Annotated in this window: 40 protein-coding genes and 2 pseudogenes (1 of these 42 running past the window's edge); 18 read left to right on the top strand and 24 right to left on the bottom strand. The window is 60.3% G+C overall.

What is annotated here, in order from left to right; all coding sequences use genetic code 11:
* The 8 genes and pseudogenes from M5C01_RS28865 to M5C01_RS28900 all read right to left on the bottom strand — a co-directional run.
* Positions 1–101 carry the 5' portion of a hypothetical protein gene (locus M5C01_RS28865; RefSeq protein ID WP_152741653.1) on the bottom strand. Its footprint begins 802 nt before the window's first position, so the window shows 101 of its 903 coding nt (coding positions 1–101); it begins with the start codon at positions 99–101; its stop codon lies off the left edge, out of view.
* Positions 102–286: 185 nt separating this feature from the next.
* Positions 287–751 carry a hypothetical protein gene (locus tag M5C01_RS28870; protein WP_103495427.1) on the bottom strand — a complete coding sequence of 155 codons (465 nt, stop codon included), beginning with the start codon at positions 749–751 and terminating at the stop codon, positions 287–289.
* Between the two features lie 207 nt (positions 752–958).
* Positions 959–2041: an NAD(P)/FAD-dependent oxidoreductase gene (locus M5C01_RS28875; RefSeq protein WP_152741652.1), complete on the bottom strand. Its 1083-nt coding sequence runs from the start codon at positions 2039–2041 to the stop codon at positions 959–961.
* The gene (locus M5C01_RS28880; protein WP_152741651.1) at positions 2042–4066 is read right to left on the bottom strand and encodes a LodA/GoxA family CTQ-dependent oxidase; all 2025 of its coding nucleotides are present in this window, start codon (positions 4064–4066) and stop codon (positions 2042–2044) included.
* A gap of 222 nt (positions 4067–4288) precedes the next feature.
* Complete coding sequence (locus M5C01_RS28885) at positions 4289–6241, bottom strand: ATP-binding protein (protein ID WP_103495449.1); 1953 nt, start codon at positions 6239–6241, stop codon at positions 4289–4291.
* A 201-nt stretch (positions 6242–6442) separates the two neighbouring features.
* A complete protein-coding gene (locus tag M5C01_RS28890) occupies positions 6443–8791 on the bottom strand; it encodes an FdhF/YdeP family oxidoreductase (protein WP_178129984.1) in 2349 nt (782 codons plus the stop codon).
* On the bottom strand, positions 8788–9627 hold the full coding sequence (fdhD, locus tag M5C01_RS28895; protein ID WP_152741650.1) for a formate dehydrogenase accessory sulfurtransferase FdhD: 840 nt from the start codon (positions 9625–9627) through the stop codon (positions 8788–8790). Before fdhD ends, M5C01_RS28890 begins: the two co-directional genes overlap by 4 nt.
* A 191-nt stretch (positions 9628–9818) precedes the next feature.
* Positions 9819–10130: pseudogene (locus tag M5C01_RS28900) on the bottom strand (LysR family transcriptional regulator); the annotation flags it as partial.
* 136 nt (positions 10131–10266) lie between these two features.
* Here M5C01_RS28900 and M5C01_RS28905 point away from each other — a divergent pair.
* Complete coding sequence (locus M5C01_RS28905; RefSeq protein ID WP_178129983.1) at positions 10267–10545, top strand: LysM peptidoglycan-binding domain-containing protein; 279 nt, start codon at positions 10267–10269, stop codon at positions 10543–10545.
* Positions 10546–10833: 288 nt separating this feature from the next.
* Here M5C01_RS28905 and yrfG read toward each other — a convergent pair whose 3' ends face one another.
* Positions 10834–11499 (bottom strand): GMP/IMP nucleotidase, encoded by a 666-nt coding sequence (gene yrfG, locus M5C01_RS28910; protein WP_152741647.1) that lies wholly within the window; start codon positions 11497–11499, stop codon positions 10834–10836.
* A gap of 89 nt (positions 11500–11588) precedes the next feature.
* On the opposite strand from yrfG, the gene nudE reads away from it, so the two are divergent.
* The gene (gene nudE, locus M5C01_RS28915) at positions 11589–12155 is read left to right on the top strand and encodes an ADP compounds hydrolase NudE (protein WP_103495420.1); all 567 of its coding nucleotides are present in this window, start codon (positions 11589–11591) and stop codon (positions 12153–12155) included.
* Positions 12152–12994, top strand: coding sequence for a 3'(2'),5'-bisphosphate nucleotidase CysQ (cysQ, locus tag M5C01_RS28920; RefSeq protein WP_178129982.1), 843 nt, complete (start codon positions 12152–12154; stop codon positions 12992–12994). The genes nudE and cysQ overlap by 4 nt, the downstream gene beginning before the upstream one ends.
* Before the next feature lie 233 nt (positions 12995–13227).
* Here cysQ and M5C01_RS28925 read toward each other — a convergent pair whose 3' ends face one another.
* From M5C01_RS28925 to rfbB, 7 genes are read right to left on the bottom strand one after another with little or no spacing between them, the layout of a single operon-like run.
* Positions 13228–13683, bottom strand: a complete 456-nt coding sequence (locus M5C01_RS28925) for a YiiD C-terminal domain-containing protein (RefSeq protein ID WP_152741646.1) — start codon at positions 13681–13683, stop codon at positions 13228–13230.
* 22 nt (positions 13684–13705) lie between these two features.
* Positions 13706–15094, bottom strand: a complete 1389-nt coding sequence (locus M5C01_RS28930) for a sigma-54 dependent transcriptional regulator (RefSeq protein WP_152741645.1) — start codon at positions 15092–15094, stop codon at positions 13706–13708.
* Positions 15091–16905 carry an ATP-binding protein gene (locus M5C01_RS28935; protein WP_103495416.1) on the bottom strand — a complete coding sequence of 605 codons (1815 nt, stop codon included), beginning with the start codon at positions 16903–16905 and terminating at the stop codon, positions 15091–15093. Before M5C01_RS28935 ends, M5C01_RS28930 begins: the two co-directional genes overlap by 4 nt.
* A gap of 37 nt (positions 16906–16942) precedes the next feature.
* On the bottom strand, positions 16943–17827 hold the full coding sequence (gene rfbD, locus M5C01_RS28940) for a dTDP-4-dehydrorhamnose reductase (RefSeq protein ID WP_103495415.1): 885 nt from the start codon (positions 17825–17827) through the stop codon (positions 16943–16945).
* Positions 17824–18369 carry a dTDP-4-dehydrorhamnose 3,5-epimerase gene (rfbC, locus tag M5C01_RS28945; protein WP_103495414.1) on the bottom strand — a complete coding sequence of 182 codons (546 nt, stop codon included), beginning with the start codon at positions 18367–18369 and terminating at the stop codon, positions 17824–17826. The genes rfbD and rfbC overlap by 4 nt, the downstream gene beginning before the upstream one ends.
* Positions 18366–19241 (bottom strand): glucose-1-phosphate thymidylyltransferase RfbA, encoded by an 876-nt coding sequence (gene rfbA, locus M5C01_RS28950; protein ID WP_103495413.1) that lies wholly within the window; start codon positions 19239–19241, stop codon positions 18366–18368. The genes rfbC and rfbA overlap by 4 nt, the downstream gene beginning before the upstream one ends.
* Positions 19238–20320 carry a dTDP-glucose 4,6-dehydratase gene (rfbB, locus tag M5C01_RS28955; protein ID WP_103495412.1) on the bottom strand — a complete coding sequence of 361 codons (1083 nt, stop codon included), beginning with the start codon at positions 20318–20320 and terminating at the stop codon, positions 19238–19240. The genes rfbA and rfbB overlap by 4 nt, the downstream gene beginning before the upstream one ends.
* A gap of 186 nt (positions 20321–20506) precedes the next feature.
* Between rfbB and M5C01_RS28960 the strand changes: the two genes are divergently transcribed.
* The 8 genes from M5C01_RS28960 (at position 20507) to M5C01_RS28995 (ending at position 31875) form a co-directional block, all read left to right on the top strand.
* Positions 20507–23419 (top strand): aminotransferase, encoded by a 2913-nt coding sequence (locus M5C01_RS28960; RefSeq protein ID WP_152741644.1) that lies wholly within the window; start codon positions 20507–20509, stop codon positions 23417–23419.
* A gap of 233 nt (positions 23420–23652) precedes the next feature.
* Positions 23653–24531, top strand: a complete 879-nt coding sequence (gene aguB, locus M5C01_RS28965; protein ID WP_152741643.1) for an N-carbamoylputrescine amidase — start codon at positions 23653–23655, stop codon at positions 24529–24531.
* A gap of 5 nt (positions 24532–24536) precedes the next feature.
* Positions 24537–25643, top strand: coding sequence for an agmatine deiminase (gene aguA / locus M5C01_RS28970; RefSeq protein ID WP_152741642.1), 1107 nt, complete (start codon positions 24537–24539; stop codon positions 25641–25643).
* Between the two features lie 246 nt (positions 25644–25889).
* Positions 25890–26090 carry a hypothetical protein gene (locus M5C01_RS28975; RefSeq protein ID WP_103495408.1) on the top strand — a complete coding sequence of 67 codons (201 nt, stop codon included), beginning with the start codon at positions 25890–25892 and terminating at the stop codon, positions 26088–26090.
* A gap of 195 nt (positions 26091–26285) precedes the next feature.
* A complete protein-coding gene (locus tag M5C01_RS28980) occupies positions 26286–26978 on the top strand; it encodes a DsbA family protein (RefSeq protein ID WP_152741641.1) in 693 nt (230 codons plus the stop codon).
* 306 nt (positions 26979–27284) lie between these two features.
* Positions 27285–28571: an OprD family porin gene (locus M5C01_RS28985; protein ID WP_152741640.1), complete on the top strand. Its 1287-nt coding sequence runs from the start codon at positions 27285–27287 to the stop codon at positions 28569–28571.
* A 146-nt stretch (positions 28572–28717) separates the two neighbouring features.
* Entirely contained in the window at positions 28718–29620 is a 903-nt protein-coding gene (locus M5C01_RS28990; protein ID WP_152741639.1) for an alpha/beta fold hydrolase, read from the top strand.
* 176 nt (positions 29621–29796) lie between these two features.
* Positions 29797–31875: a multicopper oxidase family protein gene (locus tag M5C01_RS28995; protein ID WP_152741638.1), complete on the top strand. Its 2079-nt coding sequence runs from the start codon at positions 29797–29799 to the stop codon at positions 31873–31875.
* A gap of 211 nt (positions 31876–32086) precedes the next feature.
* Here M5C01_RS28995 and M5C01_RS29000 read toward each other — a convergent pair whose 3' ends face one another.
* Genes M5C01_RS29000 through M5C01_RS29010 form a run of 3 tightly spaced genes read right to left on the bottom strand, consistent with a single transcriptional unit; the run spans position 32087 to position 34283 of the window.
* Positions 32087–32956, bottom strand: coding sequence for a nucleotidyl transferase AbiEii/AbiGii toxin family protein (locus tag M5C01_RS29000; RefSeq protein WP_103495403.1), 870 nt, complete (start codon positions 32954–32956; stop codon positions 32087–32089).
* A complete protein-coding gene (locus tag M5C01_RS29005) occupies positions 32944–33999 on the bottom strand; it encodes a type IV toxin-antitoxin system AbiEi family antitoxin (RefSeq protein ID WP_152741637.1) in 1056 nt (351 codons plus the stop codon). Before M5C01_RS29005 ends, M5C01_RS29000 begins: the two co-directional genes overlap by 13 nt.
* A 14-nt stretch (positions 34000–34013) precedes the next feature.
* Positions 34014–34283: a hypothetical protein gene (locus tag M5C01_RS29010; RefSeq protein WP_178129981.1), complete on the bottom strand. Its 270-nt coding sequence runs from the start codon at positions 34281–34283 to the stop codon at positions 34014–34016.
* Positions 34284–34317: 34 nt separating this feature from the next.
* Between M5C01_RS29010 and M5C01_RS29015 the strand changes: the two genes are divergently transcribed.
* On the top strand, positions 34318–34554 hold the full coding sequence (locus M5C01_RS29015; protein ID WP_248764424.1) for a hypothetical protein: 237 nt from the start codon (positions 34318–34320) through the stop codon (positions 34552–34554).
* A gap of 284 nt (positions 34555–34838) precedes the next feature.
* On the opposite strand, the gene M5C01_RS29020 is transcribed toward M5C01_RS29015, so the two are convergent.
* The 3 genes from M5C01_RS29020 to M5C01_RS29030 all read right to left on the bottom strand — a co-directional run bounded on the left by M5C01_RS29020 (position 34839) and on the right by M5C01_RS29030 (position 36827).
* Positions 34839–35372 carry a hypothetical protein gene (locus tag M5C01_RS29020; RefSeq protein WP_152741634.1) on the bottom strand — a complete coding sequence of 178 codons (534 nt, stop codon included), beginning with the start codon at positions 35370–35372 and terminating at the stop codon, positions 34839–34841.
* 109 nt (positions 35373–35481) lie between these two features.
* The gene (locus M5C01_RS29025) at positions 35482–36252 is read right to left on the bottom strand and encodes an NERD domain-containing protein (protein ID WP_152741633.1); all 771 of its coding nucleotides are present in this window, start codon (positions 36250–36252) and stop codon (positions 35482–35484) included.
* A gap of 5 nt (positions 36253–36257) precedes the next feature.
* Positions 36258–36827, bottom strand: a complete 570-nt coding sequence (locus tag M5C01_RS29030; protein ID WP_152741632.1) for a hypothetical protein — start codon at positions 36825–36827, stop codon at positions 36258–36260.
* A gap of 414 nt (positions 36828–37241) precedes the next feature.
* Here M5C01_RS29030 and M5C01_RS29035 point away from each other — a divergent pair, with 414 nt between their 5' ends.
* The 5 genes from M5C01_RS29035 (at position 37242) to M5C01_RS29055 (ending at position 39951) form a co-directional block, all read left to right on the top strand.
* The gene (locus M5C01_RS29035; RefSeq protein ID WP_103495397.1) at positions 37242–37640 is read left to right on the top strand and encodes a carboxymuconolactone decarboxylase family protein; all 399 of its coding nucleotides are present in this window, start codon (positions 37242–37244) and stop codon (positions 37638–37640) included.
* A 43-nt stretch (positions 37641–37683) separates the two neighbouring features.
* A complete protein-coding gene (locus M5C01_RS29040; protein WP_248764425.1) occupies positions 37684–37962 on the top strand; it encodes a hypothetical protein in 279 nt (92 codons plus the stop codon).
* A 330-nt stretch (positions 37963–38292) separates the two neighbouring features.
* Complete coding sequence (locus M5C01_RS29045) at positions 38293–38625, top strand: hypothetical protein (protein WP_152741631.1); 333 nt, start codon at positions 38293–38295, stop codon at positions 38623–38625.
* 17 nt (positions 38626–38642) lie between these two features.
* Complete coding sequence (locus tag M5C01_RS29050; RefSeq protein ID WP_152741630.1) at positions 38643–39260, top strand: DUF2335 domain-containing protein; 618 nt, start codon at positions 38643–38645, stop codon at positions 39258–39260.
* Between the two features lie 190 nt (positions 39261–39450).
* On the top strand, positions 39451–39951 hold the full coding sequence (locus M5C01_RS29055) for a hypothetical protein (RefSeq protein WP_152741629.1): 501 nt from the start codon (positions 39451–39453) through the stop codon (positions 39949–39951).
* A gap of 307 nt (positions 39952–40258) precedes the next feature.
* Here M5C01_RS29055 and M5C01_RS29060 read toward each other — a convergent pair.
* Positions 40259–40519: pseudogene (locus tag M5C01_RS29060) on the bottom strand (phage portal protein); the annotation flags it as partial.
* Between the two features lie 247 nt (positions 40520–40766).
* Entirely contained in the window at positions 40767–41129 is a 363-nt protein-coding gene (locus M5C01_RS29065) for a hypothetical protein (protein ID WP_152741628.1), read from the bottom strand.
* A gap of 730 nt (positions 41130–41859) precedes the next feature.
* On the opposite strand from M5C01_RS29065, the gene M5C01_RS29070 reads away from it, so the two are divergent.
* A partial coding sequence (locus M5C01_RS29070; protein WP_349292423.1) for a type II toxin-antitoxin system HicA family toxin occupies positions 41860–42023 on the top strand: 164 nt, incomplete at its 3' end.

A 42023-nucleotide genomic window follows, 5' to 3' on the forward strand; every position in this document is an offset into this window, starting at 1 on the left:
GCGGCCGCGGCGGCGCCTGCGAAGATCGCCGCCCAGGACACCCCTGAGTGAGTCGACGCATCGTGGCGTATGGCAGATGGGTATTGAGTGTGCTCGATCATTGTTGTTCTGCTCCATGAATGAAAGACGTGCAGCCTTCATGCAGGACTGAGCAGAGCGCGTGCCAACCTGTTTTATTGCTGAATTATCAGTGTTATCAACAGGTTGGCTTTTCGAGAGGGTCTGAAGCCCATGCAAACTGCATGATTGGGCGCAGGGTGACGGGCTTTATGCATTGGCCGGGCGATCAGTCATCCCAATGTCGGCGATGCTTGCGATGGCCGTAGCCGTGACCGCGGTGTTCGCCGTGGTAGTCGCGGCGATCGCCACGGTAATGGCGACCTTCGCGTTCGCTGGAGTTGCCCATGTAGTTGCCCAGTGCGCCACCCGCGCCACCGCCGGCCGCCGCGCCGAGCAAGGCGCCATTGGTACCGCCCATGTTGCGACCGACAACGTTGCCACCGGCTGCGCCCAGGGCACCGCCGATGGCGGCTTCGCCACGGCTGTGTTTATTCGCGCCGACTGCGCTGCCACCGGCACCGCCGAGGGCCGCGCCGATGGTCGAGCCGGTGTTGCCGCCCAGGGACTGACCGACGGCTGAACCGAGTACCCCGCCCAATGCGCCACCGATACCGGCTTCGGCGGTACCACCGGCTGAGGCGAAGCCACTGGCCAGGCTCAGGGACAACAAGAGAATCGACGAGAACTTCATGTGAGAGGAGCCTCCAAGGGATGACGGCGCGATCCTGAGGCTTGTGTAGGAATAGTTACAATTGAAATCCGACGAATAACATGGGTTGTATACAAAATCATAACTTACTGTTTTTGCTGGGGAACTTAGTCGATTTTAGTCAGTCTCACGTCGCTTGAACTCGCCTGTTTTGCGCGTCCTGCGCCGCTTAAAAGAGCTTTTCCGGACCTAGCGCCGGTTCCAGAAAATTGATTCGCTCCAGCGTTTTTCCATCCCATAGAACTGCTGCCGGTTGCCCAGGTAAGCGGCGTAGATCCGTGTCAGCAGATCGGCATAGTCGGGCAATGCCTGCAGGTCGCCTTGCAGCGCGGCATGCACAGCCTGGGCGCAGTGTTGGCCGCAGTAAAGGGCGGTGGCGATGCCTTGCGAGGACAACGGATCGAAGGACAAGGCCGCATCCCCGACTGCCGCCCAGCGTTCACCGTGGAACAGCGAAAGCCGCCCGCTGCTGGCGTCCATGCCGTGGACCGAGGTGCCGGGGCGGTAGCCGTGGGTTTGGCACAGTCCCCATAGCAGGCGAGTCTGTGCCAACTGCTGCCACAGACCTTCGCTGCTCAGCAGTTGCTGGCGATCCAGCAGGTCGAGATCGCTGAGGTAGGTTACCAGCCGTTCCCCCGACGGCAGCAGCACGCTGTACCACCAACCGTGCTCGACCGCCTCGACCAGGGTCCGACCGTCCTGGTCGCTGCCTTGTGAACTGTGCAGCAACAGATAGAACGCCACCAGTCGATCATCCGTCAGGCGTTGCGCGCCCTGCTGGCGTGCGAATACGGCCGGGCGGCCGCCGGCGTCGATCAGCCAGCGGCTGTGGGCCAGGTGTTCGTGGCCGTCGCGGCTCAGTTGCAGCTGGAAACCGTCTTCGGCGGCGCTCTGGCTCAGTCGTGTGGAGGCGTGCACCGATACCCCGGCTTGTCGTGCCGCCGCACGCAGTTGCTGGTCGAAAGCCGCACGGTCCAGTTGATAGCCCTGGCCGTGGGTGTGAAAGATGAAGTCATCCGCGTGTGGCTCGTCCGAGCCCCACACGGAGACATTGCCGTAGCTGGTGCGATGCCTGGCATCGAGAAAACCCTCGAGCACCCCCAGGTCATTGAGCAGCGAGCGCGCCGAAGGCGGAAAACCTTCGCCCACCCGAAAGCGCCCGGCGGGCGCCGAGTCGGCCAGCAGCACCCGCCAGCCCAGGCGAGCGAGGGTAATCGCGGTCGCCGAGCCGGCCGGGCCGCCACCGATAATGGCGACGTCGTAGTGCTCCATCTAGACCGGACGGCTTCCGGGTTTGACGGCGCGAGGGGCCTGCAACGCTTCTTCCGGGCTGCTGAAGTTGGCGCCTTTGGGCGGACGTGGGCCCGCGCTCGACGGACTGCCCGCCGCGGCGAAATCGGCGGCCAATTGCGGGCTGGCAAAGGTCTGCGCCTGGGTGATGGCCGGCCCATAGCTGGCGACCATCATCGTGTCGGGATACACCGGGTTACCGGGGATCCCCTGGCGCACTTCCAGCAAACCCATGGAGCCGAAGATATCGACCATGGTCTGCATCTGGACGGCGGTCGGGGTCTTTTTCGGATAGTTGATGTCCAGCGGTGCGTTCCAGTTGCTGCGATCGGCAAAGGCGTCGCGACGTTGCTCCGGTGCCACCGAGGGATCGATGACCAGGGCGTAATCGACATCGCTGAGGACCTGGTTGGGTACGCGGGCCGGCCAGAAGGTCGAGGTGAACGGGTTGTAGGCCTGGTCGTAGCCGCCACGGCAATATGCGGTGTCGGCCTGCCAGGGCAGCCCCATCCAGCGGTTCAGGTCGCCGGGGGCTTGTCCGTAAAGCGGACCGCCGACGGCCAGCGCCTGGGTCTGGTCCAGGGTCGCCCCGTAGTCGGGCTGCGGGCTGCCCGCCGCGCGTTGGCGGATGCGCCAGGGCTTGGCGTACAGCGGCAGGTGGCGCATCGGCCAGGTCAGTTCGCAGCCGGGGTGGAAGGCATCGGCCAGGCAGAAGTCGAGGGCTGCGCGGTCGAGCATCGCCGGCTGTTCGGCCAGGGGCACCGAGTCGAGGTGACCCGGCGGCGGCTCGCGGGTCCAGTCGGCTTCGAAGGTCCCGGCGGCCCAGCTGGAGAGGACCAGGTACTGGGTCTGGGTAATCGCCGAATTCTGCCGTGGGCTCTGGTTGGGCACCGAGCTCATGAAGTCGCCATAGATCCATGGCCAGGGCAGCACGTTGCCATCGGTCGGTTCGGGCTGGCGGAAACTGTTGAAGATCTGCCGGCGGGTTTCGGCGAACAGGTCATAGTTACCCGGTGCCGGTTTGCTCGCCAGCTGGGCGATAAAGGCCGGGTCTTCGAAGTTGTAGCGGCCGTGGTGGCCGAACTGGGTGGCAAAGCCCTGGTTGACCCATTGCAGGCCCGACAGGCGTTGCAGGATCGGATAGACGTCATGGCGAAACGACACCGAGGTGTTCGGCGTCAGCCAGCCGGCCTGGATAAACAGGTCGTAGGTCAGGTCATACAGGGTGCGCACGGCCTTGACCTGCGGCGCGTAGTTCGGTGGCGCGGTGACGACCCAGGCCGACTCCACCGGGATCGAGCGCCCGCCGATGCTGACCTGGGCGCTGATCGGGCCATCGGAGGTGTCGTCGAACCAGCCGTCGGCGTTGATGAAGCTGTTGCCGTCGGCGGGATTGAAGATCGGCGTGCCGGCGGGCGAGGCCGAGACACCGCGCCCGCCGAGGAACAGCAGCCGACCCTGGGCATCGGTGCGCAGTTCGCCGAGGTTGACCGGGGTGTCTTCGTACTGCCCGTTGAATTCGACGCCGCTCTGGTTCGGCCCGCTGATGCTTTGCAGGCCGCCGTCGATGGTCAGGGCCGCGCGGGCCTTGGGGTCGGTGATCTTCGCGTTGCGCAGGGGCAGCACCACGGTGGCGGCTTCGGGGATGTCCATCGCCAGTTGCCACTGGTACCACTGCGCCTTGCTGTTGGCGACATGGGCCGACCAGACGATATCGGCGTTTTCCACGGTCAGCTCGGCGACCACTTCTCCGGCCAGGTTGTAGCCATACAGCCGGAACTCGGCGGCCTGGCGCTTCAGCGCGCCCTGGGCATCGCGGTAGAAGCCCAGGGGCTCGGGTCGCGGTGAGGTCACCAGGGGGCCGACAAAATATTCCGCCTCGCTGTTGCCGACCCGCGCCACGCCGATGGCGGGGTGGATCGCGGCGCTGACGATGCGCTTGTCTTTGCTGGGGGAGGAAGGGGTATCGCCGTGGTAGTGCGTGGTATGACCGGGCGTGATAGACATAAATGCTCTCCGCGATCCGTGCTGGGAGGACGGGCCCGACGGGCGGGCAGGGTCCCTGGGCGGGTGCCGGACATCACATTCGCAGCACCGTCCGCAGACTCTAGTAAAGGGCTCGCGGTTTGTCGAATGGCCTTTTGCTATTGCCCAGGCGGCTATCCGACACCCTGGTTATAGAGCGCCTCGCGGGGTGTCGATCAGCTCGCCTTGGCCATGATCGGCCTATTACTGTCGAGGCGAGGGGATAGGAGATATTCCTTGTTCCGCAAGCCACAGGCGGCCGGCCTCGGTTGTTCGATAGGCCTGTTGCGGGTGATTGACCACTTCGGGATGTAGGTATTCCAGAAAGCCTTCTTTGTCGCGCAGTGGGTTGATATGCCCAGTCTTCAGCGGCCCCATCTGCCTGTGTAATTGCCTGGCCAGCTGTTCGGCGCTGTGTGGCCGGATTGAGCAAAGCCAGAGGATTAAAGGCCACAGCTTTTCCTTGCGCGCTTTGGATGAGAGCGTCTTGATCGCGACCAGCAGTGTAGGGGGGAACTCGCTTGTATTCGGGGTGAGGTCACTCGTATTTGGGATCAGGTCACTCGTATTTGGGGCCAAGTCACTCGTATTTGGGACCTTAGTGGCGTCGGTTGTGACTATCGAGGTGGTTTGTCGTGCGTCGAAAGATGGAGGTGCGGGCAATTCGGCGAGTTGGTAATAGGTTGAGGGACCACCACCGCCTTTTACCAGCAGGCCGCGATCATGATGCAGCCTGCGCAACACTTGGCTGGCCGCCAGCGTGTCGAGTCCACTGATATCACGCAGGGCCGCATTATCAACCGCGCCGGTTTCCGACGCTAAAATCAGGGCCTTGGCCTCATCATCAGTCAGGTGCAGGTGGTTGAATTGCTGAAGCCAGCGTAACTGTTCCTCACCCAGCAATTGGTGGAGCAGGTAGTGAGCGGTGAACTGGTTTTCCAGTTGATGGCTGCTGAACACCGGGGCTGTCAATCCCAACTCCTGAAGCAAGCGGCGCATGGTGCGGATACCGGTGCCTTTGGTTTCGGCGAAATCCAAGTCATAGAGCACACTGGCAATGACCGGATTGCGCAATAGCGAGCCCATTTCTCCGAGCATCGTCGTGGGTTTGAGTGAGTAGCCCGCGTTGCGGATTTCCAGTCGGTTGCTGTAACGCACCACGAGTGTTGGTTGGTTGATCTGATAGTCCCTGTGCATGAGCGCATTCACAACCGCCTCGCGAATCACTTTCTGAGGCAACAGCGGTTGATCGGAACGTTGTGTTTCTCCCTCACGCAAACGAAAGTGCCGGGGTATGTCATCAAGAATCGTGGCCTCCAGTCGTGCTATCAGTCGAATCAATGGTTCGCGGAAATCCAGGGTGGTCGCAAAACGTTGTGTCGGATCTTGCACCCATTGCACACCCTGGATTCGCACATAATCCACGCGCACGGCTGGCAATAGACGACGAAGAGCCAGAGACTTGCCTAGCAATAGAAGTCCTGCAACGTTAGGGCGTAGGCGCCCGTTGGTTTCCTTGACGAGATTGAGTGCGCGCAGCATTTCCTCGTCGTTAGCCAGCAACTCCTCTGCCTGCGGACGCACCCTTGCGCGTAGCTGGCGATACAGAGAAATGGTGCCAGAATCCAGGTCCTCCCACTCGGCATCCGGGAGAACGACCTGCTCGAAACTCAGTCCTGACTTAGCCAGTAACAGAGGCTCAAGCTCTTGCTGGGAACATTCGTAATCACCATTGAGACCGCGCCGCCAGACGCCAGTCTTACGTTTGTTTTTGCTGTCGAATTTGCCCTTGAACACACAAGGCTTTGCCGCTGCGTCCAGCTCGGGCACATAAACGGCGATGATCCGTTTGCCTTCCAGCACTACGGCTTCGCATTGCACCGGAATGGGAGCTTCGAATTGTTCACGGCAATTGACCTGAATGTCATTCAGCAGCTTGTCGATGTCTGTTACGCCATCGAGCCAGAACTTATCGTGCAACTCGTCCGGCTCGCACACGCCCAGCAGTAGATACCCGCCACCCAACCCTGGTTCATTGGCGAAGGCACAGAGGGTCTGCATGATTGAGCTACCAACTTGTCCGGCACGTTTCGCCTCGATGCGCGGGTGCTCATCGAGTAGACGAAGTTCATCAAAAAGAGACTCGACCGATTGCATCAGCACAGATCACCTCCACCCTGTGTACCTGCGCAGGTTGGCGGCGCTGAGGCATGGGCTTTGTGGCTGATCATTCACCAACAGGTTCAAAAGGTGGATGCAGAAAGAGCTCTTTTACTTGCCTGAATTTTCCTGGATGTCCGCAGCCCGTTGCTTCTGCTATTTGGCAGGGCGCCATTGCAGCGCCCCGCCATTCGCGGATCAGCTTGCTTTTGCCATGATCAGACCGGTTTCGCTGGCCTGCTCCAGGACAATGGCGACGAACTTGGAGGTCGGGGTGTGGCTGCCGTCGCCGATGCTTTCCAGCGGCACCAGCGGGTTCACTTCCGGGTAGTAGGCGGCGGCCTGCCCGGCGGGAATATCGAATGCCAGCAGGGTGAAGCCCTTGACCCGGCGTTCGCGGCCATCCTCCCAGAGCGAGACGATGTCGGCTTTCTGGCCGGGCTTGAAGCCCAGGCGGATGATGTCCGCCTCATTGACGAACAGCACGTCGCGCTGACCCTTGACCCCACGGTAGCGGTCATCGAGGCCGTAGATGGTGGTGTTGTACTGATCGTGGGAACGCATCGACTGCATGATCAGATGCGGCACCTTGCCGGTGGCATGGATGCGCTCGTGGATCAGGTCGGCCGGCAGGATATTCGAGCGGAAGTTCGCCCGGCCCGACGGGGTGTGCCAGCGGCGTGTGCCGGCGGCGTTGCCCAGATGGAAACCACCCGGGTGCGCGAGGCGCTGGTTGAAGTCCTTGAAGCCGGGAATGGTGTCGGCGATCAGGTCGCGGATGCGCCCGTAGTCGGCCACCAGCCAGTGCCAGTCCACCGGCTGGGTACCCAGGGTCGCGGCGGCAATGCCGGCAATGATCGCCGGTTCCGAGCGCATCTGCTTCGACAGTGGCTGCAACTGGCCATTGGAGGCGTGGACCATGCTGAACGAGTCTTCGACGGTGACGGCCTGCGGACCCTCGCTCTGGATGTCGATGTCGGTACGGCCCAGGCACGGCAGGATCAGCGCTTCCTTGCCGTGGGTCAGGTGGCTGCGGTTGAGCTTGGTACTGATCTGCACGGTCAGCTCGCAATTGCGCAGGGCTTCGAAGGTCCTTGGGCTGTCCGGGGTCGCCTGGGCAAAGTTGCCGCCCAGGCCGATAAACACCTTGGCCCGGCCGTCGAGCATGGCGTGGATGGCTTCGACCACGTTATGGCCGTTGCTGCGCGGTACCTTGAACTGGAAGCGTCGCTCCAGGGCGTCGAGGAACGCCACCGGTGGACGCTCGTTGATGCCCATGGTGCGGTCGCCCTGCACGTTGCTGTGGCCACGCACCGGGCACAGGCCCGCGCCCGGGCGGCCGATATTGCCGCGCAGCAGCATCAGGTTGGCGATTTCCTGGATGGTCGGCACGGAGTGCCGGTGCTGGGTGATGCCCATGGCCCAGCACATGATGACGTTCTTGCCTTTGACGTACATCCGCGCCGCTTGCTCGATCTCCACCAGGGGCAGGCCCGATTGCGAAACGATCTGCTCCCACGGGGTGTCATCGATGGCGGCCAGGTAGTCGAGGACATTGGCGGTGTGTTCGTTGAGGAAGTCGTGGTCGAACACCGACGGCTCATTCGCCGCCTGGGCCTCGCGCTCCCATTGCAGCAGGAACTTGGCCATGCCGCGCAGCACGGCCATGTCGCCGCCCAGGGCCGGGCGGAAATAGGCGGTATTGGTCGGCTTGTCGCCATTGGTGAGCATTTCCAGCGGGTGCTGCGGATGCTGGAAACGTTCCAGGCCGCGCTCCTTGAGCGGGTTGATGCAGACCACCTGGCCACCGCGCTTCACCGCTTCACGCAGCGGTTCGAGCATCCGCGGATGGTTGGTGCCGGGGTTCTGGCCCCAGACGAAAATCGCGTCGGCGTGTTCGAAATCGTCGAAGGTCACGGTGCCCTTGCCGACCCCGACACTCTGGGCCAGGGCCACGCCGCTGGCCTCGTGGCACATGTTCGAGCAGTCGGGGAAGTTATTGGTGCCGAAGGCCCGCACGAACAGTTGATACAGGTACGCCGCTTCGTTGCTGGCGCGGCCCGAGGTGTAGAACTCGGCCTGGTCGGGGCTGGTCAGGTTGAGCAGGTGCTTGGCCACCTTGGCGTAGGCGGCTTCCCAACTGATGGGCTTGTAGCGGTCGGTGAGCGGGTCGTAGCTCATCGGTTCGGTCAGGCGGCCCTGGTATTCCAGCCAATAGTCGCTCTGCTCGAGCAGCGCAGTGACGCTGTGCTTGGCAAAGAACGCCGCGTCCACCTGCCGTTTGGTGGCTTCCCAGTTGACCGCCTTGGCGCCGTTCTCGCAGAACTTGACCATGCCGCTTTCCGGCGAGTCGCCCCAGGCGCAGCCCGGGCAGTCGAAGCCACCGTTCTGGTTGGTCTTGAGCATCATGCGCAGGTTCTTCAGCGCGTTGTCGCTGGTCAGCCAGGCCTGGGCCACGCTGATCAGCGCGCCCCAACCACCGGCCGCGCCCTTGTAGGGCTTGTAGCGCGGGGTGGGGGTCTGATCGGCTTGTTGATGATTGCTCACGCGGGTTTCTCCATCGCAGGGCTGTAGACCCGCGGCGCATTCTTTTGCGGCAGGTGGATGAGATTGAGGTTGTGCCGGCGCGCCCACTGCAGGGCCAGGCCGGTAGGTGACGACAGGCTGACCAGGGTCTGGATGCCGGCGCGCAGGACTTTCTGGATCAGTTCGAGACTGCAGCGGCTGGTAACAATTGCCAGGCCGCCGGCGGTCGGGATGTTTTGCCGGATCAGCGCACCGATCAGCTTGTCCAGGGCGTTGTGCCGGCCGATGTCTTCACGGCCCAGCAGCAATTGGCCCTGGTCGTTCATGAACAGGGCGGCATGCACGGCCCCGGAATATTGCCCCAGGGGCTGGAAGGCGCCGATGCGTTGGCGCAGGCCGTCGAGCCAGGCGGCCGGCGGCAAGGGCGCGCCGGGCAGCACCTGGAGTTCGGGCAGTGCCTGTTCCAGCGCTTCCACGCCGCACAGGCCGCAGCCGCTGGTGCCGGCCAGTTGGCGGCGTTGCTGCTTGAGGTTCCAGAACGCGCGACTGGCGATTTCCACTTGGGCGTACTGGGCCGAGCCGCTGCCGCTGAGTTTCAGGTCGTAGATTTCAGAGGCGTCGGCAATGATGCCGCTGCCGATGCTGAAACCGACGATAAAGTCTTCGAGGTCCGTGGGGGTGACCAGCATGACCGCCTGGCTGATGCCGTTGTAGGCAATCGCCAGGGCCACTTCTTCGGCAAGGGCCGTCTCAGCGGTTTCGCTGCGATCGAGGTCGCTGTACTGGTAGCTCTGGCTGGCGGCGGGCACGGCTGTCGAGGCGGCAGGGAGCGCGCAGGTGGGATCCTTGGCGTTCATGGGGGCATTACCGGCGGAATATCCAGTGTCAAGATTAGGCGCGACAAAGGGTCGCGTCTAATCGCTAGTACTGATCTGCCGATAGAGCCCGTCGATCAAGCCTTGTTCGATGATCGTTGGTGGAGGGCGAAACAGGCTTCCGCCAAGGCCGAGCGTGGTGCTCCCCGGCGCATGATCAGGCCGAGGCGGGCCAGGGGCCGGGCTTCGGCGATGGGTTGCAGGCGCAGGGTACCGACCAGATTGCCGCGACAGGCGGCGGCTTCGGCCTGCAGGCCGTCGTAGGCCGCCAGCACGGTACGAGCCCAGGCCAGGACCCGTTCGCCAGGGGCGGTGAAACCTTCGAAACGCTGGCCGCGGTTGACCAGTTGCAGGTCGAGTTCTTCTTCCAGGCTGCGCAGGCGCATGGACAGCGTCGGCTGGGTGATGTGGCAGCGCGCTGCCGCCTGGCCGAAGTGTCGGGTCTCGTCCAGGGCAATCAGGAATTTCAGCTGTTTGATGTCCATCGTCGCTCCGCGGGCTGTACAGCCGGGGATTCTAGCGCGCCTGGACTATGCTTGTTGGTTGGTGGATCGGAACCTTGCCGGACGTCACCGATCAGGTCTTTCGCGTCTTGGCGTTTACATCCAAGGAGAAAGAGCCATGAGTCTTTTAGATACGCTGAAAAACATATTGAACCCATCTGACGGCAAGCCACAGCCCGACAGCAGCGACCAGGTGCCATCTGTGCAGAATCCACCCGCGTCGGCGGAGCCGCTGTTCGATATCTATACGGTGCAGCCGGGGGATACGCTCAGCAGGATTGCCGGGCGAGAATTGCACGATGCCGGCCGATGGGAGGAAATTGCCGCGGCCAACCGGGCGACACTGCCGGATCCGAACAAGATTGTACCTGGGCAGAAGCTGAAGATTCCCCGTTAGCCCGAGGCCCCAGGCCAGACGATATTGTGCGCTGAAACACCGTTATTGTAGGAGCCGGCTTGCCGGCGATTGCGGCCGTGAGGACGATGCAAGGCTCAAGGGCCTCTTCGCGGGCAAGCCCTGCTCCTACAATATTGTGTCCTACACAAAATTGATGAACGGTGCCGTACTGTAGGAGCAGGGCTTGCCCGCGAAGCTTTTGGCGGCCTTGCGAACACCATCGCCAGCAAGCCGGCTCCTGCAGGTTGTAACGGCAGCCATAGGGTTTTCGGTGTTTTCGAAACAGCTCTATTCCAGGCCTTCGATCAAGGTCCGGTAATCACCTACGGCGTTGAATTCCTCGGTGTCCTTGGGGCCCTTACGGCTGTCCGGCTCGCTGACCGCGAGCAAGTGCGCCACGCCGAAGCGCCGGGCGCTGCGCAGGATCGGCAAGGTGTCGTCGATAAACAGGCTGCGGGCCGGGTCGAAGTCGATATCGGCCTGCAAGGCGTCCCAGAACTGCGGGTCTTCCTTGGCGAAACCGTAGTCATGGGAACTGATCAAACGCTCGAAATACGGCGCCAGTTCGATACGCTCCAGCTTCAATGACAAGGAATCGCGATGGGCGTTGGTAATCAGGATGACCCGCTTGCCGGCCTGGCGGATCGCGTCGAGAAAGGTATCGGCATCCGGGCGCAGCGCAATCAGATGGGCCGTCTCCAGCTTCAACTCACGCACCGGCAGCTTCAATTCGGCGCTCCAGAAGTCCAGGCAGTACCACTTCAACTGGCCGGCATGGTCCCTGAACAACGGCGTCAGCTCCTGCTCGGCCAGTTCCCGGCTGACACCATGCAGATCGGCATACCGCTGGGGCAGGTGCTCCATCCAGAAATGGTTGTCGTAGTGCAGGTCCAGCAGGGTGCCGTCCATATCCAGCAGAACGGTGTCGATGTCGCGCCAGGGCAATGAGGGCATGGGAAACTTCTCGAACGGTAAAGGATATCCGACACAGACAATCGGAAAAGCCACGGTATAGTAACCCGTTCACGCCCAGGAGCCGCCCCATGCGCCAGAAACCCACCGTCCTCGCCCGCGAAATCGTCGCCAGCAGCCGTTTGTTCCGTGTCGAAGAAGTGCAACTGCGCTTTTCCAATGGCGTTGAGCGGACCTACGAGCGCCTGGTTGGCCGAGGCGCCGGTTACGGGGCGGTGATGATCGTGGCGATGATCGATGCCGAGCATGCCCTGCTGGTGGAGGAGTATTGCGGCGGCACCGACGAGTACGAGCTGTCCCTGCCCAAGGGCCTGATCGAGCCGGGCGAGGATGTGCTGGCGGCGGCCGAGCGTGAACTCAAGGAAGAAGCCGGTTATGGCGCGCGGCAACTGGAGCACCTGACCGAGCTGTCCTTGTCGCCCGGGTATATGAGCCAGAAGATCCAGGTGGTCCTGGCCACCGACCTGTATGAAGAGCGCCTGGAAGGCGATGAGCCGGAGCCGATGCGGGTCGAGCGCGTCAATCTGCGTGAGTTGTCCGCCCTGGTGCAGAACCCGCAGTTCAGCGAGGGCCGGGCCCTGGCGGCGTTGTACCTGGCGCGAGACCTGTTGACCCAGCGTGGAGTTTTTCAATCGTGAGTGAGTTTTTTTCGAATCTGCCGCACCCCTACCTGGCCCCGGTGATCGACCTGGCGCGCCGCGCCGGCGAGGTGATCCTGCCGTTCTGGCGGGCGAATGTGCAGGTCATGGACAAGGCCGATGCCTCGCCGGTGACCGCCGCCGATATCGCTGCCCATCACCTGATTCTCGATGGGTTGACGGCGCTGGACCCGAGCATCCCGGTGTTGTCCGAAGAGGACGCCGATATCGCCCTGGCCGTGCGGGCCGGCTGGCAGCGCTGGTGGCTGGTGGACCCGCTGGACGGCACCAAGGAATTTATCGCCGGTAGCGAAGAGTTCACGGTAAACATTGCCTTGATCGAGCAGGGCCGGGTGGTGTTTGGCGTGGTGTCGATGCCGACCAATGGTCGCTGCTATTTCGGCGGTGCCGGCTTGGGCGCCTGGCGTGCGGACGCCGACGCGGCGCCGCTGCCGATCCGGGTACGGGACGTGCCGGCGGCGGGCGAGGCGTTTACCGTGGTTGCCAGTCGCCGGCATTCGAGCCCGGAGCAGGAAAAATTGTTGGCGGGGCTGAGCAGTAGCTTGGGGGAACTGGCGTTGGCGAATATCGGCAGTTCGTTGAAGTTCTGCCTGCTGGCTGAAGGCGCGGCGGACTTTTATCCGCGCCTGGCGCCGACTTCGCAGTGGGATACGGCGGCGGCCCAGGGCGTGCTGGAAGGCGCGGGCGGCGAGGTGCTGGAGTTGAGCGGCGAACGCTTCAGCTATCCGCCGCGCGAATCATTGCTCAATCCGTTTTTCCTGGCGTTGCCGGCCAATGCGCAGTGGCGTGGGCAGTTGCCGGACTTGTTGCGTCGCTGAAAGCAGTGCCGAACCCTGTGGGAGCAGGCTTGTCGGCGATGAGGTCCGTGAGATCGCTAAAAGCTTCGCGGGCAAGCCCTGCTCCTACAATCTTCTGTCGTTCATCCATTTTGTGTGCGACGCAAATTCTGTCGTTCACCCATTTTGTGTACGACGCAAAACTGTAGGAGCAGGGCTTGCCCGCGAAGAGGCCTCGCAGCCTTGCGCCGTCTACACGGACACTGCCGCACTCCTCAGCGGTGCAGCACGTACTGCCCGCTGAAACGCACCGCCGCGTCCTCACTGCCCTCATTCACCACCCGCGTCTCCAGGGTCAACCGCGCCCGTCCATAACGCTGGTAAGTGGCCAGAAACTTCTTCCAGACCTTTTCCTCCGGTGCATCACAGATCGCCTGGGCATCCCCCGTCACCGGCAGTGGATAACCGATCTGCCCTTCCTGGATCACGATATGCCCATCCTCGATGCCGGCCTCGCGCAGGCTCAGGTGCAACCAGCCCCAGCCGGCCAGCACCGCGCCGCAATAGAGGCTGCCACCGAACATGGTGCTCTTGTGGTTGACGTTGGGTTCCAGCGGCAGGTGCAGGCGCAACTGCCCGGCCTGCCAATCCAGGACCTTCAGCTTCATGTCGCGGGTAAGCGGAATATCGTGATGGAGAACGGATTCCAGGTAACGACTGTCGCGGTTCATGCACTGACCTCTTGGCGGTGATTCATTCGAGTTCGTCGCTGGCGGCGGTGCCGACGCTGTCGAAGCTCAAACCGTGTTTGCGCAGCTTGTCGTGCAGGGTCTTGCGCGGAATACCCAAGGCTTCGGCCAGGCTGCGCAGCGAGCCGTGAGCGCGCGCCAGTTCGGCGGCGATCAGGGATTTCTCGAAGTGCTCCACCTGCTCGCTCAAGTTGCCGCCCGGGTGCCCGGCAATGTTCGTATCGAGATTTTCCGGCGTGTTGTCCAGGGCCAGTTCCAGGCCCAGGGCGAAGCGCTCCGCGGCATTTTGCAGTTCGCGGACATTGCCCGGCCAGGTATGCCGCAACAGCAGGCCGCGTTGCGCCGGTTGCAGGGTATGGGGCGGCAGGCCGTGGCGCGCGCTGGCTTCGTCGGCAAAGTGCTGGAACAGTATCAGCGCGTCTTCACCGCGTTCGCGCAGGGGCGGAATCCGCAGCGGCGCGACATTCAGGCGGTAGTACAGGTCAGCCCGGAAGCGCCCTTGGTCTGCCGCCTGGCGCAGGTCTTCCTTGGTAGCGGCGATCACGCGGATATCCAGGGGGATCTGCTGGTTGCCGCCGAGACGTTCGACCACTCGCTCCTGCAACAGCCGCAGCAGCTTGACCTGCACGTCCAGGCTCATGCTTTCGATTTCATCGAGAAACAGGGTGCCGCCATTGGCGAATTCGAACTTGCCGATCCGGCGCTTCTGCGCCCCGGTAAAGGCCCCCGGTTCATGGCCGAAGAGCTCGCTTTCCACCACCGACTCGGCCAGGGCCCCGGCGTTGATCGCCACAAAAGGGCCGTTGCGGCGGTTCGACAGGTCGTGCAGTGCCCGCGCCACGACCTCCTTGCCGGCGCCGGTCTCGCCGAGAATCAACACATCGGCGCGGGTCGCGGCCAGGGCGCCGATCTGTTCGCGCAGGCGCAGCATCAGCGGCGAGTGTCCGACCAGTCGTGCACTGAGTTCCTGGCGGTCACTCAACGCCAGGCGCAGGCTGCGGTTGTCCAGTACCAGGCGGCGCCAGGCCAGGGCCCGGCGTACGCTGTCGAGCAAAGCGTCGCTGGCGAAGGGCTTCTCGAGGAAGTCATAGGCGCCGGCCCGCATGGCCTCTACGGCCAGGGGTACATCGCCGTGACCGGTGATCAGCAGCACCGGCAGTTCCGGGTCCTGGTCATGCAGCTCCTTGAGCAGCTCCAGGCCATCCATGCCCGGCATGCGGATATCGCTGACGATCACGCCTGGCCAGTCGCGCTCGATCTGCGCGGCCAGGCCCTGGGCTTCGGCCAGCGGCAGGATCTTCAGGCCGGCCAGGTCCAGGGTCTGGCTCAGGGCCTGGCGCAGGTGGGGATCGTCGTCGATCAGCACCACCTGGATCTGGTGGTCGATTTTCATACACTCGAGTCCTCGGGTGGTTGCAAGCTGACCCCGGGCGCGCCGGCGCGCATCCGCAGGGTGATCAAGGCGCCGCCGTCGCGGTGGTTGGCAAACAGTAACTCGCCACCGAAGGCGCGCATCAGCGAATCGCAGATCGCCAGCCCCAGGCCCAGGCCTTGGGTCCGCGTCTTGGTGGTGTAGAACGGCTCGCCGGCGCGGTCCAGGGCTTCCAGGCAGAAGCCCGGGCCATTGTCGCGAATTGTCAGGCTGACGCCCTGTTCGGAAGATTGCGCACTCAGCCAGAGCTTACGCGGCGGGCCCTTCTCAGTCAGGGCATCGAGGGCGTTGGCCAGCAGATTGCCGAGCACCTGGCGTAGCCGGGTTTCGCCGGCCTGGACCCACAGGGCCGCCGCCGGCAGGTCGCGGATCAGTTCGACTTCCATGGCCCGCCGGCGCTTGGCCAGCAAGGCCAGGGCGTCGTCCAGGGCCGGCTGCAGGGCCACGCTTTCCGGGGCATGCCGGTCGCGGCGGGCGAAGGCGCGCAGGTGGGCGATGATCGAGGCCATGCGTCCGGTCAGTTCGCTGATCAGCTTGAGGTTGCCGCGAGCGTCGTCGGTGCGTTGGTGGTCGAGCAGTACTTCGGCGTTTTCCGCGTAGCTGCGGATTGCCGCCAGCGGCTGGTTGAGTTCGTGGCTGATACTCGCCGACATGGTACCCAGGGCCGAGAGCTTGCCGGCCTGGACCAGGTCATCCTGGGCGCGCACCAGTTCCTGCTGGGCGTGTTCGCGCTCCAGCACTTCCTGTTTGAGACGACGGTTGAGGCCTTCCAGGTCGCTGGTCCGTTCAGCGACGCGCATTTCCAGCTCGCGTCGGGCCTTGGCCTCGAAGGCGATCCGCTCCAGGTAATGACGGCGCCGTTGCATCATCAGGCCGAGCAGCAGCATCAGCACCAGCAGGGTTGCGCCGCCGACCGCGACGACGGTGCGCACCGGACGGTCGACCAGGGTCCGCGGCGCGAGGATGCTCACGTTCCAGCCGGTTTCCTCGATCTGCTGGGTCTGGGTCAGCCAGGCATCGGGGTTGATGTTCAAGGGCTGGGGATTGCGGGTCGGGTAAGGTTGCACGGCGGTGATCGCATCGCGTTCCTGTTCGCTGAGCACGCGGGTCGAGCGGAAGCGCCATTCGGAGTGCGAGGTGAGAATGACCACGCCGTTATGGTCGGTCATCATCAACTGCTCCGGGGTCCTGCCCCAGAGGCTTTCGGTGCGGTCCAGATCAACCTTGACCACCAGCACGCCGATGATCTTTTGCCCTTCATGCACGGCCGCGGCAAAGAAGTAGCCGCGTTTGCCCGACGTGGTGCCGAGACCGAAGAAACGCCCCAGGCGCCCGGCCATGGCTTCGGTGAAGTAGGGGCGGAAGGCGAAGTTGCGATTGACGAAGCTGTCGTGTTTGTCCCAGTTGGAGGCCGCCAGGGTCTTGCCGTTGGTGTCCATCAGGTACATCACTTCGGCGCCGGTCTGGGCGCAGATACTCTCCAACAGGTTGTTGGCATTGGTCAGGCGCAGGCTCTGGTCCGGCTCTGCCAGGGCGTCGCGCAGGGCCGGCAGGTCGCCGAGTATCTGCGGCAGGACCTCATAGCGGTGCAGGGTGCCCAGCAGGTTGGCGACATAGAGGTCGAGGGTCTGGCGGTTCTGGCTGACCAGTTCGTTGCGGTAGTAGCGCTCGGCCAGGTGCTCCAGCGGCCACAGCAGCGGCGCCAGGCACAGGAACAGCAGGGCGAGGCTGCGCCAGCGGGGTCTGCGGGGAAGGGTGGGGCTCGTGATCATGAAGAGAATGCGCCGGTAGAGTCCGACGCATTATGTCTCAGCCCTGCTCTGCAAGACACTCGCGTAATGCGGTGTGCCAGTCGGGCTGGGCAACCTGCCATTCGCGCAACAGGCGGCTGCAATCCAGGCGCGAGTTCAGCGGCCGGCGGGCAGGCGTCGGGTAGGCGCTGGAGGGGATGGCTTCGATCAGGGCGCAGGGCTTGTTCAGGGCCAGCAGTTGCTCGCCGATGGCCTGGGCAAAACCGAACCAGGAGGTTTCGCCGCTGGCGGTCAGGTGATAGGTGCCCCAGGCCCCGGCGTGGCCGGCCTGCCAGCGTTCGATCAGGGCCCGGGTGCTGTTGGCGATGGTGCCGGCCCAGGTCGGCGCGCCGATCTGGTCGGCGACGATGCGCAACTCCGGCTTTTCCTGCAACAACCGTTGCATGGTCAACAGGAAATTGCGCCCGTGATTGGAGTAGACCCAACTGGTGCGCAGGATCAGGTGCTGGCCCCGGGCCGCGGCGATGGCCCGCTCGCCGGTCAGCTTGCTGTCGCCGTAGACGCTCAACGGGTGGGTCGGGTCGTCTTCGGTGTAGGGTTCTTCCTTGCTGCCGTCGAACACATAGTCGGTGGAATAATGGATCAGCGGCACGCCCAGGTGGGCGGCTTCCTGGGCGAAGATGCCCGGCGCCGTGGCGTTGATGGCGAATGCCAGGTCGGGTTCGCTTTCGGCCTGGTCGACGGCGGTGTAGGCCGCCGCGTTGATGATCAGGTCGGGGCGCAGGGCGCGGACCTGTTGGCGAATCTGCTCCGGGTGCGCCAGGTCGAGCTGGTCGCGGCCCAGGACAATCAGTTCGCCCAGATCGGCGAGCCGCTGTTGCAGTGCGCGGGAGACTTGGCCGTGCTGGCCGCTGATAAGGATTTTCAGGGCTGAAGTACTCATTCGAACAAGTCGGCCTCGTGCAGGGTTTTACCGTTCAGGTCCTTGGCCGACAGCTGGGGGACACCGGCGAACTCCCAGTCGATGGCCAGGCTTGGATCGTCCCAGCGAATGCAGCGTTCGGCGCTGGGGGTGTAGTAGTCGGTGGTCTTGTAGAGGAACTCGGCGGACTCGCTGAGGACCACGAAGCCGTGGGCGAACCCCTCGGGTATCCACAGTTGGCGGTTGTTTTCGGCGGACAGGCGCACCGCCACCCACTGGCCAAAATGGGCTGAGCTGCGGCGAATGTCCACGGCCACATCCAGTACTTCACCGGCAATCACCCGCACCAGCTTGCCCTGGGTGTTTTCCAACTGGTAATGCAGGCCGCGCAGGACCCCTTGCTGCGAGCGCGAGTGGTTGTCCTGGACGAACGAAACGTCGAGTCCCGTCGCGTCCTGGAACGCCCGGGCATTGAAGCTTTCATAGAAAAAACCGCGCTCGTCACCAAAGACCTTGGGTTCGAGGATCAGCACCCCCGGCAGACGGGTCGGCGTTGCTTTCATCGGTGTTCTCCCGCGACGGTATACAGGTATTGTCCATAACCGGTCTTGCCGAAGTATTTGGCCCGCTCCAGCAGATACTCACGGTCGATCCAGCCGTTCTGGTAGGCGATCTCTTCCAGGCAGGCGACTTTCAGGCCCTGGCGATGCTCGATGGTCTGCACGTACTGCGAGGCTTCCAGCAGGCTGTCGTGGGTGCCGGTATCGAGCCAGGCAAAGCCGCGCCCGAAGCGTTCGACATGCAGATCGCCGCGCTTGAGGTAGGCGTTGTTGACGTCGGTGATTTCCAGCTCGCCGCGAGGCGAAGGCTTGACCGCCTTGGCCACCTTGATGACGTCGTTGTCATAGAAATACAGGCCGGTGACCGCATAGCTGGACTTCGGCTTGGCCGGTTTTTCCTCGATGGAAAGGGCACGACCTTCGCTGTCGAAATCGATCACACCGAAGCGTTCCGGGTCCTTGACCCAGTAGCCGAAGACCGTCGCACCGCTCGGCCGCCGCGCGGCGTGTTTCAACTGGTCGCCAAAATGCTGGCCGTGGAAGATGTTGTCGCCCAGGATCAGGCACACCGGATCGTCGCCGATAAAGTCTTCACCGATCAGGAACGCCTGGGCCAGACCGTCCGGGGACGGCTGCTCGGCGTAGCTCAGGTGCACCCCGAACTGGCTGCCGTCGCCCAGCAGGTTGCGGTATTGCGGCAGGTCCTGGGGCGTGGAGATCACCAGGATTTCGCGGATGCCGGCCAGCATCAACACCGAGATCGGGTAGTAGATCATCGGTTTGTCGTAGATCGGTAGCAGTTGCTTGGAAACGCCGAGGGTAATCGGGTGCAGCCGGGTACCCGAGCCGCCCGCGAGGACAATGCCTTTCATCATGCCAAGAGTTCCTTATGGTCAAGCGCGCCGAGGCGCTCTCCTTGATAGCTACCATCCTGGACGCGACGGCACCATTCCAGGTTCTCCAGATACCACTGCACGGTCTTGCGCAGACCGCTTTCGAAGGTTTCCTCAGGGGTCCAGCCCAGCTCGCGCTCGATCTTGCCGGCGTCGATGGCATAGCGCAGGTCGTGGCCCGGGCGATCCTTGACGAAGGTGATCAGGTCGGCGAATTTTTCCACGCCGGCCGGGCGCGTCGGCGCCAGCTCTTCCAGCAGGCCGCAGATCCCGCGTACCACATCGATATTCTTCTGCTCGTTATGGCCGCCGATATTGTAGGTCTCGCCCACTACGCCGTCGGTCACTACCTTGAACAGGGCGCGGGCGTGGTCTTCGACATACAGCCAGTCGCGCACTTGCAGACCGTCGCCATATACCGGCAGCGGCTTGCCGGCCAGGGCGTTGAGGATCACCAGCGGGATCAGCTTTTCCGGGAAGTGGAACGGGCCGTAGTTGTTCGAGCAGTTGGTCAGCAGCACCGGCAGGCCGTAGGTGCGGTGCCAGGCGCGGACCAGGTGATCGGACGCCGCCTTGCTCGCGGAGTACGGCGAGCTGGGGGCGTACGGGGTGTTTTCGGTGAACAGGTCATCGACGCCGTGCAGGTCGCCATACACTTCGTCGGTGGAAATATGGTGGAAGCGGAACGCGCTTTTTTCGGGTTCGGGCAGTTTCGACCAGTAGCCACGGGCGGCTTCCAGCAGGCTGTAGGTGCCGACGATATTGGTCTGGATAAAGTCCGACGGGCCGTCGATGGAGCGGTCGACGTGGGATTCGGCTGCCAGGTGCATGATGGCATGGGGTTCGAAGCGCGCCAGCACCGCGCTGACGGTGGCCTGGTCGACGATATCGGCCTGGACGAACTCATAGCGGCTGTCCGTGGCGATGCTGCTCAGTGATTCCAGGTTGCCGGCGTAGGTGAGCTTGTCCAGGTTAAGGACCTCGTGCTCGGTATGGCGGATCAGGTGCCGGATCAGGGCCGAGCCAATAAAACCGGCACCGCCGGTGACTAGAATTCGCATATCGGTGTGCCTTCTTTCTTAAGCAGACTCAAGCTGGATGGAGCATAGCTTGTGGGTAGGCGTTCGGCGGTGCAAGTGCGATGGCGATGTATCCATTTTCAGACGGCTGACTTTAGTGCCGTACTTGCGTCTTGGCGGCACCAATGGCGATATAGGCAGCCAATAAAAACTTCAGGGAGTTGTTCCATGTTGCTCACCACGTTGATTCACCGCGCCAGCCTGCCCAGCCCGAATGTCTCGGCGCAGCAGGCGCTGAACCTGCTTGAGGAGCACTATGGCCTTTCTGGAACGCTGCGGGCACTGGGTAGCCAACAGGACGTCAATTACCGTGTCGACAGCGACCAAGGCCGTTTTGTCCTGAAAATCTGCCATGGCGACTACGCCACGCTGGAATTACAGGCCCAGCATGCCGGCCTGGCTCACCTGGAGGGGCGCGCCGGCTTGCGGGTGCCGCGGGTGATTGCCGCGCGCAACGGCCAGGACCTGCTGTCCCTGGTGCTGGACGGCCAGCCTGTGCACGTGCGATTGCTGGAGTATATCGAAGGCCAGTCGCTGACCCATCTCAAGCATCTGGGCCGTGACCTGGTGGTGGGCCTGGGGCAACTCTGCGGGCAAATGGACCTGGCCCTGGCCGACTTCCAGCACCCGGGCCTGACGCGCACCCTGCAATGGGATCCCCAGCATGCTGCCGCATTGATCGAGCACCTGCTGCCGGTGCTTAAGGATACGGATCAGCAAACGCGGGTTCGTGACGCCGCCGCACAGGCCCGGCACCGCCTGCAGCCTCTGGTCGAGGCCTTGCCGGTCCAGGCCATTCATCTGGATATCACTGACGACAACGTGGTCTGGCGCCGTGATGCCCAGCGCCACTGGCAACTGCAGGGCGTGATCGACTTCGGCGATCTGGTCCGGACCTGGCGCATCGCCGACCTGTCGGTGACCTGCGCGGCGCTGCTGCACCATGCCGAAGGCGACCCCTTTGTGATTCTGCCGGCGCTCCAGGCCTATCACGCGGTCAACCCATTGCAACGCGAAGAACTGCTCGCACTCTGGCCGTTGATCGTGGCGCGGGCGGCGGTGCTGGTGCTCAGCGGCGAACAGCAGGTCGGCATCGACCCGGGCAACACCTACAGTCGCGATAACCTGGCCCACGAGTGGGAAATCTTCCAGGTGGCGACCTCGGTGCCATTTGAACTGATGGAGGCCGCGATCCTGACGGCCGTCGAAGAGCGCCTGGCGCCGGTCGCCGGCGAGGGTTTCGCGCCCTTGCTGCCCGGGCTGGTGGGCCGCGAGTTCGCCTTGATCGACCTGGGTGTGCTCAGCCCGCATTTCGAGGCGGGAAACTGGGAGCAGAGCGGCATCGACGAACGCTTGCTGGCCGAGGCGGCCGCGGCCCATGGCCTGGCGGCCAGTCGCTACGGACAATATCGCCTGTCGCGCACCCGGCCCGACAGCGCCAGCGAGCCGGACACCTTTCCCTTGCACGTGGACTTGCAGGTACCGGGCGGCACCACCGTGGAGTCGCCATTTGCCGGGACCCTGCGGATCATGGCCGATGGCGCCCTGCTATTGGCCAGCGCGCAACTGAGCGTGCGGCTGTGGGGCGTGAAGGCGTCCCTCAGGTCCGGTGCCGCCGTGGTCAAGGGCCAGGTGCTGGGCGAGGCCGGCGGTGCTCTGCGGGTGCAGCTGTGCCGCCACACCGATCTCACCCCACCGTTGTTTTGTACACCGTCGCGGGCCGCCGCCTGGCAGGCGCTGTGCCCGTCGCCGGCGACCTTGCTGGGACTGGCCTGCGATGCCGAGCCCGAGCTGGACTCGGCGGACCTGCTGGCCCGCCGGGACGCCAGTTTCGCCCGCACACAAAAGCACTACTACGTCGACCCGCCGCGCATCGAGCGCGGCTGGCGCAACCACCTGATCGACATGCAGGGCCGTTCCTACCTGGACATGCTCAACAACGTCGCCGTGCTGGGCCACGGTCATCCGCGCATGGCCGCCGAGGCGGCGCGGCAGTGGTCGCTGCTCAATACCAACTCGCGCTTCCACTACGCCGCCGTGACCGAGTTCTCCGAACGACTGCTGGCCCTGGCGCCGGACTCAATGGACCGGGTGTTCCTGGTCAACAGCGGCACCGAGGCCAACGACCTGGCGATTCGCCTGGCCTGGGCCTACAGCGGCGGACGCGACATGCTCAGCGTGCTGGAGGCCTACCACGGCTGGTCGGTGGCGGCGGATGCGGTGTCCACTTCCATCGCCGACAACCCCAAGGCCCTGAGCAGCCGCCCGGACTGGGTGCATCCGGTGACCGCGCCCAACACCTATCGTGGGGCGTTCCGCGGCAGCGCCAGTGCGCCGGACTACGTGCGCAGCGTGGAACACAACCTGGCCAGGCTGGCGGAAGAAAATCGCCAGTTGGCGGGCTTTATCTGCGAGCCGGTGTATGGCAATGCCGGCGGTATCTCGTTGCCGCCGGGTTACTTGCAGCAGGTCTATGCGCTGGTCCGGGCCCAGGGCGGCGTGTGTATCGCCGATGAGGTGCAGGTCGGCTACGGACGCATGGGCAAGTTCTTCTGGGGGTTCGAGGAGCAGGGCGTGGTACCGGATATCATCACCATGGCCAAGGGCATGGGCAACGGCCAGCCCCTGGGCGCGGTGATCACCCGTCGGGAGATCGCCGAGGCGCTGGAGGCCGAGGGGTATTTCTTCTCGTCTTCCGGCGGCAGCCCGGTCAGTTGCCGGATCGGCATCGCAGTGCTCGACGTGATGGCCGAGGAAAAACTCTGGGAAAACGCCCAGATGGTGGGCGGCTACTTCAAGGAGCGCCTGGAAGCGCTGATCGACCGTTATCCGCTGGTGGGCGCGGTGCACGGTTCCGGTTTCTACCTCGGCGCGGAGCTGATCCGCAATCGCGAAACCCTGGAGCCGGCGACCGAAGAGACTGCGCTGTTGTGCGATCGCCTGCGTGAACTGGGGATCTTCATGCAACCCACCGGCGACTACCTCAACATCCTCAAGATCAAGCCGCCGATGTGTACCAGTCGTCGTAGCGTGGATTTCTTTGTCGACATGCTGTCCAAGGTGCTCGACGAAGGCCTGTAAAAAGCATCGCCGGCTTGCCGGCGATAGCGATAGATCAGTCAAGGTAAATCTCGATTCTTATCGGTAAAAATAACATCCGATACATATATTTTTAATTTTTTATCTTTAAAAGCCGATTTTTATCGGCTATAAAGTCGCCATCACCTAGGCCGGACCCATCACGCCCGGCTATTCTCAATCTGTCATCGGTCGATGCCTAGAATCGCCCACCGCATTCGCCCAGGAGATGATCCATGAGTCGTATCGTTACCGTTGCCGCCACCCAGATGGCCTGTTCCTGGGATCTCGAAGCCAATCTCGAAACCGCCGAGAAACTGGTGCGCGAAGCGGCCGCCAAGGGTGCGCAGATCATCCTGATCCAGGAACTGTTCGAAACCCCGTACTTCTGCCAGAAGCCGAACCCGGACTACCTGCAACTGGCGACCCCGGTGGAAGACAACATCGCCATCAAGCACTTCCAGAAGGTCGCCAAAGAACTGCAAGTGGTGCTGCCCATCAGCTTCTTCGAACTGGCCGGCCGCGCGCGCTTCAACAGCATCGCGATCATCGACGCCGATGGCAGCAACCTCGGGATTTATCGGAAAAGCCATATCCCGGACGGCCCTGGCTACCACGAGAAGTACTACTTCAATCCGGGCGACACCGGTTTCAAAGTGTGGGACACCCGCTACGCGAAGATCGGCGTGGGCATCTGCTGGGACCAGTGGTTCCCCGAGTGCGCCCGCAGCATGGCCCTGCAAGGCGCGGAGATCCTCTTCTACCCGACCGCCATCGGCAGCGAGCCGCACGACAAGAGCATCTCTTCGCGTGACCACTGGCAGCGCGTGCAACAAGGCCATGCCGGCGCCAACCTGATGCCGCTGATCGCCAGCAACCGCACCGGCAACGAAGAGCAGGACGGCTACGACATCACCTTCTACGGCTCCTCGTTCATTGCCAATCAATTCGGCGAGAAGGTCGAGGAACTCAACGAAACCGAAGAAGGCATCCTGGTCCACAGCTTCGACCTTGATGAACTGGAACACATACGCAGTGCCTGGGGCTCGTTCCGCGACCGCCGACCGAACCTGTACGGCGCACTGAAAACCCTCGACGGATCCCTGGAGTCCTGATCGCCATGACCACTTTGAACAGCACACCACGCGCCGACGGCTTCCATATGCCCGCCGAATGGGCGCCACAAACCCAGGCCTGGATGATCTGGCCCGAGCGCCCGGACAACTGGCGCCTGGGCGGCAAGCCGGCGCAGGCCGCCCATGCAGCCGTGGCCCGGGCCATTGCGCGTTTCGAACCGGTAACGGTGGCGGTGTCCGCCGCTCAGTATGAAAACGCCCGGGCGCGCCTCGACGTGCCGAATATCCGTCTGGTGGAAATGTCCAGCGACGACGCCTGGGTCCGCGACAGCGGCCCGACCTTTGTCATCAACGACCAGGGTGAAGTGCGCGGCGTCAACTGGGGCTTCAATGCCTGGGGCGGCTTCGACGGCGGCCTCTATGCGCCGTGGAACCGCGACGAACAGGTAGCCGGCAAGATCCTCGAAATCGAGCGTTGCCCGCGTTACCAGACCGAAGGCTTCGTGCTCGAAGGCGGCTCGATCCATGTCGACGGCGAAGGCACGGTGATCACCACCGAGGAATGCCTGCTCAATCGCAACCGCAACCCGCACCTGACCCGCGAAGCCATCGAGCAGGTGCTTGCCGAGCACCTGGCGGTGGACAAGGTGATCTGGCTGCCGGACGGCCTGTTCAACGACGAAACCGACGGCCATGTGGATAACTTCTGCTGCTACGTGCGCCCGGGTGAGGTGTTGCTGGCCTGGAGCGACGATCCGCAAAACCCCAACTACCCACGCTGCCAGGCGGCCATGAAGGTGCTGGAAAGCAGCCGTGATGCCAAGGGTCGCCCCTTTACAGTGCACAAAATGCCGATTCCGGGGCCGCTGTATGCCACTGAAGAGGAATGCGCCGGAGTGGACGCGGTGGCGGGCAGCCAGGAGCGTAACCCCTCGGTACGCCTGGCCGGCTCCTACGTGAACTTCCTGATCGTCAACGGCGGCATCATCGCGCCGAGCTTCGATGACCCGCAGGACAGCGTGGCCAAGGAAATCCTGCAGAACCTGTTTCCACAACACGAGGTGGTGATGGTGCCAGGGCGTGAGTTGTTACTGGGGGGCGGAAATATCCATTGCCTTACACAACAACAACCTGCGCCACACAAAGGTTGAGTGAAGTTGTAACAAAAGATGCATTGCTACAAATGATGGCACTTTTCAATCACCGTTAAGCGACCCCCTGTCAAACCCGCAGCCCTTACAGACTGCGGGTTTTTTTTGGTTTTCCGACTGCTGAACTGGCACTTTGGCATAGCTCTTGTATCAGCTTGGTTTATATGACGGAGCGTTTTCTACAATTCAACGTTCTGTCATAAACCTTAAGTAAGTTAGCCGCTCATGAACCAGGAGAGCGCTGAGATGAACGTAGCCAGTGAGCGGGTTTCGCACCCTCTGTCGGTGACGAGCGAGTCGCTTCAAGTCCTGGCTCAGTGGTTGAAAAGCAATGGAACGCGTACCACCCGTGCTCAGGATCCTCGTCGGATGATTACCGACCGTTACCCCGCAGGCTTGTTCAGCGATGCTGAATTGGAGGTCTTGCTCGGGGTTTTACAGGGTTAAAAGGACTTTGCAGAAAAACGCCGCTGGCCGGAGCGATCCGGGCAGCGGCGTTTTTTTATGGCTGTTCCCTGGGGGGCGGGGCGGTTGATTCGACCGGTTTGCGCAATAAACCAGGAGTCATTCCGGCGTTTTTCGATGGGCCGCCAGCGACTAGTCTGAAGGTATCGAACTCATTGATACCTTCGGGAGATCTCCATGGCTGCCACGAGCGTCCTTCACTACATCTACGATCCCTTGTGCGGTTGGTGCTACGGCGCCAAACCGCTGATCCAGGCCGCCAGTCAGGTGTTGCCCGTGGCCTTGCATGGCGGCGGCATGATGGCTGGTAACAACCGCCAGTTCGTCTCCTCTAACCTGCGCGACTACGTCATGCCCCACGACCGGCGGATTGCCGAGTACACCGGCCAACCGTTTGGCCAGGGCTATTTCGAGGGGTTGCTGCGTGACTCGTCGGCGATCTTCGATTCCACACCGCCGACCCGTGCGGTCCTCGCGGCTGAACAACTGCAAGGGCGCGGGCTGGAGATGCTGGGCCGCCAGCAGACCGCGCACTACGTCGAGGGGCAGCGCCTGGCCGATGTGGAGGTCCTGCTGGCGTTGGCCGCCGAACTGGGCTTTGAAGCGCAAGCGTTCAAGGCCGCTTTTGAGCGGAACAGCGATGCGGTGGCGGCGGAACATTTCAAGCAAAGCCGTGCTTTGTTGTCCCGGGTCGGCGGCCAGGGTTTTCCGACCCTGGCGCTGGAGCAGGAGGGGCGTTTCAGCCTGATCGATATCGGTCCTTACCTGGGCAAACCCGACGCGTTCGTCGCCTGGCTCAGTCAATCGCTGGCGCCCACCACCCCGGCCGCCACGGGGCCATCCTGTGGCCTGGAGGGGTGTTCGTCCTGAAGAAGGCGAGGTCGTGAGGGGAAAGCGACGTCGCCCGGAGATAAAGGGCAGTCGGTGGCGGATATGCCTTTTTTCGAGGTTGTCTCGCTAATCCCTTCTATTCTCAGGTGTTTCACGAAATTGACACAATACTCGTGTCGCGGATAGGATTCGCTCTACGCCTGTGGCTATACGCCATACACTTAAAATAATAAAAGGCCCGCTGCATCCATTGCAGGCGGGTCTTTTTGTTTTTGCGTGAAGCATCAACACAACATTTCAGCTCGAAGCCGCAGGGCGTTTCATCCAGAGATTAAGGAATAAAACATGTTGAACAAACGGATCGGCCTGCTCGCATTGGGCATCCTCGGCGCTACCCAGGCCATGGCCAGTGACCAATCGGACTCCAAGGGTTTCGTTGACGACAGCCACCTGAACGTCCTGCTGCGTAACGCCTACATCAACCGCGATTACAAAAGCGGCAAAGATGACAAGATCGAATGGGGCCAAGCGGCCATCGCTACTTTCAAGTCCGGCTTCACCCAAGGCACCGTAGGTGTGGGTGTTGATGCTTTCGGCCAGTACGCTGTGCGTCTGGACGGCGGTCGCGGTGAGACCGGTGCGCAAGGTATCGACTTCTTCAAGCAGGACAACAACGGCAACCCGGCCAAAGACCTGGCTCAGGGCGGCGCCGCGGTGAAATTCCGCCTGTCCAACACCGTGCTGACCTACGGTGACCAGATGCCGGCTCTGCCGCTGCTGAACTACGACAATTCCCGTCTGCTGTCGGAAAGCTACACCGGTACCTTGATCACCTCCAAGGAGATCAAAGGCCTGGAACTGAACGCCGGTCACTTCACCGCCGAATCGCGCAAGAGCGCCGAAGGTCGTGACAGCGGTGGCCTGAAAGGCATCGACATCCTGGGTGGTACTTACCAGTTCACCGACCAGTTCAAGGCGTCGCTGTATGCCTCGGACGTCGATGAAGTGCTGAAGAAGCAGTACGTGAACCTGAACTACGTGTTCCCGATCGCGTCGGACCAGTCCCTGACCCTGGACTTCAACGGCTACCGTACCCAGCTGGACCGTGGCTACGCCGCGGAGCAGAACGCTCAAGGTCGCGACAACAAGATCTGGAGTCTGGCCGCTACCTACGCCCTCGGCGCTCACTCGTTCACCATCGCCCACCAGAGCAGCACCGGTTCGAGCGTGCTGGGCTACCCGTACGGCGGTTACCAGCAAGGTCAGGGTCGCGTTGGCGACGGTGGCAACACCATCAACCTGGCGAACTCCTACTGGTCGGACTTCAACGCTGCTGACGAGCGTTCCTGGCAGGTGGGCTACGGTCTGGACTTCGCCACCTTCGGCGTTCCGGGCCTGACCTACAACGTGGCCTACGTCCGTGGCGACAACATCACCACCTCCACCAGCACCGGTGGTACCGAGCGCGAGTTCTTCAACCAGGTCAAATACGTGGTCCAGAGTGGCCCGGCGAAAGACCTGAGCGTGAAGCTGCGTAGCTCGATCCTGCGTGTCTCGGAGAAATCCAGCGAGTACAACGTTGGCGGTAACGAAGTACGTGTGTTCGTCGACTACCCGATCAACGTGTTCTGATCGAGCGACATGGCTGTAGCGACCTGATCCCAGGTTGAAAAAAAACGCCCCGACTGGTTCGGGGCGTTTTTGTTTGTGCGCGCGCTTGCGAGTAATCTGTCGGCTTTGTGAGCCAATGCATTCCTTGCAAGCGAGACCCGGGCGCCATGACCCTCAGAACCTTTATCGCCCGTCGCCGCTGGTTGTCCCTGGGATTGCTGGCGGTTTTTCTTGCCGTCGGGCTGCCTTATGGGTGTTCGCGGCTGGCTTATAAAGAGCGCGAGCTGCTGTTCAATGTCCAGCCAGGCACGGCGAGCTGGTTCAGCGGCGTACCGGCGGGGGTCAGGGAGCTGCGGATTCCCATCAGCGACGGGGTGGCCGGTTCCGACTATCTGCATGCCTGGTGGTGGCCGTCGAGCCGGGCGAATGCGCCGGCCATCCTCTACCTGCACGGCACCCGTTGGAACCTGACGGCGCAGGTCGGGCGGATCACCCAATTGCGCGACCTGGGTTTCTCGGTACTGGCCATCGACTATCGCGGCTTTGGCGACAGCCCCGGCAGCCTGCCTTCCGAACGCAGCGTCTACCAGGACGCGGACAATGCCTGGAAGCGCCTGGTGCAACTGCAACCCGATGTCCACAAACGTTATATCTACGGCCACTCCCTGGGTGGCGCGGTGGCGGTGGACCTCGCCGAACGTCTGGCCGGCGACAAGGCGGCGCCCAAGGCCACGGGCTTGATCATCGAGTCGACCTTTACCGACCTGGGCGATGCGGCCCGGGCGGCGATCCCGACCTCGCTGCCGGTCAGCTGGATTCTCTCGGAGAAATTCGACTCCATCGACAAGATCAACCAGATCGATATCCCGGTGCTGATCGTCCATGGCACCGACGATCCCTATGTCCCCTCGCGCTTCAGCCAGGCCCTGTATGAAGCCGCCGCGCAGCCCAAACAATTGCTGCTGATAAAGGGCGGTAACCATATCAACAGCATGACCCTTGGCAGCCGCGAATATGCCAAGGCCTTGCGGCAGGCATTCGAAGGTTTTGCGTCGCCCGTGGCGCGATAACGTTTCAGGCAAAAAACACGCGCAAACCCCAATAGACATTGCGTTCCGTGGATAAGGTACTAGCTTTATGCCTGCACGGATTGCAGCTGTTGGATGCTTATGCCATTGCGCCTGCTCCCCGCCTCTTTCCTGTGCCCAAACCACGAAGTTCACGGTTGCTCCGCAGGAGAAACACCATGACAGGAATGCGCAAGGACAGGTCCCGTTATCCGTACGCTCTGGGGCTGCTGGCCCTGGGAGTGATGGGGGCCGCCACCACGGCACAGGCAGTGGAAGCCTCCCGGCTGTTCAACAACCCGCCGACCCTGGAACAGCAGGCACCGACGGCCAAGGTGGTGGAGGGCACGTTGATGCTCAAGTCCACTCCCACGCCCTTGGCACCCCAACCCCATGTCGGGCGTGAGCGGCAGTTGGACCTGATCATCAAGTACACCAAGAACGAGATATTCGATCCGGCCACGGGAGCGCAAGTGCCGGTGATGTTGCGTAGCTACGTCGGCACCGGTGTCGACCCCAAGGCACCCTTTATCGCCCCCACCATCGACGTGACGCCGGGCGACACCGTCCGCATCAGCCTCAACAACCAGTTACCGCCTGACCCCAGCTGCACCGCCCACGACAGCAGGCCGGACGTGCCGCACTGCTTCAACGGCACCAACCTGCATTCCCACGGGTTGTGGGTCAGCCCCACCGGTAACAGCGACAACGTGCTGCTGTCGATCAACCCCGGGGTCAGCTTCCAGTACGAATACAACATCCCGGCCGACCACCCGGCGGGCACCTTCTGGTATCACCCGCATCGCCATGGTTCCACCGCGATCCAGGTCGCCAGCGGCATGGCCGGTGCGCTGATCATCCACGGCGATCGCAAGCCGACGGCCGACACCAACGGCGATATCGACACCCTGCTCAAAGGCGCTGATGGCAAGTCTTTCAAGGAACGCTTGCTGGTGTTCCAGCAAATCCCCTATGCATGCCGGGACACGGCCGACAAATTCCGCTACAAGCCGGTGAGGGACAAGGACGGCAATATCGTCAAGGACAAGGATGGCAAGGACAAGATGACCCTGGACTGGACCTGCAAACCGGGCGAGGTGGGGGTTGTCGAGTCGTTCGACCAGTTGCAGCCTTCCAGTTGGTCCGACTCGGGGCGCTACACCAGCGTCAACGGCCTGGTGCAGCCGATCTTCGACGATGCACGGCCCGGTGAGGTTGAACGCTGGCGCCTGGTCCACGCGGGGATTCGCGACACCATCCGGCCGCTGTTCCGCAAACTCAAGGACAGCGCCAAGCCGGCCAGTGACAAGGGCATCGCGGCCCTGGCGTCGGCCAACTTCATCGAGGAGCAATGCACCGGCCAGCCGGTCGAATACCAGGTGATCGCCTCCGACGGCCTGACCATGGAACAGGCCCAGAGCCGCCAGGTCATCACCCTGCAGCCGGGGTATCGCAACGATCTGCTGATCGTCTTTCCCGAGCCTGGGCGTTACTGCGTGACGGATGAACCTTCCACGGCTTCAGGCGGGGTCAGCCAGCAGGCCAACGGTCGTCAATTGCTCGGCTTTGTCGATGTGGGCCCTGGGGAGAAAGTGGCGAACACCAAGGCCCGCTTGACTGAGGAACTGCTGGCGGCGGCGGAACGCAACATGCCGGCGGACATCAAGGCCACGGTGGTGGCGGATCTGAAAAAAGACCTGCGCTTTGACAAGTTCATTCCGCACCCGAGCATTGTCGACAGCGAAATCAAGGGTGAACAGAAACTGGTGTTCCTGATCGATACCAAGGACCCGAACCACACCAAGTTCGCCGTGGGCACTACTGCGGAAAATGCCGTGCCTTACCAGCCGGGGGTGGTCGATCGTCATCTGAAGCTGGGTGACGCGGAAACCTGGATTCTGCAATCGGCGTTTGCCAGTCATCCGTTCCATATTCATGTGAACCCGTTCCAGATCGAGAAAATCATCGGCCCGGATGGCGTGGATCTCAGTGAGCCGGGTGCGGTGGACAAGACGGACAAGAACGACGCGCAATATGCCGGTATGAAAGGGGTGTGGAAAGACACGCTGTTCGTCAAAGGCAAGACCGATGGCAGCGGGATGTACACCCTGTATGTGCGGACTCGATACCAGCGCTATATCGGTGAGTTCGTGCTGCACTGCCACATTCTTGATCATGAGGATCAGGGGATGATGCAGAACGTGAGCATCGAGCTGCCGGATGGGGTGGGGGGGACAACGATGGGGGCGCATCACTGAGGCGAAAGAGGTCGGCCTTTTCTGATGGCTAAGGTATGAAATCGGCCCTGCTTACGGTTGTGTGAGGAGGGCCGTGTCATTTGGGGCTTGGAAATATGTGAAATTATGCTGGAAAACATAATTATGGTTTTTCACATAATTTGGCATAACCGGACCTCCGGAATGCGGATGGTGTCTTGGTTTCAGGATCAGTTGAATGACCCAGGCAGCCTCATTTTCTCAAGTCCAGTTCACGTAGAAGTGCATCCACCTGCCCGAATGCATCCTGTTGCCATTGATCCGCTGTTCGCTCACCCAGGATCTGCGTGTCCTCGACAAACCGGCGCACGGAGGTGGGCCCATAGCCTTCGACCACATCAAATTTATCGGCGATGTATCGGAACCCCTGCTCACCACTGTCCCGTTCCAGCACCGGACGGCATTCGCGAGCGAGTGCTTCAATGCCGTCAGGGTAGTTTCGAACGCAATAGTAGATGTCGTAGGCATCTTTCTGTTTGTGTCGGCCGGCCAGCGCATAGCCCTTCATCGCCAGCAAGGCGGGAATGGAGCACACCGCGATTTCTACGCGGTTTTTACCGCCCGTTGGCATGGGGCCTTCAATAGCCACCATTTGGTAGAAACGCATTGCCAGGTCAGCACCATCGGCACGCTGTACCGCGAAGTCACTCAGGATCGGCGGCACGTTGCGAATGATCTCGGCATCGCGGGGCATTAGAAAGTCTACGATCACGTCGATGGGAGCATCGCCCTCCTGCACGGTGATCTGGCGGCTCAGTTGAAAGCGTCTCAGCTCGCCACGTTGCTGATAGCCATGTCCCATCAGAGTACCGATCAATGTCGCGTACTCCCCATCACCCAGCGCCTCGGCATCCAGGCTCAGATCAATATCCAGTGTTCCCACATGCTGCATATCCTCATTGGCGAGCAGCAGCCAAGGGACGGCGCCGCCGATGACCGCGAACTTGCCGCGGAAGCTGCCAAGGATCTGGCCGATCTCCACCAGCACGGTCTTGACTGCGTTGGTGGTCCGATCATCGTAGTCGGCCGCAGATTGCGGCTCTTTTGGTATCACTGGCTCCATCTGAATTTTTCCTGTCGTAGGTAATGGGCGGCTTCTTGTCCGCGCTCCCCTGCGATGGAAAGATCCAGATAGGTTTGGATGGGGTCGGTGCACAGGACACCGGGGGAGGGCTCAACTGTATCGAAGAGTAGGGCTTTATCCTTCGGCAAGGTAATGACGATATTGTCTCCTTTGGTAACTGGAGTTAGCTGTAGCGCCTCTTTCAGCACCTCCAGCCCTTGGTGATCGGCGTAAAAATGCAATGTGCCAACCCGGGCGTAAGGGGCGATCCAGTTCGAGGCGGAGAACGAAGAAAAACAGCCATGGCCCTTTAAGTCCTGATTGAACGCGCGGCGTGCTGCGTCCTCTAGAAGGGAGCCATGCAAGGGGCTATAAAAGCGCTTTCGCTCGCCAAGTGGGGCTTCGTAGCCTGAGCTCCAGGCGTCCAGCAACTCGTCGGGGGCAGATAGATACAGGCCAGCGCTCGTGGTCCGTGCCCATTCCCGATCCAGCAGGGCGGTTCGTACATTGCTGACGTGTCCCAAGCTCACGCCGGTAGCTTCGACCAGCTCAGTGACTCGCCATGCTTTCTCTGGTTCACGCAGCATGGCGCGCAGCAGTCGTGCCGATTTGGGCTTGAACAAGGATTTGAGCGCCCGGTGCTCGGTGGTTGGCTTGTCGGTGACCTGGCGTTCGATAAAGACCCCATCGAACGCTATCCAGGCATTACCTTGCAGGTCGAGGAATCCCACCTGTTTATCGCGGCACATTGCTCTGGCCGCAGGTGACAGGTAGGGGGCTACAAGTACCGGGATGGAGTTTTTTTTGTAGGCGACATGTTCATGCAATTGCAGAAGGGCGTTGCGTACGTGTCGCGGCTGTCCGTTGGGCAGCACCTCGCAGACCAACGTATGTGCCGTTTTCGCCGTTTTGATGTGAGCGAGCAGATTGGCAGCGTCGGTCGCCTCGGCAACGTTCTGCTCCAGGCTTTCGATCTCGATGATCGATACCTGGCTCAGAAGCTGGTGCAAGGCTTCGCGGGCTTGAGTGATCATCTCTTTCATAGAAAACCCATATTTCAGCGTTTGCTGAAATTAGTTAGTTTAGTGAAATAAGTCAAAATTTCACCAATTCTGCCTATTTCAACGTTTGCTGAAATGGCGCGGTTTTCATGGGGCACGCTGGGCATGCAGCGTTGCCAGCTACCCATACACATTCGGTTGCGGTAAGCGGGTATGACAATGAACTGCGTTGGCGTGAGTTCGAAACGGCGGAACTCAATGGCGACGAGATCAGCCTGCATACCAATCCCGTCGAGCGGGCATTGTTCTGGGGCTCGTTCAAGCATGAAGTGCAATCTATATCAGCAGTCACAGCTTTTGATGGCTGCTGAGTTTCCCAATACAGGAGTCCCCGTGATGGTAGTCGCCGAGAAAGCCAGTCAGTCCCTGTCCACTTGGATAGACGAAGAAGAGCTCCGTCAGATGACCTACGAAGCTTTGGCCGATGTTGATGCCGGTCGTTTTATTGAGCACCAGACGGTCCAGACCTGGGTCAGCGGTCTCAGTATCGATATCCGCAACTGCGGGCCTTACAATGGCGTACTCCCTTCAAGGTGATCTGTGAAACCTGGACTCAAAATCCAGACCGTTTCACAATTAATCCTCACCCTCTCATTGCGGGACCGAACACCTAGGTGCTTTCCGTGCTGGGGATGTAGCATTCGGGGGAGGTGACGTGAGAAATAGGATCTGCGCTTAGGCAAGCATCGCCGCCAGAAATAAATCTCTTCTCTTTGACTGGTCTTGTTGAGTTTTATTGTTGCTCGAGTTTAGCGGAAATGCTCGACTCGTTTGAGTTTTGGTGTGGGCGAGGTAGCTTGGTTGAGTTGAGAGTAAGTTTGCTATTGTTTTTGTGTGTTTTTTGTAAATAGGTTGTTCCACTCCTGGATCAGGAATATGTCGTGATAATTTCTCTCGCATAAAGATTGAAGCGTGTTGAGCTTTTCTTGGTCTTTTTCAGACAGGTTTGTGATTTCAACAGTAGGGCATTTGTCTCTTTTTTCTAGCGCGGGGGTTAGAAGTTTGTTTGAGTTCAGCATTCTAAATGCTGGGGCGCTCAATTGGTCGCCGGCCTTTGAGGTGAAGTGAATCGGGGCACTGACGTCAATGATTTCGACAGCCCACTTCCTAATATCATCATCTCCGCCCGTGCGGGGTTCTTGTAGGATTTTTAGAGCCATTTGGACGTAATCCTTACGTATTCCGGTTTCTGAAATAGAACGCTGTGCACTCCAGCCAGCAACTGCAATTATTAAGGGTATTACTATTAGGGCAAAGGTTTGTGCTAGCTTATAACCCTTGTCAAGTGCTGATTCGGAAAGCGCTTTTTTTAATGGGTTTTTATAATTTCTTTTTAGGGGGGCGTGGTTTCGCAACGGTATGTTCCTTTTTGTAGGACGCTAATATTTTCTGCCTTTGCCGAATCCATCGATCTCAGCAATAGTCCACTCCACCCAACTCTATCAGCTCATGTCCGAAAGCTAACTATAGGCCTTGCCTCACTCTGCACTTGGGAAATTTCGAACAGCCCCAGAATTGCTGTCCTGCCTTCGTGCCAGAATTCACGGTGCGGATCACCAGCTTGTTGCCGCATTTCGGGCATTGCCGCTCGGCGTTTGGGTCGCTACGGCGTTTCAGGTTTTGTACATGTTCGCGGTGGGTCGCGAGGGATGGAGCGCGCCGGCTGGTTTGCAGGGCCAGCATGAGGGCGTCGACTTCGGCCTCACTGAATACCCTCTGCTGGAATGATTTGATGTAGCGGATAAAGCCAATGCCCTGGGTGACGTTGGTCGGCATCTGAGTCTTGAAGGTGCTGCCGCCGATGAAGGTGATGACCGAGTGCAGGTGCGCGGCGCTAACGCCAAGGGTGGCTTCCAGGGCTTTGAGGTGTTTGTAGTTCTGTCGCAGTGGGTTCTGGAACTTGAACGTGCGTTTGTAGAGCTTTTGCGTCCACTGTGGCTGGTTCTCGCTGCCAAAAATCCAGCCCCTCATGTTCTTCGTTTCCAGCACGAAGATACCGTAAGGCGAGAGGAAGACGTGGTCGATCTGCGTGGTGTCGTCAGGTGTGCTCAAGGTGACGTTGTGCAGACGGCGGTAGGTCTGCTTATCCAGTTGCCAATGGGCGAACAGACGCACCAGGAGTTCGCCGATCTGACCCTTGACCCAAGGCAACTTGAACAAGCCGATCAGCAGAATCAGCGGGATCAGCCAGCCAAACGTGCTCCAGAGCTGCGCAATGATGGGGGTGAAGTTCATAGCCATCACTCTGTTTGAGCCATCGAGGCGGGCGGGAAGATCACTTCCTTGGTGTCGATATTTTTGATGCTCGACTGCACCTTGATCTCCAGCTCCTCGCGACCGGGCGGACCTTTGATATTTTCGTCAGTTCGGAATGTTACGACGTAGCGCTGCCCAGGCAGGAACTCAACGTCAGCCGCGGCAAAGTTGCACATTGCCCCGCCAGTACCCAAGGCATTCATCGAGAGCCAACACCAGCGCAGGGAGTGTTTACCGGGCTTTAGCTTCAGGGCCTGTTCGCCTGAGACATCCAGTATGGATCGGCGCCCGGCACCCTTGATCCGTTGGCCATCCACGTCGGTTGCGAGCAACAGCCGATGATAGGGAACGCCCAAGGCTCGATATCGAATCGTATCGAAGTACACGAGCGCGGCATCGCTGGCGTTGTCGGACAGGTCGTAGGGCTTGAGCTGTTCGGGAGCCCAGTTGCCTTGATAATTTTTGTAGTGGTAGTCCGAACAGCCGCCAAGCAGTGCGACTGTGAGAAGCATTGCCGCCCATTTAAGTGGCGTCATTGCGTAGATTTTGAACATCGGTCGTCCTTGAGATCGAGTACTGATTCCTTCAGCGCTGAGCGGTTGTAGCGCCGCTGGCAGCGGTTTTGGCGTTGGGCGCGCAGGTGCTACAGGTAGCGAATCCAACGACCAAAGAAGCCTGAGCCATCATATTGGCATTATCGACGTTTAGAAAGTCGGAATTAACCAACTGCTTTCAGTGGCGCTCGCGCAAAGGGTAACGCCGTGGCTTATCCCCGCCACGGTTGATAACCCGAGGTACCTAGCGGTGCGTTATTGCGCCAAAAAAATCTAAACCCATCTTGTTGTTTCTACGATGTTTAAACGTTTATTGCCGGAGCCATCCTGCCGCCGGCTTGGGCCTGGCCGCCAGCGAACTAAACTGGATGTACCTCTGAAGCAGATGTCTCCAGAGAGGTCAGGAGGTGTCAGATGGCCATTTATGATACTTATCGGGAAATTGAAGAGGCCCTCGGTGTGGTACCGGAGTGGATCAAGCAGATGCCGGAAGGCGGAGCGAACGGATTCTGGGGAGTGGCCCGGGACTTTTGGCTGGCAGATACCAAAATCCCGAATAAGTACAAGGAGTTGATTGGTCTGGCGGTGTCCGGGGCGACCCGTTGCAAGTACTGCACCCTGTTTCATACCGAAGCCGCGCGCTTGTTTGGCGCGAGCGATGAGGAAATTGCCGAAGCCAGCTTGATGGGCGCGGTGACCATGATGGGCAGCACTTTTATTAACGCCCAGCAGATCGACTACGAGCAGTTCCGCCAGGAAACACTGAGTATCGTCCGCTATGTCAAAGATCACTCGCAACCCAAGGCCGCTTGAGCCGTTGCGGGAACCAGCCCTTCGCCAACTGACGAAGGATCACTTGATTGCAATCACCGGCGATGGTCCGAGGACCACCGCCCGGTGGCAAGCGGCGGTGCTGCGCGCCATCAGTGAACTGATGCGATACAGCGATACCGCCCGCGAAGATAACCAGGACCTGCGCATTCCGTTCGCCAAAGCACTCCATGACCTCTATGCGGGACGCAAGTCCGACGCCGAGTTGACGGAAATGGTGTTGCTGATGCTGGAAGTGGAAAGCGCGCCCTTGCTCGGCAACGGCCCCGAGGCGGGAACGGCATCTGGGAACAATGATCGCTGAGAAGTGGACAGGGCCAAAGGAGAGCCTGAAGAGGAACGATGGGACACCCTCCAGCCCTTCTGCCCGTCACAAAAATGTGTAGCGCTCCTCAAAAATCACGAGAGCGGCCCTTGGCCCTGCAACTGCCACAATAGATACGCAATGACCTGTCCCCCGACGTAAGGCGTAACACACTGAAAACACAATATATGGGGGACTTTAACATCTCGGACACCAAATCTAGGCGCCGAGCTAACATCTTGAATAGGTTTATCCCTTTACGCTGTTACGCTTTTGGCTATATTTTCAGTATATGTACCCATTCAATGTTTTAAACGCAGAAGAGTGGACTTGTCCTACAAAACCGCAGGGCAAGCACGACGAGGCACCGCAGACATGGCGAAGTACAAGCTGGATTTCGACGCATTTTCTTCCGTTCTAAACCTGTATCCCGACGGCGACCCCTACGAGGAAGCCGACCAACTGGCCAAGAAGGTCAGTGAAGGTTCACCGCTCACTCAAGACACCCGGACAGTGTCCGCATTGAAATCAATCGTTGATATTGATCGCTACAGCAGCGCTCGTAGTTTGGGCAGTGATATCAAAAGGCTGACTGACGACTATCAAGCCGCCTCCAAACAATTTTTTGCAACGGTGCGCAACGCCAGGCGAACTCAAGCCTAAGGATCGATCCTTAACCGATGATCAAACAGACAGAACCTAAAGCATCGGGTGAAAAAGAAACAACACTCGAATTAGACCCCACCGCTGACTCCGGCGAAATCGTAGAAGAAGTCTCCGCCGCGCTGCAAGCGTTGGGGGAATACGATCCCGCCATCAGTGCACTGCTCAACAGTAGCCAAAGCAAAGCCACGCTCGACGCCATCTCTATGGTCGCCATTTCGATTGCCGAAGAGCGACACCTTGCAGGTACTCTGTCAGCCCGACAACTCAGAGAATACGAAGCCGTTGTAGAAGGCGGCGCCCATCTCATGTTCGAGTTGATGAAGAACGAACAGGCTCACCGACACAAAATGGAAATGGGCATGCTTGACGTTCGTAAAGAAGAACTTACTGCAACGTTAAATAATCAAGCTACCGACCTGACAGTTAGGTCTAATTCATTGCACCTTATTGAGCAACGTGAACGGCGAGGCCAAAACATCGGTGGCGCTTTGGCATTCGGGGTGCTGCTGCTAGGCGGGTATCTCATCCACCTAGGGCATCCTGAAATCGGTGCTGGCATGATCGGCTCCACGATGGTGGCCATCGCCGCCGTATTCGTGACGCGCAGACGCCCTAAAAAGCCCGGCCAATAATCGCCCCAAAACACCGGCATGGAGGCGCATGATCCTCACGCGCGGCGCGTGGGCAAGCTTGCGTTTCTCAGCACTCAGCTATACTGAGTGCTCGGGTATTATGTGTCAGCCAGTTGTTGGCAAGCGCTCTACTCTTCGCCATTGCTGTATCCATTGCTGTTACCTCATCAGCAAGCAAAGGAGAACGGTAATGAAAAAGCATCCCCTTACCCCCGATTCTACAACGCCAGGTCAGGCACCTGAACAGAACTCGGATCGGGGGCCAGAAGATCGCCGCGGCCCATTCAGAATATACACAGATTTTGACAAAAAATTTTGTCTCGGTTACCGCGACGCAACTGATTGTTATCTTAAGACTGTGACTACAGGCAGTGATTTTTTCCAAGAGTGGATGATTGAGCCTTGGGGTGAATCATCCTGCTATATCATATGCGCCAAATCTAACCTGTACCTGAATGGAGAAACAAAATCCGCGTTGACGCCTGTCCGCGTCTTGCCTGATGTTAATAGTTTATGGCGAAGCTGGACATATACAGAGGTAGGAGATGGTCGTCTATATTTTACATGCCTTAAAGATAACAAGATTTTGTCACTCATGTTGGCCACAACAGGAGCGGGTATTGGCGTCACAACTTTTATTCGAAACTCTTCGAGTCCGATTGCAAATCAAAAATTCTATGTCTGGTTCTAATCTCTGCATGGTTTACTGGTGCCAGGAGACTATATGCTTGCGAGCCTTGATACCATTATGGTGAACGGCGTTTCTATATATAACGCTATTATTGAGAGCCCGGTTAGAAAAATTGGAACATACCAAAACCTCAACGCTGTATGAGAAGAATCTTGAGCGCGCTCCTACATGAACGGGGTGTAAAAGCCCCCTTTTTTCCGCTGCTCTCATGTGCGAGAAAATCCTAGCCCTTCCTAGATCATTTTATTTCTAGCCACTCAACCCGTTGCTCACACCTCAAACATCCATTCACTTGTAAAAACAACTACCTAATCGGTCGTATCTCATTATTCATATAAACCCGGTCGATTTTTTCAATATCCCCAAACCCCGCCGCATTTTCCGGCATCACCCCAGCCAACGCCGGATTCATCTGCCACGCGGTGATCACGTCGTTGCGGGTGATGTTTTTCACTCGCTCGAACTCGTCCTTCGTCGCAATATCCCCCACCGGGATGATCTGAATCGCCTTGTCGCTCCCACCTGGGATGTTCACGAACAACGACCGAAAATTCCCGACGCCCTTGCTCCCGGCAATCTGGTACTTCGAGAAAAAGGGACCGATTTATTTTCCGCCTTTCTGGAAGCCACACCTGGACTGACGCCTCGGAGGTCGCGGTGAATGGTGAAGGGATTTAAATGGTGCTTGCAAAAAGCGGCAGCCACTGAGAACGGTGGCTGCTACTGGAGGTAGTACTTCCTGCGTGCTGCGGGCCATACCTGCTGATCTGGAACCCAACCGCCGCCTGTGCCAGTTCGATCAAACGAGCGGTCGTCTACGGTGATGCGTGATGGTGTGAGGTCGATCCCTCAAGCAGCGCATCCACCACAGCTTTCGCCATCTCTACCGAGTGAAGCATCCCCCAGAACAGAGAGCGTTCCACCGGATTCGTATGCAGGCTGATTTCATCTCCATTCAGTTCGGCTACGGCGAGCAATTTTGAAACGTAGGTCAGTGCGTCCTGAGCGTGGACACCTGGCTGGATGGCAAAAATCGTAGGTCTGAACGGGTCATCGTAATCGATGGTTTTAGAGAGGATTAGACCGAGGGTATCGAGCAAGCGGGCCGCATCCGGCCGGGTTGATTTCACAGGAACATTGGAAGTGGGAGGTGGATCGGGGGTGATTTTCTTAGCCATGGTGAATCTCCAACAGGTTAAGGAGATCTCCACTCTTGCTGCGATACAAGGGTGGCGAACTGTACGCAGGTTCGCAGACCGGTCTGTTGGACCACCGGCAGGCATAAGCCTCCTGCGCACAGCCCGCCATAACGCAGACATGAAAAAGCCGCTTACGCGGCGCTGTGCGCCAACAGAAACCGCCGGGCTGCGAAACCCGCATCGCTGAATTTGCAGCGACCACAGAAATGTAGACCCAGCAGCGAGCGCACACAACATTCTCCCACGACCAAAACACGTAGGAAATATTAGTTTTTTTGGAAGGCCATTTCTCGTCATGTCGCCTTGGGAGACGCCCCTCCGAGTACGCATATACAGAGGTAGTCGTTCGATTGATTGAGTCCGTGTGTTCTGGAATGGGGGGCTGGATGGTCATGGAATCCACATACAGGTCCAAGCAGCGAGCCATCTATCGGGTGAGACCCACGAGGATCAATATTTTCGGGGCCGTTTTAGAAATGAGTAGAAAATATTTTTCTCAGGTGTGGACGTTTTGTGGACGCTATCGTGGCCAGATCCAGGCTTAACCCCTCCAGATAGGCCAAAGCCACGCTTGGCTCTACTCAATCAGTATTGAATGGCTGCCCTATCGCGTACGGTATCATAGTGTAATACCACGAATAACAAGCAGCTCAGCACCCTGAAGGCCGTCTTCTCGAAGCCCACTCCGGCCACGCTGGAATGGGCTCGTATCGAATCGCTGTTTGGTGCCGTCGGCGCCAAAACCATTGAAGGCAATGGGTCGCTAGTACGATTTGAACTGAACGATGCGGTCGGAACCTTCCACCGACCACACCCCGATAAAGAAGCAAAGCCTTACCAGGTTCGTGATGCTCGGGCTTTCCTTGAACAAGC

The sequence above is a fragment of the Pseudomonas sp. MWU12-2319 genome (genome assembly GCF_023242525.1).
GTDB lineage: Bacteria > Pseudomonadota > Gammaproteobacteria > Pseudomonadales > Pseudomonadaceae > Aquipseudomonas > Aquipseudomonas gingeri_D.

What these genes read in the sequence shown, in the direction of transcription:
- M5C01_RS28870 (WP_103495427.1), bottom strand. Translation starts at nt 751, where the DNA reads ATGAAGTTCTCGTCGATTCTCTTGTTGTCCCTGAGCCTGGCCAGTGGC.
- M5C01_RS28875 (WP_152741652.1), bottom strand. Translation starts at nt 2,041, where the DNA reads ATGGAGCACTACGACGTCGCCATTATCGGTGGCGGCCCGGCCGGCTCG.
- M5C01_RS28880 (WP_152741651.1), bottom strand. Translation starts at nt 4,066, where the DNA reads ATGTCTATCACGCCCGGTCATACCACGCACTACCACGGCGATACCCCT.
- M5C01_RS28885 (WP_103495449.1), bottom strand. Translation starts at nt 6,241, where the DNA reads ATGCAATCGGTCGAGTCTCTTTTTGATGAACTTCGTCTACTCGATGAG.
- fdhD (WP_152741650.1), bottom strand. Translation starts at nt 9,627, where the DNA reads ATGAACGCCAAGGATCCCACCTGCGCGCTCCCTGCCGCCTCGACAGCC.
- M5C01_RS28905 (WP_178129983.1), top strand. Translation starts at nt 10,267, where the DNA reads ATGAGTCTTTTAGATACGCTGAAAAACATATTGAACCCATCTGACGGC.
- yrfG (WP_152741647.1), bottom strand. Translation starts at nt 11,499, where the DNA reads ATGCCCTCATTGCCCTGGCGCGACATCGACACCGTTCTGCTGGATATG.
- nudE (WP_103495420.1), top strand. Translation starts at nt 11,589, where the DNA reads ATGCGCCAGAAACCCACCGTCCTCGCCCGCGAAATCGTCGCCAGCAGC.
- M5C01_RS28925 (WP_152741646.1), bottom strand. Translation starts at nt 13,683, where the DNA reads ATGAACCGCGACAGTCGTTACCTGGAATCCGTTCTCCATCACGATATT.
- M5C01_RS28930 (WP_152741645.1), bottom strand. Translation starts at nt 15,094, where the DNA reads ATGAAAATCGACCACCAGATCCAGGTGGTGCTGATCGACGACGATCCC.
- M5C01_RS28935 (WP_103495416.1), bottom strand. Translation starts at nt 16,905, where the DNA reads ATGATCACGAGCCCCACCCTTCCCCGCAGACCCCGCTGGCGCAGCCTC.
- rfbD (WP_103495415.1), bottom strand. Translation starts at nt 17,827, where the DNA reads ATGAGTACTTCAGCCCTGAAAATCCTTATCAGCGGCCAGCACGGCCAA.
- rfbC (WP_103495414.1), bottom strand. Translation starts at nt 18,369, where the DNA reads ATGAAAGCAACGCCGACCCGTCTGCCGGGGGTGCTGATCCTCGAACCC.
- rfbA (WP_103495413.1), bottom strand. Translation starts at nt 19,241, where the DNA reads ATGATGAAAGGCATTGTCCTCGCGGGCGGCTCGGGTACCCGGCTGCAC.
- rfbB (WP_103495412.1), bottom strand. Translation starts at nt 20,320, where the DNA reads ATGCGAATTCTAGTCACCGGCGGTGCCGGTTTTATTGGCTCGGCCCTG.
- M5C01_RS28960 (WP_152741644.1), top strand. Translation starts at nt 20,507, where the DNA reads ATGTTGCTCACCACGTTGATTCACCGCGCCAGCCTGCCCAGCCCGAAT.
- aguB (WP_152741643.1), top strand. Translation starts at nt 23,653, where the DNA reads ATGAGTCGTATCGTTACCGTTGCCGCCACCCAGATGGCCTGTTCCTGG.
- aguA (WP_152741642.1), top strand. Translation starts at nt 24,537, where the DNA reads ATGACCACTTTGAACAGCACACCACGCGCCGACGGCTTCCATATGCCC.
- M5C01_RS28975 (WP_103495408.1), top strand. Translation starts at nt 25,890, where the DNA reads ATGAACGTAGCCAGTGAGCGGGTTTCGCACCCTCTGTCGGTGACGAGC.
- M5C01_RS28980 (WP_152741641.1), top strand. Translation starts at nt 26,286, where the DNA reads ATGGCTGCCACGAGCGTCCTTCACTACATCTACGATCCCTTGTGCGGT.
- M5C01_RS28985 (WP_152741640.1), top strand. Translation starts at nt 27,285, where the DNA reads ATGTTGAACAAACGGATCGGCCTGCTCGCATTGGGCATCCTCGGCGCT.
- M5C01_RS28990 (WP_152741639.1), top strand. Translation starts at nt 28,718, where the DNA reads ATGACCCTCAGAACCTTTATCGCCCGTCGCCGCTGGTTGTCCCTGGGA.
- M5C01_RS28995 (WP_152741638.1), top strand. Translation starts at nt 29,797, where the DNA reads ATGACAGGAATGCGCAAGGACAGGTCCCGTTATCCGTACGCTCTGGGG.
- M5C01_RS29000 (WP_103495403.1), bottom strand. Translation starts at nt 32,956, where the DNA reads ATGGAGCCAGTGATACCAAAAGAGCCGCAATCTGCGGCCGACTACGAT.
- M5C01_RS29005 (WP_152741637.1), bottom strand. Translation starts at nt 33,999, where the DNA reads ATGAAAGAGATGATCACTCAAGCCCGCGAAGCCTTGCACCAGCTTCTG.
- M5C01_RS29010 (WP_178129981.1), bottom strand. Translation starts at nt 34,283, where the DNA reads ATGCTTGAACGAGCCCCAGAACAATGCCCGCTCGACGGGATTGGTATG.
- M5C01_RS29015 (WP_248764424.1), top strand. Translation starts at nt 34,318, where the DNA reads ATGGCTGCTGAGTTTCCCAATACAGGAGTCCCCGTGATGGTAGTCGCC.
- M5C01_RS29025 (WP_152741633.1), bottom strand. Translation starts at nt 36,252, where the DNA reads ATGAACTTCACCCCCATCATTGCGCAGCTCTGGAGCACGTTTGGCTGG.
- M5C01_RS29030 (WP_152741632.1), bottom strand. Translation starts at nt 36,827, where the DNA reads ATGTTCAAAATCTACGCAATGACGCCACTTAAATGGGCGGCAATGCTT.
- M5C01_RS29035 (WP_103495397.1), top strand. Translation starts at nt 37,242, where the DNA reads ATGGCCATTTATGATACTTATCGGGAAATTGAAGAGGCCCTCGGTGTG.
- M5C01_RS29050 (WP_152741630.1), top strand. Translation starts at nt 38,643, where the DNA reads ATGATCAAACAGACAGAACCTAAAGCATCGGGTGAAAAAGAAACAACA.
- M5C01_RS29055 (WP_152741629.1), top strand. Translation starts at nt 39,451, where the DNA reads ATGAAAAAGCATCCCCTTACCCCCGATTCTACAACGCCAGGTCAGGCA.
- M5C01_RS29065 (WP_152741628.1), bottom strand. Translation starts at nt 41,129, where the DNA reads ATGGCTAAGAAAATCACCCCCGATCCACCTCCCACTTCCAATGTTCCT.